This is a genomic window from Halomonas elongata, from assembly GCF_029081005.1.
Lineage (GTDB): Bacteria > Pseudomonadota > Gammaproteobacteria > Pseudomonadales > Halomonadaceae > Halomonas > Halomonas elongata_B.
The window spans coordinates 55,546-112,387 of sequence record NZ_JAJQTQ010000010.1 but is presented as its reverse complement, the minus strand read 5'-3'; the positions used below and the strand labels follow the sequence as shown (position 1 = coordinate 112,387).

At 65.3% G+C, this 56,842-nt stretch carries 51 protein-coding genes (1 of these 51 cut by a window edge); 29 read left to right on the top strand and 22 right to left on the bottom strand.

Going from position 1 to position 56,842, the window contains the following annotated elements:
* The first annotated feature begins 129 nt into the window (after positions 1–129).
* Positions 130–393 (top strand): Lpp/OprI family alanine-zipper lipoprotein, encoded by a 264-nt coding sequence (locus tag LU493_RS09610; protein WP_275287570.1) that lies wholly within the window; start codon positions 130–132, stop codon positions 391–393.
* A gap of 117 nt (positions 394–510) precedes the next feature.
* On the opposite strand, the gene LU493_RS09605 is transcribed toward LU493_RS09610, so the two are convergent.
* Both LU493_RS09605 and mfd read right to left on the bottom strand, forming a co-directional pair.
* A complete protein-coding gene (locus LU493_RS09605) occupies positions 511–1,578 on the bottom strand; it encodes a L,D-transpeptidase family protein (protein WP_275287569.1) in 1,068 nt (355 codons plus the stop codon).
* Positions 1,579–1,703: 125 nt separating this feature from the next.
* Positions 1,704–5,150 carry a transcription-repair coupling factor gene (gene mfd, locus LU493_RS09600; protein WP_275287568.1) on the bottom strand — a complete coding sequence of 1,149 codons (3,447 nt, stop codon included), beginning with the start codon at positions 5,148–5,150 and terminating at the stop codon, positions 1,704–1,706.
* A gap of 182 nt (positions 5,151–5,332) precedes the next feature.
* Between mfd and LU493_RS09595 the strand changes: the two genes are divergently transcribed.
* The 8 genes from LU493_RS09595 to nqrM all read left to right on the top strand — a co-directional run bounded on the left by LU493_RS09595 (position 5,333) and on the right by nqrM (position 13,496).
* Positions 5,333–6,796, top strand: coding sequence for a glyceraldehyde-3-phosphate dehydrogenase (locus LU493_RS09595; RefSeq protein WP_275287567.1), 1,464 nt, complete (start codon positions 5,333–5,335; stop codon positions 6,794–6,796).
* A 292-nt stretch (positions 6,797–7,088) separates the two neighbouring features.
* Positions 7,089–8,438, top strand: coding sequence for a Na(+)-translocating NADH-quinone reductase subunit A (locus tag LU493_RS09590; RefSeq protein WP_275287566.1), 1,350 nt, complete (start codon positions 7,089–7,091; stop codon positions 8,436–8,438).
* Positions 8,438–9,664 (top strand): NADH:ubiquinone reductase (Na(+)-transporting) subunit B, encoded by a 1,227-nt coding sequence (locus LU493_RS09585; RefSeq protein ID WP_275287565.1) that lies wholly within the window; start codon positions 8,438–8,440, stop codon positions 9,662–9,664. Before LU493_RS09590 ends, LU493_RS09585 begins: the two co-directional genes overlap by 1 nt.
* Positions 9,664–10,476 (top strand): Na(+)-translocating NADH-quinone reductase subunit C, encoded by an 813-nt coding sequence (locus LU493_RS09580; RefSeq protein WP_275287564.1) that lies wholly within the window; start codon positions 9,664–9,666, stop codon positions 10,474–10,476. Before LU493_RS09585 ends, LU493_RS09580 begins: the two co-directional genes overlap by 1 nt.
* 2 nt (positions 10,477–10,478) lie before the next feature.
* Positions 10,479–11,147, top strand: a complete 669-nt coding sequence (locus LU493_RS09575; RefSeq protein WP_275287563.1) for an NADH:ubiquinone reductase (Na(+)-transporting) subunit D — start codon at positions 10,479–10,481, stop codon at positions 11,145–11,147.
* Position 11,148: 1 nt separating this feature from the next.
* The gene (gene nqrE, locus LU493_RS09570; RefSeq protein ID WP_149320413.1) at positions 11,149–11,766 is read left to right on the top strand and encodes an NADH:ubiquinone reductase (Na(+)-transporting) subunit E; all 618 of its coding nucleotides are present in this window, start codon (positions 11,149–11,151) and stop codon (positions 11,764–11,766) included.
* A gap of 69 nt (positions 11,767–11,835) precedes the next feature.
* Positions 11,836–13,068 carry an NADH:ubiquinone reductase (Na(+)-transporting) subunit F gene (gene nqrF, locus LU493_RS09565; protein WP_275287562.1) on the top strand — a complete coding sequence of 411 codons (1,233 nt, stop codon included), beginning with the start codon at positions 11,836–11,838 and terminating at the stop codon, positions 13,066–13,068.
* Positions 13,069–13,241: 173 nt separating this feature from the next.
* On the top strand, positions 13,242–13,496 hold the full coding sequence (nqrM, locus tag LU493_RS09560; RefSeq protein WP_275287561.1) for a (Na+)-NQR maturation NqrM: 255 nt from the start codon (positions 13,242–13,244) through the stop codon (positions 13,494–13,496).
* Positions 13,497–13,657: 161 nt separating this feature from the next.
* On the opposite strand, the gene LU493_RS09555 is transcribed toward nqrM, so the two are convergent.
* From LU493_RS09555 to leuS, 6 genes are all read right to left on the bottom strand, one after another.
* On the bottom strand, positions 13,658–14,089 hold the full coding sequence (locus LU493_RS09555; RefSeq protein ID WP_275287560.1) for a DUF488 domain-containing protein: 432 nt from the start codon (positions 14,087–14,089) through the stop codon (positions 13,658–13,660).
* A gap of 131 nt (positions 14,090–14,220) precedes the next feature.
* A complete protein-coding gene (locus LU493_RS09550; RefSeq protein ID WP_275287559.1) occupies positions 14,221–15,165 on the bottom strand; it encodes a PA2778 family cysteine peptidase in 945 nt (314 codons plus the stop codon).
* A gap of 16 nt (positions 15,166–15,181) precedes the next feature.
* Positions 15,182–15,571, bottom strand: coding sequence for a PA2779 family protein (locus tag LU493_RS09545; protein ID WP_275287558.1), 390 nt, complete (start codon positions 15,569–15,571; stop codon positions 15,182–15,184).
* A 136-nt stretch (positions 15,572–15,707) separates the two neighbouring features.
* Positions 15,708–16,766 carry a DNA polymerase III subunit delta gene (gene holA / locus LU493_RS09540; protein ID WP_275287557.1) on the bottom strand — a complete coding sequence of 353 codons (1,059 nt, stop codon included), beginning with the start codon at positions 16,764–16,766 and terminating at the stop codon, positions 15,708–15,710.
* A 10-nt stretch (positions 16,767–16,776) separates the two neighbouring features.
* Complete coding sequence (gene lptE, locus LU493_RS09535) at positions 16,777–17,268, bottom strand: LPS assembly lipoprotein LptE (RefSeq protein WP_275287556.1); 492 nt, start codon at positions 17,266–17,268, stop codon at positions 16,777–16,779.
* A gap of 21 nt (positions 17,269–17,289) precedes the next feature.
* Positions 17,290–19,872 carry a leucine--tRNA ligase gene (gene leuS / locus LU493_RS09530; RefSeq protein ID WP_275287555.1) on the bottom strand — a complete coding sequence of 861 codons (2,583 nt, stop codon included), beginning with the start codon at positions 19,870–19,872 and terminating at the stop codon, positions 17,290–17,292.
* A gap of 217 nt (positions 19,873–20,089) precedes the next feature.
* Between leuS and LU493_RS09525 the strand changes: the two genes are divergently transcribed.
* Positions 20,090–20,611 (top strand): zinc ribbon-containing protein, encoded by a 522-nt coding sequence (locus tag LU493_RS09525; protein WP_275287554.1) that lies wholly within the window; start codon positions 20,090–20,092, stop codon positions 20,609–20,611.
* A gap of 5 nt (positions 20,612–20,616) precedes the next feature.
* Here the strand turns inward: LU493_RS09525 and LU493_RS09520 are convergent, their stop codons facing one another.
* From LU493_RS09520 to LU493_RS09475, 10 genes are all read right to left on the bottom strand, one after another.
* Positions 20,617–21,957, bottom strand: coding sequence for a hypothetical protein (locus LU493_RS09520; protein WP_275287553.1), 1,341 nt, complete (start codon positions 21,955–21,957; stop codon positions 20,617–20,619).
* Between the two features lie 63 nt (positions 21,958–22,020).
* Entirely contained in the window at positions 22,021–23,034 is a 1,014-nt protein-coding gene (locus tag LU493_RS09515) for a GlxA family transcriptional regulator (protein ID WP_275287552.1), read from the bottom strand.
* 9 nt (positions 23,035–23,043) lie between these two features.
* Entirely contained in the window at positions 23,044–23,778 is a 735-nt protein-coding gene (locus LU493_RS09510; protein WP_275287551.1) for a class II aldolase/adducin family protein, read from the bottom strand.
* Between the two features lie 13 nt (positions 23,779–23,791).
* Positions 23,792–25,276: an aldehyde dehydrogenase family protein gene (locus LU493_RS09505; protein ID WP_275287550.1), complete on the bottom strand. Its 1,485-nt coding sequence runs from the start codon at positions 25,274–25,276 to the stop codon at positions 23,792–23,794.
* Between the two features lie 24 nt (positions 25,277–25,300).
* Positions 25,301–26,251 carry a PDR/VanB family oxidoreductase gene (locus LU493_RS09500; RefSeq protein ID WP_275287549.1) on the bottom strand — a complete coding sequence of 317 codons (951 nt, stop codon included), beginning with the start codon at positions 26,249–26,251 and terminating at the stop codon, positions 25,301–25,303.
* 9 nt (positions 26,252–26,260) lie between these two features.
* Complete coding sequence (locus LU493_RS09495) at positions 26,261–27,925, bottom strand: choline dehydrogenase (protein WP_275287548.1); 1,665 nt, start codon at positions 27,923–27,925, stop codon at positions 26,261–26,263.
* A 277-nt stretch (positions 27,926–28,202) separates the two neighbouring features.
* Positions 28,203–29,144 (bottom strand): ABC transporter substrate-binding protein, encoded by a 942-nt coding sequence (locus LU493_RS09490; protein WP_275287547.1) that lies wholly within the window; start codon positions 29,142–29,144, stop codon positions 28,203–28,205.
* Positions 29,145–29,181: 37 nt separating this feature from the next.
* Positions 29,182–29,949: an SDR family NAD(P)-dependent oxidoreductase gene (locus tag LU493_RS09485; RefSeq protein WP_275287546.1), complete on the bottom strand. Its 768-nt coding sequence runs from the start codon at positions 29,947–29,949 to the stop codon at positions 29,182–29,184.
* The gene (locus LU493_RS09480; RefSeq protein ID WP_275287545.1) at positions 29,946–31,103 is read right to left on the bottom strand and encodes an aromatic ring-hydroxylating oxygenase subunit alpha; all 1,158 of its coding nucleotides are present in this window, start codon (positions 31,101–31,103) and stop codon (positions 29,946–29,948) included. The genes LU493_RS09485 and LU493_RS09480 overlap by 4 nt, the downstream gene beginning before the upstream one ends.
* Positions 31,104–31,295: 192 nt before the next feature.
* On the bottom strand, positions 31,296–32,192 hold the full coding sequence (locus LU493_RS09475; protein ID WP_275287544.1) for a LysR family transcriptional regulator: 897 nt from the start codon (positions 32,190–32,192) through the stop codon (positions 31,296–31,298).
* A 158-nt stretch (positions 32,193–32,350) separates the two neighbouring features.
* Between LU493_RS09475 and leuC the strand changes: the two genes are divergently transcribed.
* The 16 genes from leuC to LU493_RS09395 all read left to right on the top strand — a co-directional run bounded on the left by leuC (position 32,351) and on the right by LU493_RS09395 (position 48,727).
* Complete coding sequence (leuC, locus tag LU493_RS09470) at positions 32,351–33,790, top strand: 3-isopropylmalate dehydratase large subunit (protein WP_275287543.1); 1,440 nt, start codon at positions 32,351–32,353, stop codon at positions 33,788–33,790.
* Between the two features lie 3 nt (positions 33,791–33,793).
* Positions 33,794–34,438, top strand: coding sequence for a 3-isopropylmalate dehydratase small subunit (gene leuD, locus LU493_RS09465; RefSeq protein WP_275287542.1), 645 nt, complete (start codon positions 33,794–33,796; stop codon positions 34,436–34,438).
* Positions 34,439–34,573: 135 nt separating this feature from the next.
* On the top strand, positions 34,574–35,653 hold the full coding sequence (gene leuB / locus LU493_RS09460) for a 3-isopropylmalate dehydrogenase (protein WP_275287541.1): 1,080 nt from the start codon (positions 34,574–34,576) through the stop codon (positions 35,651–35,653).
* Between the two features lie 212 nt (positions 35,654–35,865).
* The gene (asd, locus tag LU493_RS09455) at positions 35,866–36,978 is read left to right on the top strand and encodes an aspartate-semialdehyde dehydrogenase (RefSeq protein WP_275287540.1); all 1,113 of its coding nucleotides are present in this window, start codon (positions 35,866–35,868) and stop codon (positions 36,976–36,978) included.
* A gap of 203 nt (positions 36,979–37,181) precedes the next feature.
* Complete coding sequence (gene truA / locus LU493_RS09450) at positions 37,182–38,114, top strand: tRNA pseudouridine(38-40) synthase TruA (RefSeq protein ID WP_275287539.1); 933 nt, start codon at positions 37,182–37,184, stop codon at positions 38,112–38,114.
* The gene (locus LU493_RS09445) at positions 38,107–38,748 is read left to right on the top strand and encodes a phosphoribosylanthranilate isomerase (protein ID WP_275287538.1); all 642 of its coding nucleotides are present in this window, start codon (positions 38,107–38,109) and stop codon (positions 38,746–38,748) included. Before truA ends, LU493_RS09445 begins: the two co-directional genes overlap by 8 nt.
* A gap of 50 nt (positions 38,749–38,798) precedes the next feature.
* The gene (gene trpB / locus LU493_RS09440; protein WP_275287537.1) at positions 38,799–40,013 is read left to right on the top strand and encodes a tryptophan synthase subunit beta; all 1,215 of its coding nucleotides are present in this window, start codon (positions 38,799–38,801) and stop codon (positions 40,011–40,013) included.
* Positions 40,014–40,022: 9 nt separating this feature from the next.
* Positions 40,023–40,826: a tryptophan synthase subunit alpha gene (gene trpA / locus LU493_RS09435; RefSeq protein WP_275287536.1), complete on the top strand. Its 804-nt coding sequence runs from the start codon at positions 40,023–40,025 to the stop codon at positions 40,824–40,826.
* Between the two features lie 78 nt (positions 40,827–40,904).
* Entirely contained in the window at positions 40,905–41,948 is a 1,044-nt protein-coding gene (gene accD, locus LU493_RS09430; RefSeq protein WP_275287535.1) for an acetyl-CoA carboxylase, carboxyltransferase subunit beta, read from the top strand.
* Positions 41,949–41,958: 10 nt separating this feature from the next.
* Positions 41,959–43,257, top strand: a complete 1,299-nt coding sequence (folC, locus tag LU493_RS09425) for a bifunctional tetrahydrofolate synthase/dihydrofolate synthase (RefSeq protein ID WP_275287534.1) — start codon at positions 41,959–41,961, stop codon at positions 43,255–43,257.
* Position 43,258: 1 nt separating this feature from the next.
* Positions 43,259–43,939 carry an SPOR domain-containing protein gene (locus LU493_RS09420; protein WP_275287533.1) on the top strand — a complete coding sequence of 227 codons (681 nt, stop codon included), beginning with the start codon at positions 43,259–43,261 and terminating at the stop codon, positions 43,937–43,939.
* A gap of 5 nt (positions 43,940–43,944) precedes the next feature.
* Positions 43,945–44,520, top strand: a complete 576-nt coding sequence (locus LU493_RS09415) for a CvpA family protein (RefSeq protein WP_275287532.1) — start codon at positions 43,945–43,947, stop codon at positions 44,518–44,520.
* A gap of 208 nt (positions 44,521–44,728) precedes the next feature.
* Positions 44,729–46,246, top strand: a complete 1,518-nt coding sequence (gene purF, locus LU493_RS09410) for an amidophosphoribosyltransferase (RefSeq protein WP_275287531.1) — start codon at positions 44,729–44,731, stop codon at positions 46,244–46,246.
* Between the two features lie 10 nt (positions 46,247–46,256).
* The gene (locus tag LU493_RS09405; protein WP_275287530.1) at positions 46,257–47,480 is read left to right on the top strand and encodes an O-succinylhomoserine sulfhydrylase; all 1,224 of its coding nucleotides are present in this window, start codon (positions 46,257–46,259) and stop codon (positions 47,478–47,480) included.
* Between the two features lie 83 nt (positions 47,481–47,563).
* Positions 47,564–48,118, top strand: coding sequence for a cytochrome b (locus LU493_RS09400; RefSeq protein WP_275287529.1), 555 nt, complete (start codon positions 47,564–47,566; stop codon positions 48,116–48,118).
* A gap of 24 nt (positions 48,119–48,142) precedes the next feature.
* Entirely contained in the window at positions 48,143–48,727 is a 585-nt protein-coding gene (locus LU493_RS09395) for a YceI family protein (protein ID WP_275287528.1), read from the top strand.
* 128 nt (positions 48,728–48,855) lie between these two features.
* Here the strand turns inward: LU493_RS09395 and LU493_RS09390 are convergent, their stop codons facing one another.
* Positions 48,856–49,647, bottom strand: coding sequence for a 2OG-Fe dioxygenase family protein (locus LU493_RS09390; protein WP_275287527.1), 792 nt, complete (start codon positions 49,645–49,647; stop codon positions 48,856–48,858).
* Positions 49,648–49,925: 278 nt separating this feature from the next.
* On the opposite strand from LU493_RS09390, the gene LU493_RS09385 reads away from it, so the two are divergent.
* The 3 genes from LU493_RS09385 (at position 49,926) to LU493_RS09375 (ending at position 54,626) form a co-directional block, all read left to right on the top strand.
* Positions 49,926–51,746, top strand: a complete 1,821-nt coding sequence (locus LU493_RS09385; protein ID WP_275287526.1) for a putative bifunctional diguanylate cyclase/phosphodiesterase — start codon at positions 49,926–49,928, stop codon at positions 51,744–51,746.
* Between the two features lie 136 nt (positions 51,747–51,882).
* Complete coding sequence (locus tag LU493_RS09380) at positions 51,883–53,169, top strand: MATE family efflux transporter (protein WP_275287599.1); 1,287 nt, start codon at positions 51,883–51,885, stop codon at positions 53,167–53,169.
* Positions 53,170–53,366: 197 nt separating this feature from the next.
* Positions 53,367–54,626 carry a D-amino acid dehydrogenase gene (locus tag LU493_RS09375; RefSeq protein ID WP_275287525.1) on the top strand — a complete coding sequence of 420 codons (1,260 nt, stop codon included), beginning with the start codon at positions 53,367–53,369 and terminating at the stop codon, positions 54,624–54,626.
* A gap of 156 nt (positions 54,627–54,782) precedes the next feature.
* Here LU493_RS09375 and LU493_RS09370 read toward each other — a convergent pair whose 3' ends face one another.
* The 3 genes from LU493_RS09370 to phhA form a co-directional block, all read right to left on the bottom strand.
* Positions 54,783–55,970, bottom strand: coding sequence for an aromatic amino acid transaminase (locus LU493_RS09370; protein ID WP_275287524.1), 1,188 nt, complete (start codon positions 55,968–55,970; stop codon positions 54,783–54,785).
* Positions 55,971–56,309, bottom strand: coding sequence for a 4a-hydroxytetrahydrobiopterin dehydratase (locus tag LU493_RS09365; protein ID WP_275287523.1), 339 nt, complete (start codon positions 56,307–56,309; stop codon positions 55,971–55,973).
* 75 nt (positions 56,310–56,384) lie between these two features.
* A protein-coding gene (gene phhA / locus LU493_RS09360; protein WP_275287522.1) for a phenylalanine 4-monooxygenase crosses the window boundary here: on the bottom strand, positions 56,385–56,842 show its 3' portion. 373 nt of this gene lie beyond the right edge of the window; 458 of the gene's 831 nt are visible here — the last part of the coding sequence; its start codon lies beyond the right edge, outside the window — the gene reads right to left on this strand; the stop codon is at positions 56,385–56,387.

Here is a 56,842-nt window from a genome sequence, read left to right as displayed (position 1 = left end):
CGTAATGTTGCAAAAGAAGTGCTGACAGCAGTACTGAAAGCAGCACTTCCCTGAAAGTCCCGCCTTGCGGGAAGCCTGCTTCGGCAGGCGTCGCCAATGCAGTTCCAAGGAAGATCCAAGGAGAACACCATGACCCTCAAGACAACTCTGAAGCTGACCGCCGCTGCTGCTTCTCTGGCCGTTCTGGCCGGCTGTGCCTCTTCCGGCGCCCTGGAAGAAGTACGCACGACCGCCGAGTCTGCCCAGGCTGATGCCGCCGAGGCTCGCAGCATCGCTACCCAGGCTCAGAACACCGCCAACCAGGCGCAGCGTGACGCTCAGCAGGCTCTGCAGATGTCTCAGGAGAACCGTGAAGAGATGAACCGCATGTTCGAGCGTTCCATGCGCAAGTGATCGTGCTGCATGCCGCCCTCGGGCGGCGTGTCGACATGATACGACAAGGGCCCCGCCATTCGGCGGGGCCCTTGTCGTAGGTGGAACCACCGACGCTGGCGCCGGTGGTGGCCGGCGTCAGCCATCGAAGGAGAGATGGTTCATGAAGCCGGGTTCGGCGAAGACCAGTTCCAGGCGGTCGTAGAGTGTCTCGGGTGCCGGGGTGGGTTCGGGCTGTTCGGGCTCTTCGGGGACTTTCAAGGCCACCGGCATGCCGCTGGGGACCTCGACGACCTCGCGCAGCCGGCCGTAATCCAGGGGATAATCATCGGCGTCGATGCTGGCCTCGACCTGGGCGAGCGCCTCGGTGACACGCTGTATGGTCGTGCCCTGTTCTTCGTCCAGGTAGGGATAGGCCTGGACGTAGAGGGTGTCATCGGCCCAGCCGAGCTTGAAGCTGTCGTTGACCAGGCGGACCTGGGTGCCCTGGGGCAGGCGGGGGAAGAGGGCATCGATGTCCTCGGGCAGCATGCGGATGCAGCCGTGGGTGACGCGCATGCCGACGCCTTCCGGCTTGTTGGTGCCGTGAATCAGGTACCCCGGGATGCCCAGGCGCATCTTGTACCGTCCCAGGGGATTGTCGGGGCCGGGGGGTACCACGCTGGGCAGCGAACGGCCATCGGCGGCATGTTCCTCGATGATCGACTGGGGTGGATACCAGGCGGGGTCCTTGATCTTGTCGGTGATGGTGGTGGTGCCCAGTGGCGTCTGCCAATCCATGCGGCCCACGGCGATGGGATAGGTCTCGACCGTGGCGGGCTCGCCCTCGGCACGCGGAGGATAGTAGTACAGGCGCATCTCGGCGACGTTGACCACGACACCCTCGCGCGGGGCGTCCGGCAGGATGAAGCGGCCGGGAATGGTCACCTCGGTGCCCTCGCCGGGATACCAGACGCTGATGTCGGGATTGGCGCGGACCATGGCTTCGTAACCGATGCCGTGCTCGTGGCCGATATCGATCAGAGTATCTTCCTCGGCGGCCTCGACGGTGGTGACCTCGCCGACCAGGTCACCGTCATCGGGAAGCCGGTAATGGCCCGGAGGGAGATCGCCGTCGGCGGCCTGGAGCGGAGCGGCAAGCGCGCCGGTCAGGCCCAGGGTCATGGCGAGGCGGGCGGTGTGCCCGAAAAGGGAAGTGCGTGTCATCGCTGTCATCGTCTCTGATTGCCGTTCGCTCGGGGCCATGGCCTCATCCTTGGGCCGAAGGCCTATGCATTGGAGTGGTCCGCGGGACGGAGGTTCTCCGCCCGGGGTCGGGTGACCGGCGAGCCTCATGCCGCCTCGGCCTTGCGATTGAGAGAGTCCAGGAGTCGCTCCACGAACTCGAAGCGCGATGTCTCATCCTCCAGGTCTGCCGAAAAGCGCAGAGTGTCGGCGCCCTCGAGTCGATAGGTCTGCGGGTCGTGCTGGATCAGCTCGACCAGGATCAACGGATCGACCCGGGTATGGCCGGAGAAGATCACGCGACCTCGCTCGGCACCGGCCTCGAGTCGGGCAATGCCCAGTCGTTCGGCCCGCTGGCGTAGACGGGTCTGGCGCATCAGGGTCTTGACCGGTGCCGGCAGCAGGCCGAAGCGGTCGATCATCTCGACCTGGAGTTCCTTGAGCTCGGCTTCGGTTTCGGCGTTGCTGATGCGCTTGTACATGATCAGGCGTTGCTGGATGTCGTGAAGATAGTCGTCGGGGATCAGCGCCGGCAGGTTGAGGCTGATCTCGACTCCTTCGTCGAGGGGAGCCTCGATGTTGGGTGTCTTGCCGTCGCGTATGGCCTTCACTGCGCGATCCAGCATCTGCATGTAGAGACTGTAGCCCAGGGCTTCCATCTGTCCGCTCTGTTCGTCGCCGAGCAGCTCGCCGGCGCCGCGGATCTCCATGTCGTGACTGGCCAGGGTGAAGCCGGCCCCCAGGTCCTCGGCCTGGGCGATCGCTTCCAGGCGTTTGGTGGCATCTCGGGTCAGCACCCGCGGCGGCGGTGCCAGCAGGTAGGCGTAGGCCTGATGGTGACTGCGCCCGACGCGGCCGCGCAGTTGATGGAGCTGGGCCAGGCCGAACTTGTCGGCGCGCTCGATGATGATGGTGTTGGCACTGGGGACGTCGATCCCGGTCTCGATGATGGTGGAGCAGACCAGCACATTGAAACGCTTGTGATAGAAATCGGACATCACCCGCTCCAGCGAGCGCTCCGGCAACTGGCCGTGGGCCACGCCGACCCGGGCGTCGGGGACCAGTTCACGCACGGTTTCGGCGGCGGTCTCGATGGTCTTGACCTCATTGTGCAGGAAGTAGACCTGTCCGCCACGCAGTATTTCGCGCAGGATCGCCTCCTTGATCACCGACTCGTCACGCTGCTGGACGAACGTCTTCACCGACAGGCGCCGCGCCGGGGGCGTGGCGATGATGGACAGATCGCGAATGCCGCTCATGGCCATGTTGAGGGTGCGGGGGATGGGCGTGGCGGTCAGCGTCAGGATATCCACCTCGGCCCTCAACTGCTTGAGGCGTTCCTTCTGGGCGACGCCGAAGCGGTGTTCCTCGTCGATGATCAACAGGCCCATGTTGGCGAAACGCATCGACTTGGACAGCAGCTTGTGGGTGCCGATGACGATGTCGGCACGGCCATTCTCGATGCGTTGCATGGCGGCGCTTTGTCCCTGTCCGCTGGTGAAGCGCGAGACCAGCTCGATGTCGACCGCGGTGTCGGCGAAGCGGTCGCGGAAGTTCTCGTAATGCTGGCGAGCCAGCAGGGTGGTGGGGACCAGCACCACGACCTGGCGCTCCGAGTGCACGGCCAGAAAGGCGGCTCGCATCGCCACCTCGGTCTTGCCGAAGCCCACGTCGCCGCATACCACGCGATCCATGGGGCGAGGCGCCGTCATGTCACCGACGACCGCCTCGATGGCGGCGCGCTGGTCCGGCGTTTCCTCGAAGGGGAAACTGCCGGCGAAACGGGCGTAGTCGGCGTCCGGCATCTGACAGGCGAAGCCCTCCCGGGCCTCGCGACGCGCATAGATGTCGAGCAGCTCGGCGGCGGTGTCGCGGATCTTCTCGGCCGCCTTCTTCTTGGCCTTGTCCCATTGTTCGGACCCCAGGCGGTGCAGCGGGGCCAGTTCGTCGTCGGTACCGGCATAACGGGAAATCAGGTGCAGGCTGTCCACCGGTACATAGAGCTTGGCACCGTCGGCATACTCGAGGGCGACGAATTCGGCGGCCTGGCCGCCCGTTTCCAGGGTCTCCAGGCCCTGGTATCGGCCCACGCCGTGGGCCTGGTGAACCACCGGTGCGCCCGGACGAAGCTCGGAAAGGTGGCGGATGGCCAGTTCGCCATCATCGGTGGCCTTTTCCCGGCGTCGACTCTGGCGGACGACCTCGCCGAACAGTTCGGTCTCGCTGATCACCGCCAGATCCGGTGTCTCGAGCCACAAGCCGGCGTCGATGGCGCCCTCGGTGATGGCCAGTCGTGACTCGCCCTCGAGGAAGGCGGGGAAGTCGTCGGCATGGGGCAGGTCGAGTCTGAGGGGCGCCAGGGTCTCTTCGAGGGCTTCGCGGCGCCCCCGGGATTCGGCGACGAATAGCACCCGGGTCGAATGCTCTCCGAGAAAACGGGAGAGGGCTGCGAGCGGCTCCTTTGCCCGGGCGTTGATCGTCACTTCCGGCACGTTCCGTGCCGCCGGCGCGATGGCGTGGGGATGATCCGTCGCATCGGTGAGCTGGATCCGGGGATACTGCTTGATGGCGGCGAAGACTTCGGGCACCGGTACGAAGGCGCGGTGAGGCGGCAGCAAGGGACGCGTGGGGTCGACGCCGAGGTTCTCGTAGCGACTCTCGATGGCTGCCCAGTGATGCTCGGCGGACTCGAACACCCCCGGCGTCAGGGCCACCCGGGTGGTGTCGGCGAGATGATCGAACAGCGTCGCCGTCTCCTCGAAGAACAGCGGTAGGTACTGCTCCAGGCCGGGGGAGGGAATGCCCTTCAAGGCATCCAGATACAGGGGGCACTGTCGCGGATCGACATCGAACAGCGTCTCGAAACCCTCGCGAAAGCAGGCGATGGCATCACGCGACAGGGAATACTCGTGTGCCGGCAGCAGCTCGAGGCGTTCCACCTTGTCCTGGCTGCGCTGGGTGTCCGGGTCGAAACGGCGCAGGGTATCGATCTCGTCGTCGAACAGGTCGATGCGCAGGGGCATCTCGCTGCCCATGGGGTAGAGGTCGATGAGTGCGCCGCGCAGGGCATACTCGCCGGGTTCGTAGACGGTCTCGACGGCCCGGTAGCCGGCGCGTGACAGACGCTCGCGGAAGCCTTCCCGGTCCAGTGTCATGCCGACTTCGAGGGTCATTACCCTGCCGGCGATGTAGTCGACCGGCGACAGGCGCTGCATCAGGGTGTTGATCGGTACCAGCACGATGCCGTGCTCGCCTTCCTGGAGGCGACGCAGGGTGCGCAGGCGGGCCGAGACGATGTCCTGGTGGGGCGAAAAGCTATCGTAGGGTAGCGTTTCCCAGTCGGGGAACGGCAGTACCGGCAGATGCGAGTAGAAGGCCAGGTCGCCTTCCAGGCGCTGGGCGGCGGCGGTATCGGCCGTGATGACCAGCAGCGGAGCATCCTCGGCCAGGTGGGCCAGGGCCAGTGCCGTGGCGCTGCCGGGCGGTGTCTGCCAGTAGAGAGTGTCACGCAGCCCCTCGGGACGCTGGGGAGCGAGTGGCGAGAAAGTCGGCATGGCGTCGTTCGCGTCGTGTCGAATGGGATGGCTTCGGGCATCATACCAGCCCCGGGTGTCATGTAGTGAGAAGCCGGTTGTTGTAATCCGCCTACACCGGTTGCGACCATCCCGTGATTGCTCTCCGGGGGCCGGCTTCGGATAATACCGGCGAATCTCAACCCCCTACAGAGAGGCCTCTCGTGAGTCAGGAATCCCTCGATACCGTCTTCCAGGAATGGCACGACAACCAGGCGATCGCCGAGCAGATGATCCCGTTGATCGGCAACCTCTATCGCCGCAACAACGTCGTGACCACCATGTTCGGGCGTTCACTGTTCAATCGTAGTGTCATCAGGATCCTCAAGGATCACCGCTTCGTCCGCAAGATCGAGGGGACCGAACTCTCCGTTCAGGATACCTTCCCGCTGGTTCAGGCCATGCAGGCGCTCAATCTGGGGCCGGCGCATGTCGACGTCGGCAAGCTGGGCGTGGCCTTCAAGAAGCGTGGCGGGGGAGATGCCGAGGCCTTTCTGCGCGAGGAACTGGCCGAGATCGTCGATGCTCATGACCCGGATGCCGGCACCGGTGAACCCAAGGATGTGGTGCTGTACGGCTTCGGCCGTATCGGTCGCATCCTGGCCCGTGTGCTGATCGAGAAGGCCGGCGGCGGCAACCTGCTGCGGCTCAAGGCGATCGTGGTGCGTGGTCGAGGCGACATCGCCAAGGATCTCGAGAAGCGGGCCAGCCTGTTGCGTCGCGACAGCGTGCACGGCCCCTTCGATGGCACCATCAGCGTCGATGTCGAGTCTCGCACCCTGACCGCCAACGGTAATGTCATCAAGGTGATCTACGCCGATTCGCCTGCCGAGATCGACTACACGACCTATGGCATCGATCATGCTGTGGTGGTCGACAATACCGGTATCTGGCGTGATGAAGAGGGGCTGGGCCAGCATCTGGCCTGCAAGGGCGTTTCCAAGGCGTTGCTCACGGCGCCGGGCAAGGGGGACGTCAAGAACATCGTCTACGGTATCAACCACCAGGACATCACCGGCGATGACCGCATCATCTCGGCGGCATCCTGTACCACCAATGCCATCGTGCCGGTGCTCAAGGTGCTCAATGACGAATTCGGCATCGCCCATGGCCACGTCGAGACGGTGCACTCCTACACCAACGACCAGAACCTGATCGATAATTACCACAAGGGCGACCGTCGTGGCCGTAGCGCACCGCTCAACATGGTGTTGACCGAAACCGGTGCCGCCAAGGCCGTGGCCAAGGCGTTGCCCGAACTGTCCGGCAAGCTCACCGGCAATGCCATCCGGGTGCCCACGCCCAATGTGTCCATGGCGATTCTCAACCTGACGCTGGATCGTGATACCGATGTCGAGGCGCTCAACGACTACCTGCGCCGCATGTCCATCGGCTCCGACTATCAGAAGCAGATCGACTTCGTCGATTCGCCCGAGGTGGTGTCCACCGACTTCGTCGGCAATCGCCATGCCGGTATCGTCGATGCCCAGGCGACCATCGCCAATGGCAAGCATGTGGTGCTCTACGTCTGGTACGACAACGAGTTCGGCTACAGCTGCCAGGTCATCCGTATCCTGCAGCAGGTTTCCAACGTGAGCTTCCTCAAGCTGCCCCGCTCACAGGGCTGAGCGCAACGTCGCCCCGTCATCCGGCGGGGCGGCGCATCCTGCCAGGGTCCGCGCTTCTCGCGACCAACGTTATTTCCACTCGTCGAAAGGCCTCATTCCGCAGGCCGTCAGTGCTCGCCTTGCGACCTTCGGTCGGTAGTCATCGCACCGGCTTCTCTTTATAATAACCGGGATTTTCGGGGTGGTTCGAGTTCATCTCGGGCCCGACTGGTAACATTCTGACAACCAAAAGAATCTGAACCCATTCATACCCCTTTCCTTCGTATATCCGATCCATCAACTGGGCGAGACTATGATCGAAGTCAAGAAAGGCCTGGATCTCCCCATCACGGGTGCCCCGGAGCAGCGCATCGAGGATGCGCGTCCGGTGCGTCACGTGGCCGTCCTAGGAACCGACTATATCGGCATGAAGCCGACCATGGAGGTCCGGGAGGGGGACAAGGTCAAACTGGGCCAGCTGCTCTTCACCGACAAGAAGATCGAAGGTGTTCGTTTCACCGCGCCGGCGGCGGGCGAGGTCGTGGCCATCAACCGTGGCGAGAAACGCAAGCTGTTGTCGGTGGTGATCAAGGTCGACGACACCGAGGAGGCCGTCTCCTTCACCGCCCATGGTCGTGACAGGCTGGCATCGCTCGAACGCCAGGCCGTGGTCGACCAACTGGTCGAGTCGGGGCTGTGGACGGCCCTGCGTACGCGGCCCTACTCGCGGACGCCGGCCCTGGATGCCGAGCCGGAGAACATCTTCGTCACCGCCATCGACACCCACCCGCTCAGTGCCGATCCCGCCGGTATCATCAACGAGCAGGCCGAGGCCTTCGAGGATGGCCTCAAGGTGCTGACGCGTCTGACCGAGGGCAAGGTGTTCCTGTGCGGTGCACCGGATGCGTCGTTGCCCGGTGGCGATGTCGACGGTGTCGTGACGGAAACCTTCTCCGGCCCCCATCCGGCAGGCCTGGTCGGTACCCATATCCATCATCTCTCGCCCGTGGCACTTCACAAGTCGGTCTGGCACATCGGCTATCAGGATGTCATCGCCTTCGGCAAGCTGTTCGCCGAAGGCCGGCTCGATGTCGATCGGGTCGTTGCCGTGGGAGGGCCGCGTGCCGAGCAGCCGCGTCTGCTGCGCACCCGTCAGGGAGCCAGTACCGAAGAGCTGCTGGACGGTGAGGTCGTGGCCCCCGATGATACCCGGGTGATCTCCGGGTCGGTTTTCTCCGGTGCCACCTGTGAAGGCAGCCTGCGGTTTCTCGGTCGTTTTCACAGCCAGCTCAGCCTGATCGAGGAAGGCAACAAGCGGAGCTTCATGGGCTGGATCTCGCCCGGTCTCGATCGCCACTCCGTGATGGGGGTTTATCTCTCCAAGCTCAAGGGGCTGCGTAACTACGCACCGACCACTTCCACCAACGGCTCCGAGCGTGCCATGGTGCCCGTCGGGGCTTACGAGGAAGTGATGCCGCTGGACATCCTGCCCACCCAGTTGCTGCGTTCGCTGATTGTCGGTGACATCGAGACGGCGATGCAGCTTGGCTGCCTGGAGCTGGATGAGGAGGACCTGGCGCTGTGCACCTACGTGTGTCCCGGCAAGTACGAATACGGTCCCATCCTGCGCGATAATCTCACCATGATCGAGAAAGAGGCCTGATGATGGGTATCCGACAGACACTCGACAATCTCGAGCCGCACTTCCACAAGGGCGGGAAGTACGAACAGTTCTATCCGCTCTACGAGGCGGTGGACACCATCTTCTACACCCCGCCGAGCGTGGCCAAGACCACGGCGCATGTGCGCGATGGCATCGATCTCAAGCGCATCATGATCACGGTCTGGCTGTGCACCTTCCCGGCCATGTTCTTCGGCATGTGGAATGCCGGCTGGCAGGCCAACATGGCCATCGCCGATGGCTTCGGTGCGGCAACCGGCTGGCGCGAGGCCATCGTCATGACCCTGGGCGGCGGGCATGATCCGGGCAGCCTGTGGGGCAACCTCGTGCTCGGCGCCACCTATTTCCTGCCCATCTATCTGGTGACCTTCGTGGTCGGGGGCTTCTGGGAAGTATTGTTCGCCATCAAGCGTGGCCACGAGGTCAATGAGGGCTTCTTCGTCACCTCGGTGCTGTATGCCCTGATCCTGCCGGCGACCATTCCGCTGTGGCAGGTGGCGCTCGGCATCACCTTCGGCGTGGTGATCGGCAAGGAGATCTTCGGCGGCACCGGCAAGAACTTCCTCAACCCGGCGCTGACGGGGCGTGCCTTCCTGTATTTCGCCTATCCGGCGCAGCTTTCCGGTGATTCCGTGTGGGTGGCGGCCGATGGCTTTACCGGTGCCACGGCACTGTCCACGGCCTATCAGAACGGCATGAGCGCCCTGAGCGACCAGTTCAGCTGGTGGGATGCCTTCCTCGGTTTCATGCCGGGGTCGATCGGCGAGACCTCCACGCTGGCGATCCTGATCGGCGCAGCGGTGCTGCTGTGGACCAAGATCGCTTCCTGGCGGATCATGCTCGGTGTCTTCCTCGGCATGGTGGTGACCAGTGCGCTGTTCAACATGATCGGCTCCAATACCAACCCGATGTTCGCCATGCCGTGGTACTGGCATCTGGTCATCGGCGGTTTCGCCTTCGGCATGGTGTTCATGGCCACCGACCCGGTGTCCGCCTCCATGACCAATCCGGGGCGTCTTATCTTCGGTGCCCTGATCGGCGTCATGACCGTCCTGATCCGCGTGGTGAACCCGGCCTTCCCGGAAGGCATCATGCTGGCGATCCTGTTCGCCAATCTGTTCGCCCCGCTGATCGACCACTTCTTTGTTCAGGCCAACATCAAGCGCCGTCAGCGGCGTACCGGTGATCCGGCCGAGGAGAATGCCTGATGGCACAGAGCAACAACTCCATCAAGAAGATCCTGACGGTGGCGTTCGCACTCTGCATCGTGTGCTCGATCATCGTCTCCACCGCTGCGGTGGCGCTGCGTTCGAAGCAGCAACTCAACCAGGAACTGGATCGCAAGACCAACATCCTCAACGTCGCCGACCTCTACGAGCCGGGCGACGATGTGGCGGAAGAGTTCCAGAAGGTCACGCCCAAGGTCGTGGATCTGCGCAGCGGCGAATACACCGATGAATTCGACCCGGACAGCTTCAGCGGTTTCGAAGCCGCCAGGGATCCCGCCCAGTCGCGGACGCTTTCCGGTGAGACAGACATCGCCGGGCTCGCCCGTCAGGAGAATTACAGCACCGTCTATCTGGTGGGGGATCCGCAGGATCCCGAGCAGTTGATCCTGCCGATTCGCGGCCAGGGCCTCTGGGGCCTGATGCGTGGCTATCTGGCGGTCGAGGGTGACGGCAACACCATCGTTGGCATCACCTACTATTCGCACTCCGAAACGCCGGGGCTGGGCGCCAAGGTCGACACTCCGAGCTGGAAGTCGCAGTGGGAAGGCAAGCAGATCTATGGTGACGGCAACGATGCCCAGCCGGAAATCGGCCTGGTCAAGGGTGGCGCGAGCGAAAAGACCGAAGTCGACGCGCTCTCCGGTGCCACACTGACCAGCAACGGGGTGACCAACATGCTGCAGTTCTGGCTCGGGCCCGAGGGCTTCGGCAACTATCTGGCCAAGTTCCGCAGTGGCACTGATCAGGAAGCGGTGAATACCGCCTCCACCGACGAGACTGAAGGAGCCTGAAGATGTCTGCACCGACTGCCAAGGGCGTCCTGACGACGCCGATCTTCAAGAACAACCCCATTGCACTGCAGATACTGGGTATCTGTAGTGCCCTGGCGGTGACCAGCAGCATGAGCGTCTCGCTGGTCATGTCGTTGGCGGTAATCTTCGTGACGGCCTTTTCCAACTTTTTCGTTTCGTTGATCCGCAATCATATCCCGTCCTCCATCCGCATCATCGTTCAGATGACGATTATCGCCTCGCTGGTGATCGTGGTGGACCAGATTCTCAAGGCCTATGCCTACGAGATGTCGAAGCAGCTGTCGGTCTTCGTCGGCCTGATCATCACCAACTGCATCGTGATGGGGCGCGCCGAAGGCTTCGCCATGACCAACACGCCGGGGCTGTCCTTCCTGGACGGTGTCGGCAATGGCATCGGCTATGGCTTCATCCTGATGACCGTCGGCTTCTTCCGTGAGCTGTTCGGCTCCGGCAGCGTATTCGGGTTCACCGTGCTGGAGACGGTGTCCAGCGGTGGCTGGTACGTGCCGAATGGCTTGATGCTGTTGCCGCCGTCCGCCTTCTTCATCATCGGCTTCATCATCTGGGTGCTGCGTGCCATCAACCCCGAGCAGGTCGAGGAGAACGAGTTCGAGATGAAGGCCAACACCCAGCCGAAGGAGGCCGTGTAACATGGAACATTATCTGAGCCTGTTCGTCGCCTCGGTCTTCGTCGAGAACATGGCCCTGGCGTTCTTTCTGGGCATGTGTACCTTCCTGGCCGTATCCAAGAAGGTCTCCTCGGCGTTCGGCCTGGGCATCGCCGTCATCGTGGTGCTGACCATCACCGTGCCGGTGAACAACCTGATACTGACCTATCTGCTCGGCGAGGGGGCATTGGTCTGGACCGGGATCCCCGGTGCCGAGAACATCGACCTGACGTTCCTCGGCTACCTGAGCTATATCGGCGTCATCGCCGCCATCGTGCAGATCCTGGAAATGTTCCTGGACAAGTACGTGCCGGCGCTCTACAACGCCCTGGGCGTCTTCCTGCCACTGATCACCGTGAACTGCGCGATCCTCGGGGCGACCCTGTTCATGTCCGAGCGCAACTACAATCTCGGCGAATCCGTGGTCTACGGCCTGGGTGCCGGCTTCGGCTGGGCACTGGCGATCACCGCCCTGGCCGGCATTCGCGAGAAGCTCAAGTACAGCGACGTGCCCGCCTCCCTGCAGGGCCTGGGCATCACCTTCATCACCGTCGGCCTGATGTCGTTGGGCTTCATGTCCTTCTCCGGCATCCAGCTCTGAGGTGAGTCGTGTTCTGCCGGTGGCCGTTGGCCACCGGTCACCAGGCAACGCAAGCAATAGGAAACCGACATGGTTGATACAACAGTCATCTTGCTCGGTGTGGTCATGTTCACCGTGGTCATCATCGGTCTGACGGCGGTGATCCTGGCCGCCCGGAGCAAGCTCGTGAGCACCGGTGACGTCGCCATCGAGATCAACGGCGACCCCGAGAACACCCTGACCACCCAGGCGGGCGGCAAGCTGCTCAATACCCTGGCCGCCAATGGCATTTTCCTGTCTTCTGCCTGTGGCGGCGGCGGGTCCTGCGCCCAGTGCCGGTGCCGCGTGGAAGAGGGGGGCGGCTCGATCCTGCCCACCGAGGAGTCTCACTTCACCCTGCGCGAGAAGAAGGAAGGCTGGCGCCTGTCCTGCCAGGTACCGGTGAAGCAGGACATGAAGATCGAGGTGCCCGAGGAGGTCTTCGGCGTCAAGAAGTGGGAATGCGAGGTCATCGAGAACCCCAACGTCGCGACCTTCATCAAGGAGCTCAACCTGCGTCTTCCCGAAGGCGAGGATGTCGCCTTCCGCGCCGGTGGTTACGTGCAGTTGGTGGCGCCGCCCTATGACATCAAGTTCTCCGACTTCGATATCGAGGAAGAGTACAAGGGCGACTGGGAGAAGTTCGGCCTCTTCGACATTTCCCACAAGAATACCGAAGAGATCATCCGTGCCTATTCCATGGCCAACTACCCGGAAGAGAAGGGTATCCTCAAGTTCAACGTGCGTATCGCCACGCCGCCGCCCAATACCGGTCATCCGCCGGGATTGATGTCGACCTATGTCTTCAGCCTGAAGCCGGGCGACAAGGTGACCGTGATGGGGCCCTTCGGCGAGTTCTTCGCCAAGGATACCGACGCGGAGATGGTGTTCGTCGGTGGCGGTGCCGGCATGGCGCCGATGCGCAGCCACATCTTCGACCAGCTCAAGCGCCTGGATTCCAAGCGCAAGATCACCTTCTGGTATGGCGCCCGCTCCTGGCGGGAGACCTTCTACAATGAAGAATATGACAAGCTGGCCGAAGAGCACGATAACTTCGAGTGGCACCTGGCGCTGTCCGACCCCTTGCCCGAGGATAACTGGGAGGGGGCGACCGGCTTCATTCACAATGTGCTCTACGAGGAGTATCTCAAGGACCATCCGGCGCCCGAGGACTGCGAGTACTACATGTGCGGGCCGCCCATGATGAACGCTTCGGTGATCAAGATGCTGGTGGATCTTGGCGTCGAACCGGAAAACATCATGCTGGACGATTTCGGTGGCTGACCACCGAATAGACCCGGGGCCGGCCTTCGTGCCGGCCCGTTCGGTCTTTTCGTCGGGTATGTCGATCGCATCGCTGTCGGCATACCCGACAAGGAGTCCGATGGGGATCTCATGACCGGATGTCATGGTCATACCAGGTACAGGTCCCATTCCCTTCATGCTGGAGAATTATCATGAGTACCTTTCTGGTCGTTCTGGCCCTGATGCTGGTCATCGTGGCGGCCATGGCCGTGGGCGTCATTATGGGGCGCCGTCCCATCCAGGGGTCCTGTGGCGGGCTCAACAACCTTGGCCTCAAGGAAGGCTGCGAAGTCTGCGGTGGCAAGGATGAGGTCTGCGAGGAGGAAAACCGCAAGCAGGACCGCGCACGCCGTCGCAGTGACGAGAACAGCGGTGCCGACCTGGGGTACGATGCCACGCGGCGCTGATCGCACGCACGCTATCGGCTATAGACTCGATGCCTGAAGCTGCCAGCCACCCTGAACCCCGATTGCGTCAGGTGTCGGACCATAGGGCCGTGCAGTGTTCCAGGTCGAGTTTTCGAGGGAAGGCGCCGACGACATTGGCGTGCCTGGATATTCCCGGGAACTCATGCGTCGTCGGAGGGCCGCTCATGGCCGAAGCATGGCGGCGAGGCAGGCTCGTAGTCTGCCGCATCCTCCTCGTACAAGGCCGCCAGCACGGCTTCCTTGAGCACCGGCAGGTGGGAGGCATCCAGGTCGCGCGCCGCGGAGAGCAAGGTCAGGCGCCCGGCTCTGGCATGGCGCATCAGTGGCAATAGATGATCGGGCGCGTCGCGCAGTTCGCCTCGATAGCGGGTGGCGAAGACGCTGGCGCTGATCTCGCCCTGGTGATACTGGCGACGCAGGGTGGGAGACGGTGAGGCATCCCGATACCAGTCGGTCAGTGCCAGCGATTCGCGCCGCTTGCCGCGGGGCCAGAGCCGATCCACCAGCAGGCGGGCGCCATCGTCGGGCTCGATGGGCTGGTAGACGCGCTTGAGCACGATCTCATAGCTCACGTTAGGTTCTCCTCTCCTGTTCGAGTGGCCGTCGCCGGTCGCGAGTCCGTTGCTAGCCCTTTCCACGTCAGCAGATATACACATCGGCGCCATGGTGGCGAGGACGACAGTCAGAACGATTGCCTCGGTCGTCAGGTCGATAGTGCTTCCCTGGCGCGCGACTGCCAGGGGCCAGGCAACGCCGCCGCCTGTTCGAAGGCATGCCGCGCTTGTTCGGCGTCGCCCCGGGCCTTGAGCAGCAATCCAAGATTGAGCCAGGCGGGCGCCAGTTCGGGATCTGATTTGGTCGCCGCGCGAAAGGCATCGATGGCGGCATCGGCGTCACCGGTGGCATGCCGGGCGTTGCCTTGTGCAAAGTGCGTCATGGCAGAGCCGGGGTGGCGTTCGGCCAAGGCATTCCAGGCCGGCAGGGCGGCCTCGGCGCCCTGTACGGACTCGAAGTCGGTGATGGCCCGGATGGCGCTGTCGACATCGTCATCGGCCGGCAGGTCGCCGGAGGGCAGGGCAACGAACGCCCAGCGATCACTGCGTGCCCAGGTCGCATCGAAACGATCGAAGGCTACCCGCCGTCCGGGGGTCATGCCGCTGTGAAGGACCATTTCCTCGGCTGGCCGGTCGTAGCCGATGGCCACCGCGTAGTGCCAGACCGGCCACAGGGGGAGCGACAGGTTCTGCATCACCACCACGGGGTGGCCGGCGTCGAGCTCGCCGAGCAGGGCTTCGAAGCCCCCTTCGACTGGAAAGGGAATGCGTCCATGGCGGCGCACCGTAGCCAGCATCTCGGGCTGCACGCTGCCTTCTCGGCCGGGCAGGAAGACCTGGGGGATCAGGGTGTCGACGTCCACCGAGATGTCGCTGGCGCCGAGTGCCATGGCCAGGGAAGCGGGGCCGCACTGGTAGTCGCGTTGTCCCCGGAAAGGGACGTCGTCGAGCAGGGTCCGCTGGGGAAGTGCGCGAGCGGTTTCGGGGGACAGGGTCGGCGTCGAGGCACAGCCCGCGAGGATCAGGATGAGGCTCAGCAACGCGAAAACGCCCGCGAGGCGGGCGTTTCCTGGCTGCCGAAGCAGGCGAATCATGCGCGGCGCCTCTCGATCAGCGAGTGAAGGGATAGACGTCGGTGAGACCGAGGATGTCGGTCACCAGCAGGATCACGAAGACGGCAAACAGGGCGCCGATGACGCTGGCTCCGGCGGGCATCTGGTCGAGCCGATCGGCCATCTCGCTCACCTCGGCGTCGGAGAGTGCCGCGACTCGGGCTTGTACTTCATCGGCATCGACGCCCTGCAGCTGCAGCTGACGCTGCACATCGTCACGGGCGAGAACGTCGCGAATGCGTTCGCGGTCCTGCTGAAGGGTGCTGGCATCGAGGACATCGGCGGTACCGACCAGATCGCTGTCGGGCACGGCAGCGACGGCCGGCAGGCTGCCGATGACCAGGGCGGCGATCAGCAGGGGGCTGAGGAGACGGCTGAGTCGTTTCATGGGGAAGTATCCTTTGATGGAAAGTGGGTACGACGGCTCGTGTCGGCTCCGCGTGTGCGTCCATGCGCCGCGATGATGACGATGAGGCTTCATTATAGCGGATAAGTGTCTGACATTTCACGAATCGCTCGGGCTTTCATCCGCCGATTCGATAGGAAGAGGGCAATTCCGCCAGAGGCCCGCGCCCCCCGGCCAGCGTCAGTGCCAGGTCGTGCAGGCCGTCCCACAGAGGGATGGCGCCGGCTCCCTTGATGGTCAGATCGAGACGCTGGGCAAACAACAGCAGCTTGTGCAGTCGTTTCATGGGCAGGCGACGGATGGCTTGCTGGTAGGCGGGACGGCGCTTGTCGAAAATCGGCGGCTTCTGGGCCTTGCAGGCATGTTCGAGGCTCTGGCCCTGGTCCAGGTGCTGGTGAATCGACAGCAGCAGCCGCAGCTCACGGGTCAGGGCCCATAGCACGATGGGCGGCTCGACCCCTTCGCCGCGCAAGCCGACCAGTATGCGTGACACTCGGGCGCGTTCGCCCTTGAGGCAGGCATCCAGCAGGGTGAAGACATCGAAGCGGGCACTGTCTTCCACGCCACCGGCGACCTGTTGGGGGGGAACTCGTGACCCGGGAGGCAGGATCAGGGCCAGTTTCTGCAACTCCTGGTCGGCGGCCAGCAAGTTGCCCTCGGTGCGTTCCCCGAGCAGGCGTGCGGCATCGAGATCCAGGGTCAGCCCATGTCGGGAAGCGCGGTCGCGTAGCCAGAAGTGCAGCCGGGAGGCATCCACGGGCCATACCGGAACGAAGAGCCCGGCCTTGTCCAGTGCCTTGAACCAGGCACTTTTCTGCTCGCGGTAGTCCAGCTTGGCGGAGGCGATCAACAGGATGTTGTCACTCTCGGCCATGCCCTCGGCATATTCCTTGAGGGCCTTGGCGCCCTCCTGGCCGGGCTTGCCGTTCAGTCGCAACTCGATGAGCTTGCGCGAGGCGAACAACGACAGGCTGGCGGAACTTTCGAGCAGGCGTCCCCAGGCGAAGTTGGCCTCGACATGGAGCACTTCGCGTTCCTCGATACCGGCGTTGCGTGCCGCACCGCGCACAACGTCGCAGGCTTCCATGTGCTGCAGGGGCTCATCGCCGGCGACGATCACTGCCGGAGGCAGGGACTTGGCCAGGGCATCCTCGAGCTTGTCGGCGAAGACCTTCACGGTTGTTCCCTCATTGCCCGTCCAGGGTCCGCAGCCGGTCGAGTAGCTGATCGACCACCTCGCGACGCAGCCGGCGGCGCACCTCGGTACGCCGCTCATCGCCGGAGAGCAGATTGTCGCTGCTCAGGGTGAAGCGTTCCTGAACCTCGATGCGCTGCTGATCGAGTCGATAGGCGCCGTCTTCGCGACGCTGCACGGAGAAGGGCACACCGAGGGTCATGTCATATTCCTGGCGACCGGAATCCAGTACGCTCAGGCGCTGCTCGTTGAAGGTTTCCGGACCCAGGTTCAACACCTGCGGGGCGGTCCCGTCGACACTCACGCCTGCCGCCTGGAGCCGCTCGACGGCGAGCCGGGAGACATCATCCCCCGCGCCATCCACGGCCAGCGAAGCGAAAGGCAGGTCGGCGGTGTCCAGCCCTCTCAGGCGAAAGCCGCACCCCCCCAGCGCCAGGGAGGCGCCGGCGGCCAGGGTCAGTCGGAGCAGGGTTCGACGCTGCATGGGAACTCCTTGGGCAGTGGATCAGCCGACGACGATGTTGACCAGTTTGCCGGGCACCACGATCACCTTGCGGATCGTCTTGTCCTCGATGTGTCGCTTGACGTTCTCGGTGGCCATGGCCTGGGCCTCGATGGCGGCCTTGTCGGCATCGGCGGGCACTTCGAGGCGAGCGCGCAGCTTGCCGTTGACCTGGGCCACCAGCTCGATGGTATCCCGGGCAAGCGCCGACTCGTCCAGTGCCGGCCAGCGGGCATCGATGGCCGGCTCGTCGTGGCCGAGCTCGGCCCAGAGGGCATGGCAGACATGCGGGGTGATGGGGGCCAGCAGCAGCACGCAGGCTTCCATCGCCTCCCGGGCCACGGCCAGCCCCTGCGGCGTGGTATCGTTGAACTTGCCGAGCGAGTTGGCAAGCTCCATGACGGCGGCGATGGCGGTATTGAAGGTGGTTCGCCGGCCGATGTCGTCGCTGGCCTTCTGGATGGTCTCGTGCGTCTTGCGGCGCAGCTCGCGCTGGCTGTCATCGAGCGCTTCGACATCCAGTGCGGCGGGGGTGCCGGCGCCCAGATGCTCGGTGACCAGACGCCACAGGCGCTTGAGGAACCGGTGGGCACCCTCGACGCCGGAGTCCGACCATTCCAGTGACTGCTCGGGCGGTGCGGCGAACATCATGAACAGCCGCACGGTGTCGGCGCCGAAGCGGTCGATCATCGCCTGGGGGTCGACGCCGTTGTTCTTCGACTTGGACATTTTCTCGATGCCGCCCATTTCCACCGGCTGGCCGTCCGCGACCAGAGTGGCGCTGATCGGACGCCCCTTGTCGTCGCGACTGACTTCAACATCGGCGGGATTGAACCACTCCTTGCCGCCGTTGGCGGTGGGGCGGTAGTAGGTCTCGGCGATCACCATGCCCTGGGTCAGCAGGCGCTGGAAGGGCTCGTCGGTTTCCACCAGGCCGAAGTCGCGCATCAGCTTGGTGAAGAAGCGCGCATAGAGCAGGTGGAGGATGGCGTGCTCGATGCCGCCGATGTAAAGGTCCACCGGCAGCCAGTAGTTGGCGCGTTCGTCGAGCATGGCCGTCGGGTTGTCGGCACAGCAGAAGCGCGCAAAATACCAGGACGATTCCATGAAGGTATCGAAGGTGTCGGTCTCGCGTGTCCAGCCGTTGCCCAGGTCGCTGAAGTCGGGCATCTTCTTCAGCGGTGAGCCGGAGGCATCGACGGTCACCTCGAGGGGCAGCTCCACCGGGAGTTCGTCGTCGGTGAGCGGCACGGTCTGGCCCTCGGGGCCATACTTGACAGGGATCGGCGCACCCCAGTAGCGCTGACGCGCCACGCCCCAGTCACGCAGCCGGTAGTTGGTCTTGACCTCCCCGCGACCCAGCTCGGCGAGCCGGGCGGCAATGGCATCGAAGGCTGTCTCGAAGTCGAGGCCATCGAATTCCCCGGAGTTGATCAGGGTGCCGTATTCGGTGTGAGCGCCGGCGGAAAGATCCGGTGTCTCGCCATCGGCATCGGCGATCACAGGCTCGATGGGCACGCCGTACCTGGTGGCGAACTCCCAGTCACGCTGGTCGTGGGCCGGGACCGCCATCACTGCCCCGGTGCCGAATTCCATCAGCACGAAGTTGGCGACATAGACCGGCACGTCGCGACCGGTGAGAGGGTGACGCGCCGAATGCCCGGTGGGCATGCCTTTCTTTTCCCTGGTGGCCAGCTCGGCTTCCGAAGTGCCGCCGCGTGCACATTCCTCCAGGAACTCGCCCAGCGCCGGGTTGCCCTCGGCCGCCGACCTGGCCAGGGGATGGTCGGCGGCCACGGCCAGGTAGGTCACACCCATCAGCGTGTCGGGGCGCGTGGTGTAGACCGAGAGCGGCTCCAGTGGCGAGCCGTCGGCGGCACGGGTATCGAAGGTCAGCTCCACGCCACGCGACTTGCCGATCCAGTTGCGCTGCATGGTCTTGACCTGCTCGGGCCAGTCGATCCTGTCGAGGTCGGCCAGCAGTTCCTCGGCGTAGTCGGTGATCTTGAGGAACCACAGGGGGATTTCCTTGCGTTCCACCAAAGCGCCGCTGCGCCAGCCACGCCCCTCGATGACCTGCTCGTTGGCCAGTACGGTCTGGTCGACCGGATCCCAGTTGACCGTGGACATCTTCTTGTAGACCAGCCCCTTCTCCACCAGCTTGGTGAAGAACCACTGCTCCCAGCGATAGTAGTCGCTGTCGCAGGTGGCGAACTCGCGACTCCAGTCGTAGGCAAAGCCCAGCGACTTGAGCTGGGCGCGCATGGTATCGATGTTCTGGTGGGTCCAGCGGGCCGGAGGCACCTGGTTCTGGATGGCCGCGTTTTCCGCCGGCATGCCGAAGGCGTCCCAGCCCATCGGCTGCATCACGTTCTTGCCCTGCATGCGCTGGTAGCGGGAGACCACATCGCCGATGGTGTAGTTGCGCACATGCCCCATGTGTAGCTTGCCGCTGGGATAGGGAAACATCGACAGGCAGTAGAACTTCTCGCGATCGGCATCCTCGATCGCCTTGAAGCACTGGTTATCGTCCCAGAACCGCTGGGCCTCGCGTTCGATATCAAAGGGCTTGTATTGTGCGTCCATCGCTGTATTCGGATACCTTGCTGGTGAGGGCAACGCGGGCGGCGCTGTACATGTCAGCGGGTCGGCGCAAGGTATCGCCTCGAGGAGGCGAAAGGAGCTTGATTCGCCGACGGCGTGCCGTCTAAATGGAAGAAGCGTAGGCTCGCAAGGATACCCCAGCACGACGGGTTTCGGCTACGGGCCGGCCCAATGTCGGGCGCCAGACGAGGAGAAGCAGATGAGCGAGCAACAGGACCCGAAATCCCGGGATCATCGCCTGAAGGCGGCCTATGAGCGCATGCTGGACCGCCTCAAGGAAGGTGCCGGTGAGTTGAACCGCGACGCGCTGCAGCATGAGCTCGACGAAGCCATCGAATTCGAGGCCGAGGTGGAGGAGTTCACTCGTGACGAGCTGTCGTTGTTGCGCGCCTGGGTCGAACGCGACCTCAAGGAAATGCGTCGCTACCTGGGCGCCGGAGGCGAAGGCGTGGCCAGCTGGCTGGGCATCGATCTGTCGGTGTTGTCGCGCAAGGTGACCGAGTCATTGTTTTCCATCGCCGACCGCAGTCTCATCGAGCGTGAACGACTGGCAGACGACCTGGAAGCCTCACGGGCCGATTACACCGCCGGTGAAATGGCCGTGCCCGGTCGCATGGCCTGCGTGCACTGCGATGCTGTCGTCGAACTTGCCGGCGTGGCGCGCATCGAGCCTTGCCACCAATGCGGGCATCGGTATTTCGTGCGGGCTCCAGTGGCCTGATCCGCTCAGTCGGCGAGCAGCCAGAGGGTGCCCACGACCAGGAGGGCCATGACCAGTGCATAGCCCAGGTTGTGGCGCATCATGTGGGTGCCGGCAACACCGTAGCGGCCCTGCAGCGAGAGGTTGATGCCCGACAGCGGACCGACGCTGGTTCCCACCGCCCAGGCACTCAGGGCGACGAAGGCGAACAGCGTCTGATCCTCGGCGGCCAGGTCGAGAACCGAGGCCAGGACCGAGACACCAATGATCGGGTGCAGGCCGGCCACGGCACTGGCGACGATGGCCAGGAAACTCAGCGTCGCCTGGGGAACGCCGAAGTGCGTGAACAGCGTCCAGTCGCCGCCGGTGGCGGCGTCGACCAGGGTCGACAACCCCAGCGTCAGCAGGCCAGCGCACAGGAACAGCGATATCTCGCCGCGCATGGCCGGCAGTCGGGTCACGGTATGCTGGCGCACCCGCCCCAGGGTCCAGCGTGGCCCGCGGGAAAGGTTGGTGACCAGAGCCACGGCCGGCATCAGGAAAGTAATGATGCTGACGATGGATAGTCCGGGGGTCAGTCCGTAGTGGAAGAGCATCACCAGCCCGGCCATGATCACCGGCATCAGCAGGCTGCGCGGCGACATCGAAAAGCCGGCGGTATCGGTAAGATCGAAACGGCGCGGCAGTTCCAGCAGGGTCAGCAATCCCGAGCACAGTGCCAGTGGCAGGCCATGGGCGACGATGGTGGCGTAATCCATCTCCGGTGCCAGGGTCATCACCACCCCCATGGACGCGAAAAACGGCGACCAGAGCGCCGCGCTGGATAGCCCGCGATTGAGCCCCAGCAGTTGCGGCGTGGTGAGCGGTGCGCGTCGCTCCAGCCGGTCGCCAACCATGAAGACCGTCGAGAGATTGAGAATCGTCCCGAGCAGGTGAACGCCGAGCCAGGTACCGGCAAGTCCGCGCCGACCGGTCACGGCGTGGCCCCCCGGTGGTCGTGATTGGCCGCGGAGGTTGCCGAGCAGACCGATGAAGCTCACGCCCACCAGCATGGCTACCACATAGGTGTTGCCGTCGAGTATTGCCCACCAATCGATCGTCGCGCCGAAACCGAAGCGAGCCAATAACAGCAGGCCGAGTCCGATGGCGGCCAGCCAGCCCGCTTGACGCCGATTGCGGGAGGGGATGTCACGCCACAGCAGGGCGGTGCCCAGCCAGAGGGCATAACCGACCAGGTGCGGGCTGAACGGTGAGGCACCGCTGAACTGGGTGATCTGGATGACCAGGCCGGCTAGTATCGTCAGGCCGGCCAGGGCACGTCGGCGTCGTGTGGCCTCGTCGGGTCCATGGTCTCGTGTCGGCTGCATGCGGGACGTTCTAGGGAAATTCATAGCATCCTAAGCAAGATACCCGCCGGCCTCAAGGCGCCTTCATTCCCGGCGCGGCAGATAGCGCAGGGGCAGCACCGGGGCATCGCGGGACTGCAGACGGTCCTGGCTCGGCGCACAGCCGAAGAAACGGCGATAGGCCCGAGAGAAGTGTTCCAGGGAACCGAAGCCGGCGCTGGCCGCCACTTCGGCCACGCCGAGACCGGTCTGCTGCAACAGGCGATGGGCGCGGTTGATGCGCAGCCAGAGGTAGTAGCGCTTCGGCGTGACCCCGAGCTCGGCCTTGAAGCGTCGCTCGAGCTGGCGGATCGAGAGCCCCACCTCGCCGGCCAGCTCGGCGCTGGTCAGCGGTGTCTCGATGGCCCGGCGCATCAGTCGGATCACGCGGCGCATCTGGGCGGATGTCTGAGGGCGGTGCTCCGGGGCGGCGGCCAGCTGGATGGCGTCACCCGGGCGCTGGCGGCGTTCCAGCAGGTGGTTGCGCAGTTCCTCCATCAATGGCGCTTCCACCCGGGTCGCCAGCCAGGCCAGCACCATGTCGAGCACCGCCGTGCCGCCAGCGCAGGTCAGGCGATCCCCATCCAGGGTGTAGAGCTCACCCCCGGCGTCCACCCGGGGGTAGAGCTCGCGGAAGCCCTCGAGGTTGTCCCAGTGCACCGCCGCCCGCCGCTCGTCGAGCAGGCCCGCCGCGGCCAGGACCTCGCTGCCCATCTCGATGCCGCCCAGGGTGACGCCGGCGGCGGCGCAGTGGCGCAGCCACATGGTCAGCGGGCGGTCGCCGGTGAGTGCCTTGGTCTCGAAGCTGGCCAGTACCAGCACGCCATCCAGCTCGGTGGGGGCCGGCCAGTCCACCTCAACGCCCAGCGGCACGCCATTGGAGGCCGACACCATCGGCTCTCCGCCCAGCAGCCGCCAGGTGAAGCGTGGCTCCTGAGCCAGCCAGTTGACGATAAACAGCGGATCCAGCAGCGCCCCCAGGCCGGCGAAGGAGAACTGCGGCTGCAGCAGGATGCCGAGCCGGTACGACGGGGTGGCGGTGGCAAGCGTGTCGGGCATGTCGTGGTCTCAGCTCCGGTAGTCGTCGCCCTCCTTGTCGAGCAGGCGCATCAGCGCCGCGAAGTGGGCCTGGGGAGCGCCCGCCAGGATATGGTCGTCCCACTGGGCCGCGGTCTTGCGGGCCACCTCGGGGGCCACCGGCGCCAGCGGTAGGCCGCTGGCCCGGGCCACCAGGTACGAGCGGCAGGCGCGCTCGAAATAATAGAGGTTATCGAACGCCTCGGCGACATCGGCGCCGGTGGCGAGCACGCCGTGGTTGCCCAGCAGCAGGATAGGTGTCTCGCCGGCCAGTCGGCCCAGGCGCTCGGCCTCGTCGCCCAGGCCCATGCCGTCGAAGCCGCGGTCGACCGCCACGCGCTCGAAGAAGCGCATGGCGTTCTGCTCCACCGGCGGCAGCTCGGGACGCTCCAGGCAGGCCAGGGCGGTGGCATACAGCGAATGGGTGTGCAGGATGCAGCCTACCTCGCGGCCCTGGCGATGCATGGCGCCATGGATGGCCCAGGCAGTCGGATCCAGGCCGATGGGACGCTCGTCGCCCCTGGCCTCGACCTCGAGCAGGTCGCTGGCGCGCAGCTCGGCGAAGTGCCGGCCCGCCGGGTTGATCAAGAAGCGCTCGCCGCCCTCGGCGGTGGCCAGGCTGCAATGATTGGCGGTCGCCTCGTGCAGGTCCAGTCGGGCCAGCCAGCGGAAAGCGCAGGCCAGCTGCTCCCGGGGCGTGCCCGGGACCTCGGGAATCTCGCTCATGGTGGGTCCTCGCTCAGTAGTGGATCCAGCGGGTCTTGAGTGCCATGTACTTGCGCATGCCGGCCAGTTCGTAGTCGCGGCCGATGCCGGACTCCTTCATGCCGCCGAAGGGCGTCTGGGGGCTTACCGCATCGACGCCGTTGACCGTGACCGTGCCCGCCTTCAGTGCATCGCAAAGTCGGTGGGCGCGGCCCAGGTCGGCGGTCCACAGCGAGGCAGCCAGGCCGTAGCGGCTATCGTTGGCCAGCGCCTCGCCCTGGGCCTCGTCGGCGAAGCGGCTCACCGCCAGCACCGGGCCGAAGATCTCCTCGCGGAACAGCCGGTGCTCGGGGGTGACCCCGGTGAACACCGTGGGGGCCACGAAGAGCTCGCCGCCGGCCGCCTCGAGGGGCTTGCCGCCGTGGCGCAGTGTGGCCTCCCGACGGCCGATGGTCAGGTACTCGCAGACCTTGTCGAACTGGGCGCGGCTGACCAGCGGACCGAGCCGGGTGGCCGGGTCGAGGGGATCGCCGGGTACCAGGTTGGCCAGACGTGCGTCCAGGGCCGCGAGGAAAGCGTCGTGGATGCCGTCCTGGAGCAGCAGCCGCGAGTGGGCCGAGCAGACCTGGCCGGCGTGGGTGAAGATGCCCGCCACCGCGGCGTCCACCGCCGCTTCCAGGTCGGGGCAGTCGTCGAAGATCAGCAGCGGGCTCTTGCCGCCGCATTCCAGCCACACCGGCTTCATGTTGGATTCGCCGGCATAGACCATGAAGCGCTTGCCGATCTCGGTGGAGCCGGTGAAGCCCAGGGCGTCCACGTCGTCGTGGCGACCCAGGGCCTCGCCGGCCAGGTGGCCGTGGCCCGGCACCACGTTGAGCACGCCGTCGGGCAGGCTCGCGGCCTGGCACAGCTCGGCCAGGCGCAGGGCGGACAGCGAGGATTCCTCGGCGGGCTTGAGCACCAGGCTGTTGCCCGCGGCCAGCGCCGGGGCCAGCTTGACCGCACTGTTGTGCAGCGGGTAGTTCCAGGGGACCACGGCGCCCACCACGCCCAGCGGTTCGTGGGTGATGGTGGCCTGGATGCCGGCCGGGGAGGGCGCGACCCGGTCGTAGGCCTTGTCCTGGACCTCGCCGTACCAGTCGAAGAGCACCGCGGCCTCCTCGGCGTCCTCCAGGGCCTCGGTGATGCACTTGCCGCTCTCCAGGCTGTCGAGCAGGGCCAGCTCCTCGGCGTGGGCGCGGATCTCTCCGGCGATGGCCAGCATCACCCGACGCCGTTCGCCGGGCTCGGCCCGAGCCCAGTCGCCGGCCACGAAGGCTGCCCGGGCGGCGGCCACGGCGCGATCCACGTCGGTCGCCTTGCCGGCGGCGATGTCGGCGACCGGGGCACCGGTCATGGGATTGATCGAGTCCAGGGTGGCACCGTCCACGGCGGGGCAGCGCCGGCCGGCGATCCAGGCGCGGCCGTCGGTATCAAGAGTGGCGGCGCGGTGCTTCCAGTCGTCATGAGTCAGGGGCATGGGGTCTCCTCGAGGGCGTGGGTATCAGAGATCGAGCACCAGGCGAGCTCCCGCGGGGCGGGAGACGCAGGCGTAGAGGGTGTCGTTGGCGGCCTTCTCGGCGTCGTCCTGGAGGACGTCCCGGTGGTCCACGGCGCCCTCGATCACGCCGCAGGCGCAGGTGCCGCAGGCGCCTTCCCCGCACAGGGTGGGCGGGGCGACGCCGGCGCGGGCGAGGCCGTCGAGCAGCGATTCGTCGGGGGCCAGGGTGAGGGTCCGGTCGCTGCGTGCCAGCACGATCTCGCACTGGCCGTCCCGGGGCGTGGCATCCGGCGCCGCGCCGCGGAAGCGCTCCAGGCGCAGGCAGCCCGCGGGCCAGGTGTCGGCCTCGGCCTCCAGGGCGGCGAGGAGGCCCTCCGGGCCGCAGGCGTGGATCCGGGTGTCGGCGTCCACCTCGCCGACCAGCTCGGCCACCTGGGCGCGGCCGGCCCGGCGGGAGACGTGCAGGCGCAGCGCGCCCTCGGGCAGCAGGGTGGCGAGCTCCCCGGCGAAGGCGGCGTCCTCCTCCCGGCTCACCAGGTAGTGCACCTCCGGCGTGATGCCCCGGGCGCACAGTCGACGGGCCATGGCCACCAGTGGGGTGATGCCGATGCCACCGCCGATCAACACCTGGCGGCGGCCGGTATCGTCCAGCGGGAAGCGGTCCCGGGGCGTCGAGACGGCGAGCGCGAGCCCTTCCCGGGCCTGGTCGACCAGGAAGGCCGAGCCGCCCCGGGAGTCGGACTCGCGCAGCACGCCCAGGCGATAGCGGCCGCCGGCCCCGTCATCCAGCAGCGAATAGTGGCGAGTGAGTCCGCCGGGCAGCTCGAGCTCCAGGTGGGCCCCGGCCGGGGCCGGGGGCAAGGGCCCGCCGTCGGCGGCCTCGAGAGTCAGCTCGACGACGGACGGTGCCAGGCGGCGGTGATGGGTCAGGATCAGTGACAGGCGATCGGACATGGGACCTCCTCAGCGTTGCTGGTGCTGCCAGTCGGGGTGGATCCACACCGGCGCCTCGCTGGGTGCTGGCGCGGGGCGGCCGAGGATCAGGTCGCTGGCCTTCTCGGCGATCATCACGGTCGGGGCGTTGGTGTTGCCGCTGACGATGGTCGGCATGATGGAGGCGTCCACCACGCGCAGGCCCTCGAGCCCGTGGACGCGCAGCTCGGGGTCGACCACCGCCTCCGGGTCGCTCGCCGGGCCCATCTTGCAGGTGCCGGCGGCGTGGTAGCCGGTCTCGGTGGTGACCCGGGCCCAGGCGTCCAGGGCCTCGTCGCTCTGGCAGTCCGGCCCCGGGGTGATCTCCTCGCCGCGCAGGCCGTCGAAGGCCGGCTGATCGATCAGTTCGCGGACCAAGCGCACCGCAGCGCGCATGTCGGCCCGGTCGCGCTCGGTGGCCAGGTAGTTGAAGACGATCGACGGGGCCTTCGCCGGATCGGTGTCCGCCAGGCGTACCCGGCCCAGGCTGGTGGGGCGCATCAGGTCGATGTGCACCTGGAAGGCGTGCTCCTTGAGGACGTTGACGCTGCCGGGCTCGATGGCCAGCGACATGAAGGTCAACTGCAGGTCGGGATGCTCGACCCCGGCCCGGGAGCGGATGAAGGCGCCGGCGTCGAACAGATTGGTGCCGGCCAGCCCGCCGCGATCGGTGAACCAGCGCATGCCCAGCCACCACTTGCGTGGCGCCCGGGTCCAGGGGGCGTGGGAGACGGGCCGGGGGCAGCGGTAGGCGACCACGGTATCCGGGTGGTCGTTGAGTCGCCGGCCGACGCCCTCCAGGCGGTGGGCCTCGGGGATACCCCAGTGCTCGAGCTCGTCTTGCGGGCCGATCCCGGAGAGCATCAGCAGTTGGGGGCTGTTGATGGCGCCGCCGGCCAGCAATACTTCTCGTCTAGCGGTCTCCTCGACGCGGCGGTCGCCTCGGCGGTAGGCCACACCCCGGGCGCGGCCGTCCTCGACCAGCACTTGTTCGGCCAGGGCGCCGGTGATCACCGTGAGGTTGGGGCGCATGCGGGCCCGGGCCAGGTAGCCCCGGGCGGTGCTCCAGCGCCGGCCCTTCCAGGTGGTGCGGTCGACGCGGCCGAAGCCTTCCTGGCGGTAGCCGTTGACGTCGGCGCTGGCGCCGTAGCCGGCCTGCTCGCCAGCTTCCAGGAAGGCCCGGGACAGCGGGTCGGTGGGCCGGCCCGGGCTGACGCGTAGCGGTCCGTCGGCGCCGTGGTAGTCATCTCCGCCCAGGGCATGGCCCTCGGCGCGCCGAAAGTAGGGCAGCACCTGAGCGTAGTCCCAGCCCTGGCAGCCGGCCTCGGCCCAGGCATCGTAGTCCCGGGCATGGCCGCGGATGTAGACCATGCCGTTGATCGAGGACGAACCGCCCAGGGTCTTGCCCCGAGGGGTGGCGACATAGCGGTCATCCAGGTGAGGCTCGGGGCCGGACCAGTAGTGCCAGTTGAAGTGTGGGCCGTCGATGGCCGCACCCATGGCCGCCGGCATGTGGATCGTCCAGGAATGATCCCTGGGGCCGGCCTCGAGCAGCAGCACCCGATAGCGGCCGTCGGCGGTCAGCCGGTCGGCGAGCACGCAGCCCGCCGAGCCCGCGCCGACGATAATGTAGTCGTAGTCAGGGGTAGGGTTCATCGTGACTCCATGAGGGACGCGGGCGCAGGCGAGGGGCCATGTCATCGGCGCCCCGCATCGCGGGGAGTTGGGAATAGGGGTGTGGGAAAGCGCTGATTTATGTCGCGAGCGATGAGAGGCTGGCCGCCGCCGGAACGGAGCAACCGGAGTTGACGGATTGCTCAATGAGGATTGTGAGTACCGCCGGCGGCCAGGAGCGCTAGGTTCGTTCCCGACGAACCAACGCACTTCCCACATCCTCGTGGGTCGTCGAGCGCAGCAATAAATCAGCCTTTCTTTAGCGTTCGGCCAGGTAGGCCTCCATATAGGCCTCCAGGGCGGGCGTGGCGCCGTCGGCGCTGGTCACGCCCTCGAGCCACCGACCGACCCGCTCGGGGTTGGCATCGAGCCAGTCGCCGGCCACTGCTTCCAGGGGGCGCTCCTCGCGGCTGAAGGCGTGGACCCAGGCGTTCTGCACCTCGATGGGCACGACCAGCTGCTCGAGGAGGGTGGCGACGTTGGGTTCTCGCTCGAGGAAGTCGGCATTGGTGATGGTGGAGACGGTGCTGGCATCGCCCCACAGGCCCTCCGGGTCCTCCAGGTAGTGCACGTCGTAGACGACGTTCATCCAGTGCGGCTCCCACCCGAGGAAGGCCGTCCAGCGCTCGCCGTCGTTGTTGGCCTCGAGCTGCGAGAGCATGCCGGTGACGCTGGAGGCCACCACCCGCCAGTCGCCCAGTCCATAGGCGTCGTCCTCGATGGCGTCCTGCATGATCTCGTTGCCGACGTTGCCGGGTTCGATGCCGTAGAAGCTGTGGTCGAAGCGCTCGGCGTGCTCGGCCAGGTCGGCCATGGAGTGTACGCCGGCGTCCCAGACATGGCCGGGCACGGCGAGCTTGAAGCGTGCGCCCTGGATATTCTGTGCCACCTCGACCAGCTCGCCGCTTTCCAGGCGCGGGTCGAGCATGGCGCCCTGGGAGGGGCGCCACAGGGCCATGTCGACGTCGATGTCGCCGCCGACCAGGCCCTCCAGGATGATGGCGGTGCTGGCCTCCTTGACGCTGGTCTCGTAGCCCAGGCGCTCCAGCAGCTGGCTGGCCACCTCGGTCTTGACGGTGGCGCCGGGCCAGGGCGGTGTGGCGAAGCGTATCTCGTCGGCCTGGGCGAGGCCGGGCATGACGATGGCGCCCAGGGTGGCGGCCAGCAGGCCGGTACGCAGGACATGGGGATGCTGGATCATGGGGAGTCTCCTCAATGTATTGTTATCGATATGCGATTCAGAAGCCGCAGACCCCGCCGCCATCCACCGAGAGGATGGCGCCGTGGGTGAAGCCGGCTCGGGGCGAGGCCAGGTAGAGGATGGCGTCGGCGACCTCCTCGGGGCTTGCCATGCGCCCCATCGGGGCGCGGGCCCGGGCGGCGGCCAGATAGGCCTCGCGATCGCCGCTGGCCTCGGCGGCGGCATCGATCATGTCGGTGGCGACGTTGCCCGGGCAGACGCAGTTGACGCGGATGCGCCCGGCGAGCTCCAGGGCCAGCGCCCGGGTCAGGTTGACCACCGCAGCCTTGGCGCCGGAGTAGACGCTGCTCGGCGGGAAGCCGATCAGCCCGGCGTCCGAGCCCAGGTTCACGGCGTTGCCGCCGCTGGCCTCCAGGTGGGACAGGGCGGCCTGGAGAGTGAAGAAGGTACCGCCCGTGTTGACGGCGAAGGTGGTGTCCCAGTGGGCCTGGGTGACGGCTTCGAAGGGCACCTCCTCGAAGACGCCGGCGGCGTTGACCAGGATGTCCAGTCCGCCGAGGCCGGCCACCGCGGCGTCCACCACGGCGGCGCAGGAGGCGCGGTCTTCCAGCGGTCCCGGGGCGGCGACCACCCGGGCCTCGTCGCCCAGCTCGCGGCACAGGGCGTCGACGGAGGCCGCACGGCGAGCGCCGACGGCCACCGTCGCGCCCTCGTCGAGGAAGCGGCGCACGGTGGCGGCGCCGATCCCGCGAGCGCCGCCGGTGACCAGCACCCGCTTGCCGGTGAAGGCACCCAGGAGGCTCATGACCCGGCTCCGTCCTCGCCGTGCAGGGCCCGATGCACCAGGCGGTGGAAGTTCAGCACCAGGTGCTCGCTCTCGTTGCTGCGCTCGGCGTCGATCATGTAGCGGCCCTGATCGTAGCCCAGGGAGCGCAGGCCCTTCTGGGTGGTGACGTTGAGCTCGATGTCCTCCGGGCCCAGGTCCTCGTTCATCCAGCGGATGCTGGCCCGGGTCGCCTCGGGCAGGGCGTCAGGGTCATGGGCGCTGTAGTAGCCGAAGCGCAGGATGCTGCGCTCGGCGTCCAGCGGGATGATCATGAAGGTGCCCATGCACTGGGAGAACGGGAACTGGTAGAAGGTGTTGTGGGGCCACAGGCCGATGTTGAAGAAGCCGTCGCCGTCCTCCACCGGGCGGCCGATGGACTCGCCGTAGGCCTCGGTGGCCTCGCGGTTGGGCGGGGCGCCGTAGGTCCACCAGTTGTCGTGGTGGCGCAGCTTGTAGCCGGAGAAGTCGATCAACGACGCCAGGTCCACGTGACAGGGGCCCGAGAGCTGGAAGTGATAGCCCTCGATGGAGTTGTCCATGATCACCTTCCAGTTGGCCGGGACGATGACATCGTCCTCCTGGATCAAGCGCATCTCGTCGAGGTGGGGAATGGCGTCGCGGATCGCTGCCTCGGCGCCGGGGAAGAGGTCGTGCATGTCCGCGGCGTCGGGATCGAAGTTGAAGTAGACGCCGCCGGCGAAGACCTGCAGGCGGACCGGCGGAATCCGGTAGTCGTTGACGTCGAAGGCCTCGATGCGGTCGCTGCGCGGGGCGGCCTTGAGGCGGCCATCGGCGCCGTAGCACCAGGAATGGTAGGCGCAGCGGATCACGCCCTTGCGCACGCCGCGGGGCTCGTTCAGCAGGCGGTTGCCGCGGTGCTGGCAGACGTTGTGAAAGGCATGCAGCTCGCCGTCGCGGTCGCGCATCAGGATCACGCTCTGATCGAAGATGTCGCGGACCACGAAGGCACCGGCCTGGTCGAGCTCATTGACGTGGCAGCCGAAGTGCCAGGCGCCCATGAAGATGCGTTCGCGCTCGGCCTCGAACAGTGCCGGGTCGTAGAAGTAGCGAGAGGGCAGGGTCAGGGCACGCTCGGGCCGCTGGGCGGCCCAGGCCTGGGGGGACTGGCTCATGGCATTACCTCAAGCGTCACGGTGTGGTCATGTGATGCCCAAGGCTAGGCGGGGTTGTGCGCCGTGGCATGAGATTTTGCGACGTCTTTTCGATCCCCGGTTGATCTAAAGCGGCATTGGTGTGCCGCTTTTGGTCATAAATAAGCGAGTTTACGCCGATTGTTGCCGAAACGAGATTGATGTTTTTCGACGTCAGGTCGGCCAGTGTTTCGCTGCGTCGTCACGTACCTGCTCGAGCTGCTCGAGCATTGCTCGAGCGGCGTTGGAAAGCGTGCGGCTGCGATGCACCAGATACCCTAGCGGACGATGGATGGGGGGATGGTCGACGTCGAGCTCGTGCAATTCGTCGGCCACCATGCTCTCGGGCAGCAGGCTCCATCCCAGGCCGATGTCGGCCATCATCTTGAGGGTTTCCAGGTAGTTGGTGGAGATCGCCACGGGGAGGTCCAGGCCGGCGGCGGCGAAGCGGGACTCGATCAGGGTGCGGGTGAAGGTCAGCGGGCCGGGCAGTACGGCATCGTGATCGCACAGTTCATGCAGGGCCAGATGCCGGCGCCGGGCCAGTGGATGGTTCTCGGCGCAGACGAAACAGAGTCGGTCGACCCAGACCGGTACCGCTTCCAGCTGGGCATCAGGGTGCGGTGCCAGGGTCGCTGCGGCGATCTCCAGCTCGCCGTCGAGGACACCCTGGTAGGCCTGTTCGGAGTCCAGGAAATGCAGGTCCAGACGCACCTCGGGATGGCGACGGGTATAACGCTCGAGCAGCGGTGGCAGCCGGTGCAGCCCGAGATGGTGGCTGGTGGCCAGGGTCAGGCGACCGGCGACGTCGCCACTGAGGTTGCCGAGCGCCCGTCGGCTATCGTCGACCATCACCAGGATCTGACGCGCTCGGGGCAGCAGCAGGCGGCCAGCCTCGGTCAAGGCGACGCGCCGTCCGATACGGTCGAACAGTCTGGCGTCGATCTGTCCCTCGAGCACGGCGATGCGCTTGCTGACCGCCGGTTGTGTCAGGTGGAGCTGTTCGGCGGCCCTGGAGAAGCTGCCGCTGTCGGCCACGGCAAGGAAGGCCTGCAGGCTCTGTGTATCCATGGGTCACCTCGCGATGCATTTTCATTCCTTCTTGGAATCCTTTGAATAAATAACATGAATTGCTTTTATGTGCGTGCCGCGTGACACTCGAATCAACGATAAAGGGCAATCGAATTGCCTACCGTGACGCCAAGACGGGCTCCGCCCGGGAGGATGACATGCCAGGCCAGACACTCTACGACAAGCTGTGGTCGCAGCATCTGGTGAAGGAGCGCGACGATGGCACCGCCCTGATCTACATCGACCGGCACCTGCTGCACGAGGTGACCTCGCCCCAGGCCTTCGAGGGGCTGCGGCTGGCGGGGCGCCGGCCCTGGCGGCTGGATGCCAACCTGGCGACCCCGGATCACAATGTGCCGACCACGCTGCTGGAGCGTGCCGAGGGCAATGCCGGGATCAAGGATCCGGTGTCGCTGATCCAGGTGCAGACCCTGGACGACAACTGCGAGTCCTTCGGGATCGAGGAATTCCGCATCAACGACCCGCGCCAGGGCATCGTCCACGTGGTGGGACCCGAGCAGGGGGCGACCCTGCCCGGCATGACCGTCGTCTGCGGTGATTCTCATACCGCTACCCATGGGGCCTTCGCGGCGCTGTCTCATGGTATCGGTACCTCCGAGGTGGAGCACGTGCTGGCCACTCAGTGCCTGCTGGCCCAGAAGATGAAGAACATGCAGGTCAGGGTGGAAGGCGAGCTCGGCGAGGGCGTCACCGCCAAGGACGTGGTGCTGGCCATCATCGGCCGCATCGGCACCGCCGGTGGCACGGGGTATGCCATCGAGTTCGCCGGCAGTGCCATTCGCGGGCTTTCCATGGAAGGCCGCATGACGGTCTGCAACATGGCCATCGAGGCCGGTGCTCGGGTCGGGCTGATTGCCGTGGACGACACCACCATCGATTACCTCCGCGATCGCCACTATGCCCCCCGGGGCGAGCAGTGGGAGGCCGCGGTGGCCGATTGGCGGAACCTGGTGTCCGACGACGGTGCCGAGTTCGACAAGGTGGTGACCCTGGATGCCGCCGAGATCGAGCCGCAGGTCAGTTGGGGCACCAGCCCGGAGATGGTCGCCGGTATCGGCGGTGAAGTGCCCGATCCGGCCGAGGCCGACGACGACACGGCGCGCACCGGCATCACGCGGGCGCTGGAATACATGGGGCTGGCGCCGAAGCAGAAGATCACCGACATTCGCCTCGACAAGGTCTTCATCGGTTCCTGCACCAACTCGCGCATCGAAGACCTGCGTGCAGCCGCCAAGGTGGCCAAGGGACACAAGGTCGCCGATTCGATTGCCCTGGCCATGGTGGTGCCCGGCTCCGGCCTGGTGAAGCGCCAGGCCGAGGAGGAAGGGCTCGACCGGGTCTTTATCGATGCTGGCTTCGAGTGGCGCGAGCCCGGTTGTTCCATGTGCCTGGCCATGAACGCCGACAAGCTGGGCGCCGGCGAGCATTGCGCCTCGACCTCGAACCGCAACTTCGAGGGTCGTCAGGGCTACGGCGGCCGGACCCATCTGGTGAGTCCGGCGATGGCCGCCGCCGCCGCCATCGCCGGTCATTTCGTCGATGTCCGCCATTTCGACGCCGCTGCGCAGGAGGCCTGAGCCATGCAGAAATTCGAACGACTCGAGGGCTTGGTCGCACCGCTGGACCGTGCCAATGTCGACACCGACCTGATCATTCCCAAGCAGTTCCTGAAGTCGATCAAGCGCAGCGGCTTTGGCGTCAACCTGTTCGATGAGCTGCGCTACCTCGACGAAGGTCAGCCGGGCCAGGATTGTTCGCAGCGTCCGATCAACTCGGACTTCGTGCTCAATCAACCGCGCTACCAGGGTGCCAGCATCCTGCTGGCACGCCAGAACTTCGGCTGCGGCAGCTCCCGTGAGCACGCGCCCTGGGCGCTGGACGACTTCGGTTTCCGGGTGGTGATCGCCCCGAGCTTCGCCGACATCTTCTACAACAACGCCTTCAAGAACGGCATCCTGCTGATCAGGCTTTCCGAAGCCGAAGTCGATCGGCTGTTCGAGGAAGTGGCGGCGAATGAAGGATATCGGCTCGACGTGGATCTCGAGGCGCAGCGTGTGATCACGCCCTCGGGAGAACTGCTTGAGTTCGAGGTCGACGCCTTCCGCAAGCACTGCCTGCTCGAAGGGCTCGACGATATCGGCATCACCCTGAAGGACGAGGATGCCATTCATGCCTTCGAACAGCGCCATCGGGCCGAGCGGCCCTGGATGTTTCGCGAAGCCTGACCCGGCTGCGCCGGGAGCTGGAAGCTTGAAGAGCGGCGCTGCGCGCCTGGAAGCTTGAAGAAAAACCTTTGACGCTATTTCTGGTGGCAATATGCAGCTTCCAGCTTCCAGCTGAACTTCAATAAGGATTGATGGATGACACGCAAGATTCTGGTTCTCCCGGGTGACGGCATCGGCCCGGAAATCACCGCCCAGGCCAGCCGGGTGCTGGCTGCCTGTCAGGCGCGTGGTCTCGATATCGAGGTCGACGAGGCACCGGTCGGCGGCGCCGCCTATGACCTCGAGGGTTCGCCGTTGCCGGAGAGCACCCTGCTCAGGGCCCGGGCTGCCGATGCCGTGCTGCTGGGTGCCGTGGGAGGCCCCAAGTGGGACAAGCTGGACGATATCAGCAAGCGTCCCGAGAAGGGGCTGCTCGGCCTGCGCAAGGAGCTCGGCCTGTTCGGCAATCTGCGCCCGGCGCTGCTGTATCCGCAGCTCGCCGAGGCCTCGAGCCTCAAACCCGAGCTGGTGTCCGGGCTGGACATCATGATCGTGCGCGAACTCACCGGCGGCATCTACTTCGGCCAGCCGCGCGGTATCGAGGAGCGCGACGGCCAGCGGGTCGGCTACAACACCTACGTCTATTCCGAGGCCGAGATCGAGCGCATCGGTCGCGTCGCCTTCGAGATGGCGCAGAAGCGCAACAAGAAACTCTGCTCCGTCGACAAGGCCAACGTGCTCGAGGTGACCATGCTGTGGCGCGAGGTCATGGAGCGGCTGGCGCCGGAGTATCCGGACGTCGAGCTGTCGCACATGTACGTCGACAATGCCGCCATGCAGCTGGTGCGCGCGCCCAAGCAGTTCGATGTGGTGGTCACCGGCAACATGTTCGGCGACATCCTTTCCGACGCCGCCGCCATGCTCACGGGATCCATCGGCATGCTGCCATCGGCGTCGCTCAACGAGAGCGGGCAGGGCATGTACGAGCCCTGCCACGGTAGTGCGCCGGATATCGCCGGTCAGGGCCTGGCCAACCCCCTGGCGACCATTCTCTCGGTGGCCATGATGCTGCGTTATTCGCTGGGTGAGGCGGCGCTGGCCGAGCGTATCGAGGCAGCCGTCGGCAAGGTGCTGGACGACGGCCTGAGAACTGCCGATATCGCCGCCGAAGGTGAGCCGAGGGTGTCCACCGCCGAGATGGGCGATGCCGTGCTGGCGGCCTTCGAGACTCAATAGAGCCAAGGGCCAGGGAACACCATAAGGCCCATGGGGCCAGGCTTTCAGGGGCTCCTTGCGACTCGGATAGGGCTATCGCCGTTGGATCTGTCGACGGATCGGCCCGAGCGGCAAGGCTTGACTGCGATAGCCTGGCGCCTCAGATCTTGCCCCTCGGCGCTCGGGGTTGCTTCCTGTATACTAATGAGTTCACTTTTTCTGGAGGACTTCACATGTTGAAAGTCGGTTTCGTCGGATGGCGTGGCATGGTGGGCTCCGTGCTCATGCAACGCATGGTGGAAGAGGGAGACTTCAACGGTATCGAGCCGATCTTCTTCACCACCTCTCAGGCCGGCCAGCCCGGCCCCGACGTCGGCGTGGACGTGCCTCCGCTGAAGGATGCCTTCGATCTGGAGGCACTGAAGGCCCTGGATGTGATCGTCACCTGCCAGGGGGGCGACTATACCCAGAAGGTCTACGAGGACCTGCGCGGTGGCGGCTGGAAGGGCTACTGGATCGACGCCGCCAGCACCCTGCGCATGGCGGATGACGCCACCATCGTGCTGGACCCGGTCAACCGCAAGGTCATCGACGATCAGCTGGCGCGTGGTGCCAGGACCTTCGTCGGCGGCAACTGCACCGTCAGCCTGATGATGATGGGCCTGGGCGGCCTGTTCGAGGCCGATATGGTCGAGTGGATGACGTCCATGACCTATCAAGCGGCTTCCGGTTCCGGTGCCAAGCACATGCGCGAGCTGCTCAACCAGATGGGCACGTTGCGTGACAGTGTGGCCGATGAGCTGGCCGATCCCGGCAGTGCCATCCTCGATATCGACCGCAAGGTCACCGCGGCCATGCGCGGCGGCGACTTCCCGGTCGACAACTTCGGTGCACCGCTGGCCGGCAGCCTGTTGCCCTGGATCGACTCCAAGCTCGACAACGGCCAGAGCCGCGAAGAGTGGAAGGGCTCGGTGGAGACCAACAAGATTCTCGGTCGGCAGGACAACCCGGTGCCCATCGATGGGCTCTGCGTGCGGATCGGCGCCATGCGTTCGCATAGCCAGGCCTTCACCATCAAGCTCAAGCAGGATGTGCCGCTCGACGAGATCGAGGAGCGCATTGCTACCCACAACGATTGGGTCAAGCTGATCCCCAACGACAAGGATGCCTCCAACGACGGCCTGACGCCGGCCGCTGCGACCGGCACCCTGACCGTGCCGGTGGGGCGTCTGCGCAAGCTGGCCATGGGCGGCGAGTATCTCTCCGCCTTCAGCGTCGGCGACCAGCTGCTGTGGGGCGCCGCCGAGCCGCTCAAGCGGATGCTGAAGATCCTGCGCGAGCAGTAAAGCGCCAGGCGGTGGCGCCCGCGCGGGCCCTGCCGTCGTGTGTGTCCAGGGGCGCCTCGGCAGGGGCGCCCCTGGTGCGTTGCGCCACCCGATCCTCGGCCGGGTGGCGTTCCTCCTGTTCGACAGGGATAATGCCGAGGCATCATCCATGCCGCCGCCGGTCTTGGCCGGCGCGCTTCGCCACCCACCGACCCGACAGCGCCATGAGTCTCTTTCAACGCCTCGACGAGCACCATCCCTTGACCGGCCGCCTGGCCATGGCCGTGGAGTATGACGGCAGCCAGTACTGTGGCTGGCAGTGGCTCAAGCATTCGGCCTCGGTGCAGGCGTCGCTCGAGAAGGCGCTCGCGCGGGTAGCCAGCGCGCCGGTCAGGGTACATGCCAGTGGCCGTACCGATTCCGGCGTCCACGCGACCCGACAGATCGTGCATTTCGACCCACCCGCATCGCGTTCCGAAAAGGCCTGGGTGTTCGGTGCCAATGCCAATCTGCCGCGCGATATCGCCGTGCGCTGGGTCACGCAGGTGGACGATGAATTCCATGCCCGACGCACGGCGCTGGCGCGACGTTATCGCTATATACTGCTCAACCAGCCCAGTCGTCCCGTGCTGGAACGGGCCAACGTCACCTGGTGTCGTGATCCGCTGAATGCCGAGACGATGCACGAAGCGGCCCAGGTACTGGTGGGCGAGCACGATTTCTCGAGCTTTCGCGCCGCCGGCTGCCAGTCGAAGTCCCCCTGGCGGCATCTGCATTTCATCGAGGTACATCGTCATGGCCCTCTGGTGGTCATCGATGTTCAGGGCAATGCTTTCCTGCACCACATGATCCGCAACATCGCCGGTGCCCTGGTGACGGTCGGGCGAGGTGAGCAGGGAACCGACTATCTGGCCCGCTTGCTGGCCCTCAAGGATCGTACTCTGGGTGACGTGACGGCACCGGCCTGTGGCCTGCATTTCGTCGATTCGCTTTATGACCCGGGCTGGGCACTGCCTCGGGAACCCCTGGGGCCGAATCTGTTGGCCTTCCTGGGCGAGTGGACCGGCGAACGCCCTCTGCCTGACAGCCCGCGTCCCGAGCTTCGCCGGGGACGGTTCAAGGCCGAAGCCCGGGTCGAGGAGGGCGATCATGCTTGATCATGCCACGCCCACCGGGCGCACCCGAGTCAAGTTCTGTGGCCTGAGCCGGGCCGAGGACGTGGACACCGCCGTGGCGCTGGGTGCCGACGCCCTGGGGTTCGTGCTCTGGCCCGGCAGCAAGCGAGCCATCGAGCTCGAGCGCCTGGCGGCGCTCGCCGAACGGGTGCCGGCGTTCGTCACCCGGGTGGGGCTGTTCGTCGACCCCGCGCCGGCCGAGGTGGAGAGGGCAGCCGAGCACCTCGATCTGCTGCAGTTCCATGGCGATGAATCGCCGGCGCATTGCGCGGCCTCGGGTCGGCCCTGGATCAAGGCGCTGCGCATGTGCGACGGCCTGGATCTGAAGGCGGCCGCTGGCGACTATGCCGGGGCCAGGGCTTTGCTGCTGGATGCCTATCGACCCGGCGTGCCCGGCGGAACCGGCGAGACATTCGACTGGTCGCGGATACCCGCAAGGCTGGCAAAACCTGTTATCCTCGCCGGAGGCCTCACGCCGGCCAATGTGGCCGAGGCCATCGCGATGGTGGCGCCCTTCGCGGTGGATGTTTCCGGTGGTATTGAAGCTTCCCCGGGAGTCAAGGACGCCGGCCTGATGGCTGATTTTCTCCAGGCGGTGCGGCGTGCCGATGCTTGATCCCGCAACTCCCAATCCACCCCTTCTGGCGACCCTGTGAGGTGTCCTTCGTGAGCAAGTTCAGTGACCTGACCCGACTGCCGGATGAACGTGGCCACTTTGGCCCCTATGGTGGCCGGTTCGTTTCGGAGACCCTGAGCTTCGCCCTGGAAGATCTGGAGAAGACCTATCGACGTCTTCGTGAAGATCCGGAGTTCCAGGCGGAATTCGACTACGACCTGGCCCACTACGTGGGACGTCCTTCCCCCCTCTATCATGCCGAACGATGGTCCAGGCAGCTCGGGGGTGCCCAGGTCTGGCTCAAGCGCGAAGACCTCAACCACACCGGCGCCCACAAGGTGAACAACACCATCGGCCAGGCCCTGCTCGCCAAGAAGAGTGGCAAACCCAGGGTCATCGCCGAGACCGGTGCGGGTCAGCACGGTGTGGCCACGGCCACCGTGGCCGCTCGCCTGGGATTGTCGTGCGAGATCTACATGGGCGCCGAGGATGTCGAACGTCAGAAGCTCAATGTCTATCGCATGCGGCTGCTGGGTGCCGAGGTCATACCGGTGGAGTCCGGCACCCGGACCCTCAAGGACGCCATGAACGAGGCGCTGCGCGACTGGGTGACCAACGTCGACGACACCTTCTACATCATCGGCACCGTGGCGGGACCGCACCCCTATCCGATGCTGGTGCGCGACTTCAATGCGGTGGTCGGCCGCGAGGCGCGGCGACAGTCGGTCGAGGAATTCGGCCGCCTGCCCGATGCCCTGATTGCCTGCGTGGGCGGCGGCTCCAATGCCATGGGGCTCTTCTATCCCTTTGCCGAGGACGACGAAGTGGCCATGTACGGGGTCGAGGCCGGCGGCGATGGCGTGGCCACCGGGCGCCATGCGGCGCCCCTGACCTCGGGTGCACCGCGTGGCGTGCTGCACGGCAATCGTACTTACCTGATGTCCGATGAAGGCGGACAGGTGTCCGATACCCATTCGATCTCGGCGGGGCTCGATTATCCCGGCGTCGGGCCGGAGCATGCCCTGTGGAAGGATGCGGGGCGAGTCGAGTATGTCGCGGCCGACGATGTGGAGGTGCTCGAGGCCTTCCGCGAGCTGACGCATGTGGAGGGCATCATGCCGGCCCTGGAGTCGGCCCATGCCCTGGCCTATGCCAAGCGGCTGGCGCCGACCATGCGACCCGATCAGCATATCGTGGTCAACCTCTCCGGACGTGGCGACAAGGACATCATGACCGTCGCCAAGCTCGACGGCATCGAATTCTGAGGAAGCCTGATGAACCGTATCGATCAACGTTTCGCCGATCTCAAGGCACAGGGCCGCCGCGCGCTGATTCCCTACATCACCGCCGGCGATCCCGCGCCGGCGCACACGGTGGGCTTCATGCACGCCCTGGTGCGTGCCGGTGCCGATATCATCGAGCTGGGCGTGCCGTTTTCCGACCCGATGGCCGATGGCCCGGTGATCCAGAAGGCCTGTGAGCGGGCCCTGCGCCACGACGTGCGTCTGGGACATCTGTTCGAGATGGTCAGCGAATTTCGCCGTGACGACCCCGAGACGCCGGTGGTGCTGATGGGCTACCTCAACCCCGTGGAGCGGTTCGGTTTCGAGGCCTTCGCCGATCGGGCCAGCGAGGCCGGTGTCGATGGCGTGCTGCTCGTCGACATGCCGCCGGAAGAGGCGGACCTGCTGGGCCCCGTGCTCGAGGCGCGGGGACTATCCTCGATCTTCCTGGTGGCCCCTACCACTTCACGGGCCCGGGCCGCTACAATATGCGCCCATGGCGAAGGGTATCTCTATTATGTCTCGCTCAAGGGCGTGACCGGTGGTGCCGCCGCCGATGCCGATGACATCGCGACCCACCTGGCGCCGTTGCGCGAGATGACCGACTTGCCCTTGTGCGTCGGTTTCGGTATTCGCGATGGCGCCTCGGCAGCCGCCGTCGGCCGTGTCGCCGATGGGGTGATCGTCGGCAGTGCCCTGGTCAGCCGTATCGCCGAGAACGCCGAACGGCCCGAGGCGATTCCCGCCGCCCTGGAGGCGGTGCTGGGTGAGATGCGCCAGGCACTGGATGCCTAGTGGCAGCCTGTTCTGCCAACCGATTCGATTCGGCCCCCGCCTCGCGGGGGCGACAGCACAAAGGGAAGCGATTCTGACATGAGCTGGCTAGACAAGATCGTGCCCTCGGTGGGCCGCATTCAGCGCAAGGAGCGGCGTACGAGCGTCCCCGACGGCCTGTGGCGAAAGTGCCCCAAGTGCGAGTCGGTGCTCTATCTGCCGGAGCTCGAGAAGCACCACAACGTATGCCCCAAGTGTGACCACCATCTGCGCCTGACGGCGCGCAAGCGACTGGACTGGTTCCTCGACAAGGAAGGGCGCGAAGAGATCGCCGCCGATCTCGAGCCCGTCGATCGCCTGAAGTTCCGCGACTCCAAGAAGTACAAGGACCGTCTCAGTGCGGCCCAGAAGTCGACCGGGGAAAAGGACGGTCTGGTCGCCATGCGCGGGTCCCTGGAGGGGTTGCCGGTCGTGGCCGTGGCCTTCGAGTTCACCTTCATGGGAGGCTCGATGGGGGCCGTGGTGGGCGAAAAGTTCGTGCGCGCCGCGACGCAGGCTCTGGACGAGGGCATTCCGCTGGTCTGTTTCGCTGCTTCGGGCGGGGCGCGCATGCAGGAGGCGCTGTTCTCGCTGATGCAGATGGCCAAGACCTCCGCAGCCCTGGAAAAACTCAAGCAGGCCGGCGTGCCCTACATTTCGGTACTCACCGACCCGGTCTTCGGTGGCGTCTCGGCGTCGCTGGCCATGCTCGGCGATCTCAATGTCGCCGAGCCCAATGCCTTGATCGGGTTCGCCGGCCCCCGGGTCATCGAGCAGACGGTTCGCGAACAGTTGCCCGAGGGCTTCCAGCGCAGCGAGTTCCTGCTCGAGCACGGCGCCGTGGACATGATCGTTCACCGTCAGGACATTCGTGAGCGGCTTGGCGGGGTGTTGCGCAAGTTGACCCATCAGCCGGCCAATGGGCCAGCATCGATCGAAACCGGTGAGCCGGATCTCGTCGATGCGGCAGAGCAGGCCGAGCAGCAGCCCGGGGAAACCGCAGCGGCGGCGGAAGCGTCGGAACCCGAGGCGCCGACCGATGGGCGCAGGGAGACGGACAGCGAGGAAGCCGACGAGTCGCCACGCCCTGACGATCATCGTTGAGTTCGACGACATGCACGATGCTTCCCCCACCCCGCTCGATGCCTGGCTGAGGCGACTGGAAACGGCGCATCCGGTGGACATCGACCTCGGCCTCGAGCGGGTGGACGAGGTCGCTCGTCGCATGGGGCTGTTCGATGGGCCGGTGGCGGGACGAGTGATCACCGTGGCCGGCACCAATGGCAAGGGGTCCACCGTGGCCATGCTCGATGCGCTGGCGCGGGCGCATGGCCTTTCGACCGCCACCTATACCTCTCCCCATCTACTGCGCTACAACGAGCGACTATGCCTGGATGGGCACGAAGCTGACGATGCCACCCTGATCGCCGGTTTCGAGGCGGTGGAAGCCGCCCGCCTCGATGGCGAGCCCATCAGCCTGACCTACTTCGAGGTCGGTACCCTGGGTGCCTTGCATGCCATCCGTGCGCATGCTCCCGCGCTGGCGATTCTCGAAGTGGGTCTCGGTGGGCGGCTTGATGCGGTAAACATCATCGACGCCGATGTGGCGGTGATAACGACCATTGCCCGGGACCACGCGGCCTTCCTCGGCGACGACCTCGAGAATATCGGCCGTGAGAAGGCCGGCATCATGCGCCCCGGTCGACCCGCCGTGCTGGGATCGCGCGAGCTGCCGGCCAGTGTGCGCGCCACCGCCGAGTCGCTGCCGGCCCCGGTGCATGCCCTGGGCGAGACCTATGAGGGCGAGCGCGGTGCAGGCGCATGGCGCTGGTGGGGGGAAGGGCGAGTGCTCGAACGCCTTCCGGAGCCCGGCCTGCCACTGGACAACGCCGCGACCGCCTTGACGGCCTTGCAACTGGCCGGCATCGAACTCGACGAGGCGGCCTGTCGGCGGGCTCTGGCGAGTGTCGTCCTGCCCGGCCGCATGCAGTGGCATGGTGCCTGGTGTCTGGATGTGGGCCACAACCCCCAGGCAGCGGCCCATGTGGCCGGGCGACTGGCCGAGCGTCCCGTCGAGGGGCGAACCTTCGCGTTGCTCGGCATGCTGGGCGACAAGGATGCCGATGGCGTGATCAAGGCGCTGGCACCGTCGATCAATGCCTGGTTGCCGGTCACCCTGGAGGGGGCACGGGCACGCAGCGCCGATGAACTGGCAGGGCATCTCGAGGCGCTCGGTCAGGAGGTCGTGCATCGCGAAGCCTCGCCGGCACGCGGTGCAGCCTGGCTGGAGTCGTATCTCGCGCCGGGGGACCGTGTGCTGGTCTGTGGCTCCTTCTTCACCGTTGGCGATGTGCTGGCGGCCTGGGCGGCGCGGGCACAGACTGAAACGGATGACGGCCCATCGAGGGAATGACATGAAATATGGTATGCGCGAGCGGATCAGCGGTGCCCTGATTCTGATAGCCCTGGCGGTGATCTTCGTCCCCTTGTTGTTCGACGATCCGGCGCCGCGGGAGGAGCGTCCCGAGCCGGTATTGACCATCGAACAGCCAATCGAGGTCGAGCATCGCGATCCCGAGGAACCGGTACCACCGGATGGCCTCGACGACGGCTCCTCCGAGGCGTCCACGAATACCGGGACCGAGGTGGCGAGTGAGCCGGTGGAAAGCGTGGTGAGTGAAAGTGGCGGCGCGAGCCAGGAAGCGGCGTCGGGCGAAGAGGCCCGGGTAGAAGAGAGCCAGGCCGAAGAGACCCAGGTGTCCGACGGCGACGGCGCGAGTGAACAGGCGCCGACGGACGAGCCGGCCGAGGATCCCATCGCCGAATTGGCCCGGGCCGCCGATGAACGCCAGGCCGAGGCCACGCCCGGTGGCGACTGGGCGGTCCAGGTCGGTAGCTTCGGCCAGGTCGACAACGCCGAGCGCTTGCAGACTCGCCTGAAAGAGCAGGGGTATCCTGCCTATCGGCGCGCGCGTGACAATGAGTTGACCACAGTGTATGTCGGCCCCTATGCCAGTTCGGAAGCGGCCGAGGACGTGATGGGCAAGCTCAAGGCCGGGCTCAATCTGCAGGGCCTGCTGGTGAGGACCGAGTGAACGCAATGGCGCTAACCTGGCTCGATTGGCTGTGCATCGCCGTGCTGGCCGTGACTACCTTGACGGGCTTGTTTCGCGGGCTGATCCGCGAAGCCCTTGGGCTTGCCTCCTGGATCGTTGCATTGCTGGCGGCACGCTGGCTCTCCGCGCCGGTGGCCGATGTGTTCTCGGGGGTGATCGAGAGTCCCGATGGACGCCTGGTACTGGCGTTCGTGCTGGTGGTATTCGTCGTCATCCTGGCCTGTGGCTTGATCATCCGTCTGATGCATGCGGCCGTGGAGTGGGTCGGCATGGGGCTGTTCAATCGGATGGCCGGTGCCGCCTTCGGGCTGGCCAAGGGAGCGGCGGTGCTGGTGCTGGCGACCATCCTGATCGGCCTGACGCCATTGGCGCAGCTTCAGGCCTGGGAGCAGGCCGCATTGCGCCCCGACCTGGAGCGGCTACGGGGGTGGGCGGTGAGTCATGTGCTGGCCTGGGAGGACCGTCTCCCGGCCTCGACATCGCCCCTGGAGACGTTGTCCGCGCCGGGCGACGCGGAGCCGGCGCCGGAAAAGGCGGATGATACCGGCGTGATGGAATAGTCTGGATTGCAGGGGTGGTGAAAGACCACCCTTTTTACTTAGGAAACGCTGAATAAATCGCCGAGCAGGTGGAGCGCAAGGCGCACGGAGCACAGAAAGCGAGACATAACGGGTAGTTAGGCGAGTTTTCGAGCACCGCGCAACGAAGCGATTTGCATGCGCAGGCATTTAAACCGTGTTTCCCTTACGGCAAGCGAGGTAAGCAGTAATGTGCGGGATCGTGGGCCTGATGGCCAAGCAGGCGGTAAACCAGGGGATCTATGATGCCCTGACGGTGCTGCAGCACCGCGGCCAGGATGCCGCCGGCATGATGACCTGGAACGAGGGACGCTTCCTGCTGCGCAAGAGCAACGGTCTGGTACGGGATGTCTTCCATACCCGTCACATGGCGCGTCTCAAGGGTAACCTGGGGATCGGTCATGTGCGTTATCCCACTGCCGGCTCTTCCAGCGAGGCGGAGTCGCAGCCGTTCTATGTCAACTCGCCCTATGGCATCACGCTGGCTCACAATGGCAACCTGACCAATTCCGACCAGCTCAAGCAGGAGCTGTTCTCCTCCGACCTGCGCCACATCAACACCAGCTCCGATTCCGAGGTGTTGCTCAATGTCTTCGCCCATGAGCTGGGCAAGCAGGGGCCTCACCTGGCGCCGGGCGACATCTTCGATGCCGTGCGCCGCGTGCATCGCCGTTGCCGGGGGGGGTATGCGGCCGTGGCGATCATCAACGGTGTGGGCATGGTGGCCTTCCGCGACCCCAATGGTATTCGCCCGGTGGTCTTCGGCTCTCGTGACGAAGGCGAGGGTCAGGAGGTGATGATCGCCTCCGAGTCGGTGGCGCTCGACGTCGGCGGCTTCGATCTGCATCGCGACCTGGCGCCCGGCGAAGCGATCTTCGTCGATATGGATGGCAGCATTCACACCGAGAGCTGCGCGGATCAACCTCGCCTCGCGCCATGCATCTTCGAACACGTCTACCTGGCGCGCCCTGACACCCTGCTCGATGGTGCCTATGTCTACGGCACGCGCATGCAGATGGGCCGCAAACTGGGGGATCGCATTCAGTGCGAGTGGCCGGACCACGATATTGATGTGGTGATCCCGATCCCCGATACCTCGCGGACCTCGGCCCTGGAGCTGGCCCAGCATCTGGGGGTGACCTATCGCGAAGGCTTCATGAAGAATCGCTATATCGGTCGGACCTTCATCATGCCGGGCCAGACTCAGCGCAAGAAGTCGGTTCGCCAGAAGCTCAATGCCATCGATATCGAATTCCAGGGCAAGAACGTACTGCTGGTCGATGATTCCATCGTGCGGGGGACGACCTGTCGCCAGATCATTCAGATGGCTCGCGAAGCGGGTGCCCGCAAGGTCTATTTTGCCTCGGCGGCGCCACCGGTTCGCTATCCCAATGTCTACGGCATCGACATGCCGGCGGCCAGCGAATTGATCGCCCATGGTCGCAGCGAAGCCGAGGTCGGCGAATTGATCGGCGCGGACCGGATGATCTATCAGGATCTGGATGACCTCAAGGAAGCATGCCGCGAGGTGAATCCGGCGCTGGACGAATTCGATTGTTCGGTCTTCGACGGCCGTTACATCACCGGCGATATTGATGATGCCTATCTGGCCGAGCTCGAGGCGATGCGCAACGATGAAGCCAAGGCCTCGAGTGCCGGTGACCATGCGCTGGTCGGCATGCATAATCAGGAAGATGACATCGACTGAGGGACGCGCCATGCATGATGATGACCAGATCGGTGATGACTGGGGCCTGTCCACCCTGGCGGTACGCGCCGGTCATCGGCGCACCGCCGAGCAGGAACACAGCGAGCCGATCTTTCCGACGTCCAGTTTCGTCTACGGCAGTGCCGCCGAGGCGGCGCGCAAGTTCGGCGGCGAAGAACCGGGCAATATCTACTCGCGCTTCACCAACCCGACGGTACATACCTTCGAGCGGCGCCTGGCGGCGCTCGAAGGCGGAGAGCGCTGCGTGGCCACGGCCTCCGGGATGTCGGCGATTCTTGCCACGGCGCTGGCGCTGCTGTCCACCGGCGACGAGATCGTCGCCTCGCGTTCCTTGTTCGGCTCCACGGTCAGTCTGTTCGACAAGTACCTGGGCAAGCTGGGTATCACCACGCGCTATGTCGAGCTGTCGAATCTCGAGGCGTGGGAGGCGGCGATAACGCCGGCCACCAAGCTGCTGTTTGCCGAGACACCATCCAATCCCCTGTCCGAGGTGGTCGATATCGCCGCCTTGTCCGATATCGCGCGGCGACATGGGGCCTGGCTCGCCATCGACAACTGTTTCCTTACACCGGCGCTGCAACGCCCGCTGGCGCTGGGTGCCGACCTGGTGATCCACTCGGCCACCAAGTACCTGGATGGGCAGGGGCGGGCGGTCGGAGGCGCCGTGGTCGGCCCCGACAAGGCGCTCGAGGAGGTCTACGGGGTGGTGCGCACCTGTGGTCCGTGCCTGAGTCCTTTCAATGCCTGGATCTTCACCAAGGGGCTCGAGACGCTCGGCCTGCGCATGCGGGCACACTGTGCCAGCGCCCAGGCACTGGCCGAATGGCTGGATGCCCATCCGGCGGTGGAACGGGTCCACTACAGCGGCCTGAAGGCTCATGCGCAGCATGAGCTGGCCGCGCGCCAGCAAGCGGCGTTCGGTGCCGTGCTCGGCTTCGAGGTCAAGGGTGGGCGCGCGGGCGCCTGGTCCGTGATCGACGCTACCCGGCTGCTGTCGATCACCGGCAACCTGGGCGATGCCAAGACCACCATCACGCATCCCGGTACCACGACACATGGGCGCCTTTCAGAGGCACAGAAGGCCTCGGCCGGGATCAGCGAGGGATTGATTCGCGTGGCGGTCGGTCTCGAGGATCTCGAGGACATTCGGGCGGATCTGGCTCGTGGACTGGATGCCCTGGGCCGGGGCATGTCGAATGGTTTTTCCGAATGAAGCGTTCGGCTATTTTCAGCGGACCGGACGGGTGACGCATCGTATAGTGACGCTCATGTCATGACGTTTCGGGATGATTGCGCATGTGGGGTAACTCGCGTTTCGGTTGGGGGCTCGTCAGCATCCTGCTGCACTGGCTGAGTGCGTTGGCCATCGTCGGCCTCTTCGTGCTGGGCTGGTGGATGACGGGACTGGATTACTACGACAGCTGGTACAACCTGGCACCTTGGTGGCATCGCAGCGTGGGCATGCTGTTGCTGTTCGCGACCCTGGGTCGACTGGTCTGGCGTCTCTTGCAGCCCACGCCGGCTGCCCGGGGGCACCGGCTGGAGCGCCTGGCAGCCCATGCCGGGCATATCCTGCTGTACTGCCTCATGCTGCTGGTGCTCGTGAGCGGCTATCTGATTTCCACTGCCGAGGGCGAGGGCATCGATGTCTTCGGCTGGTTCAAAGTGCCGGCGTTGATCAGTGGGTTGCCCGATCAGGCGACGCTGGCGGGGACGATCCACTGGTATGCCGCCTGGGCACTGATCGTGCTGGCGGCGGGCCATGCCCTGGCGGCCTTCAAGCATCATCTGATCGATCGTCACGATGTTCTCGTGCGCATGCTGTTGCCGCGCTACACTCGCCGTCACTGAAGACTGAAGAAGGAGAACGACACGATGTTCAAGAAGACCGCGCTGACTGCCGCCCTGGCGGCCGCCTCACTGGTGCCGCTGGCCCAGGCGCAGGCCGCCGACTACACCATCGACACCGAGGGCCAGCATGCCTTCGTCCAGTTCAAGATCAACCATCTGGGCTTTTCCTACATCCTCGGTTCCTTCGAGGAGTTCTCCGGGGGCTTCAGCTATGATCCGGAAAATCCCGGTGAGTCCGCGGCAGACGTCGAGGTGGATGTGAGCAGCCTGACCACCAATCACGCCGAACGCGACAAGCACATCAAGAGCGATGACTTTCTCGACGTCGGTGAGTATCCCACGGCCACCTTCACGTCCACCGGCTTCGAGTCCACCGGCGAGAACGAGGGCGTGCTGACCGGTGATCTGACGCTGCACGGTGAGACCAACGAGATCGAGATGCCGGTCACCCTGCTCGGCGAGGGCGACGATCCATGGGGGAACTATCGTGCCGGCTTCGAAGGCAGCACTACCTTGACGCTCGCCGATTACGGCATCGACATGTCGAGCTTCCCCGAGTCGATGCATGAGCTCGAGCTGTATGTGACGTTCGAGGGGATTCGTCAATGAGCTGACGTTCGCCGATGGCGAGTCACATGACCGCAAGACGGTGAAGGAAACGACACCCCCGGCGAATGCCGGGGGTGTCGTTCGTCAGGGGATGGCGACGAACGCCGCCATCCGGTTGGGGAGGCTGATCACGCCTCGTTGAGCACGGCGTCGGGGAAGTGGCGCCGCAGGATACGGTTCTGGAACGGATCCACGAACCGACTGTTGATAATGATGATGAACCGCTCGAAGGGCGCCTCGGTATCCTGTTGAGTGATGGCATCCACGCTGTGGTAGAGCCGGTCGTCTCGCAGATGCAGGATGTCGCCCGGGTCGAGCGTCGCATCGGCCACCGGTCGGGTACCGGCCTTGTCGACATAGAGATGGTTGTCGGCACCGGTCACGTTGTGACGACTGACCACCATGATGCTCAAGGCCTTGCACCCATCGGCATGGATGCCCTGGCCCTGGAGCGGATCGATCTGCCCCTCGCCCCTGACGCCGGTGATCTGCATCAGGATCGGCTCATTGGCCTGGAGGCCCCAGAGCCTGGCCCAGGCCCGCACGAAGGCCTTGACGTCGGGACGCTGTAGAAAGGTCTCGGTCAAGGGCGCATAGTAGCGCAGCCGGTCGGCCATGCTCTCGGCATCGTTGAAGGCTCCCCCCTGAGCCATGGGGCAGGACCCCATGTCCTGGACCTCGCCGGCCCGGTCGAGGGACAGCCACGACATGCGCTTCCAGCGCTGATTGACGTAGGGATCCCTCGGTAGATCCGCGGTGAAGGTCTGCCAGGCAGGCAGGTCGAGGCGATCTCGAAGGTCGGTCATCGCCCAGTCCTGGTGTGCCAGTTGCGAGGTTACCTCGGACGACCAGTAATCGCCGAGGGGGTCCGGTGGCATGGTAGTACTATCGAAACCGTACTTGAGGGTATCGAGTTTCATGGAATGACTCCTTTCCTGAGGGCCGTATCGCCCGAAGCGTTGCCGGAGGATTCCAGGCAACAGTAAGGAAAGGAGAAGAAATGTAACCAAATGTCAAAGGGTCGAAAGGGTTCGGCGCTGCCGCAAGCGACAAGTCGTTCATTTCGGGGGCATCATCGCGACGATGACGGTTGAACTTGCGTGACATCGATGACAGTTTGCATCATGCTCGGTCATGGATGTCGCATGAGGTTTCTCAGACTCCATGCCGACTTCTTCCCACAGCAACGAGGATGGACATGGTCGGTCGCGCTTCGCGTCTGCGACGGTGGTTGAGTCGCATAGGGGTGAGAGGTCGAGGGCATGTACCGCAACCCCATACGGCCCTGACGTCGCCGGACGACGTGGAGCGCGTCAGGCGCCAGTATCAGGAAAGTGAACAGCGCTTTCGTGCGCTGCTCGAGAGCCTCCCCAGGGTCGCGGTACAGGGCTATGATCGAGACCGCCGCGTCATCTACTGGAACGAGGCCAGTACAACGCTTTACGGTTACACCGCCGATGAGGCGAGCGGCAGGCTGCTCGAGGACCTGATCATTCCCGACGAGATGCGCGACGGGATGATCGAGGCGCATCGCGCCTGGATCGCGGAGGGCAGGGAGATACCGGCCGAGGAAATTGAACTCAAGCACCACAGTGGTGAACGGGTGCCGGTGTTCTCCCACCATGTAATGCTCGGTGAGCACACCGAGTCCCCCTTGATGTTCTGCGTCGATGTCGACCTGTCCGACCAGAAGCGCGCGCGTCGTGACCTGGCTTTCGTCACGCATTTCGACGCCCTGACCCACCTGCCCAACCGCCATGCCTTCGAAACCGAACTGGAAGAGGCCTTGGAAGGCTGTCTGCGTCGGCGCGCCGGCCTGGCGTTGATCTATCTCGATGTCGATCGGTTTTCCGAGATCAACGACGCTCTGGGCTATGAGCAAGGGGATAGCGTACTGGTCGAGCTGGCCCGACGGCTGGGGCTGGAGCAGCGACTGACCGATCTGATGTCCCGGGTCGCGAGCGATGAATTCGTGCTGGCCTTTCCGGGGGTCAACCAGCGTGAAGATGTCTGTCGACTCGTCGGCAAGGTTCAGCAGACCCTGCGTCGGCCATTCGCGGTGGATAACGGAGAGCGCCGGGTCACGGCGGCGCTCGGGGTCAGTTTGTTCCCCGAAAACGGCCTGAGCGCCCGGGAATTGATCCGCAACGCCGATGTGGCCAAGAACCGGGCCAAGCTGGATGGTCCGGGCGGGTTGCAGTTCTTCCAGCAGCACCATCATGACGAACTGGTGCGTCAGCAGCGCATGGTCGAACAGCTCGAGCAGGCCATCGAACATCGCGAACTGAGCCTGCATTACCAGCCTCAGGTCTCCGTGGTCAGCGGTCGTATCGAGAACCTCGAGGCCCTGCTGCGCTGGCAACCACGAGGTGCCTCTTCCTTCGTTTCTCCAGGGGAATTCATCCCGCTGGCAGAGCGATCGGGCCTGATCCACCGACTGGGTGACTGGGTCATGGAGGAAGCCTGTCGGCAACAGGCGGCATGGCGCAGGGCGGGCTTCCTGGACTCGCGTGTCGACATCAATCTCTCGGGCCGTCAGATGTTGCGACCTGACACCTTGTCGCGTTTCGAGGCGTGCCTGGAGCGACATGGCCTGACGTCTCGGGATGTCGGTATCGAGCTGACCGAAAACGTCCTTATCGAGGCTGACCCCCTGGTGCTGGAGAATTTGAGACGCCTTTACCATCGGGGCGTGCGTATTGCCATCGATGACTTTGGTACCGGCTATTCCTCGCTGAGCTATCTCAAGCACTTTCCGGTCACGGCTCTCAAGGTCGACCGAACCTTCATGCGAGATGCACCCAGGCAGCCCGAGGATCGCGCCATCATGGAAGCGGCCATCTTCATCGGGCATCGCCTGGGACTCGAAGTCGTGGCCGAAGGTGTCGAGAATGCCGAACAACTCGCCCTGATACGCGAGATGCACTGCGATCTGGCCCAGGGGTATTTCTTCTATCGCCCCATGCCGGCACCGGACATCCAGGTACTGCTGGATGGCACGGCGGGCTGGTCCAGGTAGGGCGATACACCACGATGGTCATCGAGATGGCGTAGAATGACCCCCTTTTCGTGGACGACCCGGAGTCATCGTGAGTCACACCGATACGACCCCTGCGCCATCGCTGGGCGTGGCGCTATGGCGCCAGACCTGGCCGATGGCCATTGGCGTGCTGTCCCTGCTCGGTTTCCAGCTGGTCGACAGCGCCTTCATCGCGCGGCTGGGTACGGCCCCTCTCGCCGCGCAGTCCTTTACCTTTCCGCTGAGCTTTCTGATCATCGGCGTCCAGGTGGGGATGGGCATCGCCATCGCCGCCTTGATATCGCGTGCCCTGGGCGCGGGCGAGCCGACCAGGGCGAGACGCCTGGGGAGCCTGGTGCTATTGAGTGGCACCGGCGTGATCGCGCTGTTGGCACTGGTGTTGTGGTGGGCTCAGGCGCCCATCTTCCTGCGGCTCGGAGCGGAGCCCGGATCCCTGGCGTTGATTCGGGCCTACTGGAGCCCCCAACTGCTCGCTGCCTGGTTGGGGGCCTGCCTGTATTTCGGCTATAGCCTGTTCCGCGCCCATGGCAACACGCGCTTGCCGGGGGTGCTGATGGTGACGACCAGCCTGGCCAATCTGGCGCTCGATCCCTTGCTGATCTTCGGCGTTGGCACCTGGCCCGGTCTGGGATTGCCCGGAGCGGCCATCGCCACGGTGCTGGCCTTCGCCCTGGGGCTGGTGATACTGGGGGGGCGACTGGCAGGGCGAGGCTGGCTGACGGGCCAGGGCCTCATGGGCGAGCTGCGCCTTTCGTTCCGGCCCTTCGCCGGTATCGCCGGCCCCGCGATGATCAGCCAGTTGATGCCGCCCCTGGCGGCGATGCTTGCCATCTCGGCGGTGGCAGGCCTGGGCGAGGCCCAGGTCGCGGCCTGGGGGCTGGCCAACCGGCTCGAGACCGTCTCCTTGATGGTCGTGCTGGCCATGACGATGTCGCTGCCGCCCTGGTTGGGACGTTGTTACGGCGCCGGGGATTGGGCGCAGGTACATCGTCTGCTACGCCTGGCCTTGCGGGTCGTGGTGGTCTGGCAATTGGCGCTGGGACTGATCCTGGCCGTGGCCTCGCCCTGGGTGGCTCAGGCGTTGTCGGGTAACCCCGACGTGCGCGGGGATCTGGCCATATTGGTGCGATTCATGCTGCCGAGCTATGCGGCCCTGGGGGTCTGCATGCTGGTGGTGTCCGCCGGCAATGCCCTTGGCTGGCCACTGCGCGCCATGCTGATGTCCGCGGCGCGACTGTTCGTGTTCTATCTGCCTTGCCTATGGGGCGGCGCCTGGCTGGCCGGTCTGACGGGGCTGGCGGTCGGTGCGGCCCTGGGGAATCTGCTGGCCGGCCTGGCGGCCTGGGGATTGCTGCGCCGGGTGCTCTCCAGTCCGCGGCGCATGGCGGCAGAATCTGTGTAGTTTTTTGTGCTACAGAATATGTTCTTTTCGTTTTTTCAGACTACTAGGTAAATAATTTTTGATTTTTAATAGTGAATAAATAGGTAAAAACAGAATAAATGCCTTGATCATCGTCTTTATACTGCTCTCCCGAGGCGCCGGAGCGACATCCGGGCGCCTCGCGTCCATGGCAACAAGCACAAACGAAGGGGGAGAGCATGAAGGTTCTGATTCTCGGCAGCGGCGTGGTCGGCGTCACCAGCGCCTACTATCTGGCCCGGCAGGGCCACGAGGTCACCGTGGTGGATCGTCAGTCGGCGCCGGCCATGGAAACCAGCTACGGCAATGCCGGCCAGGTGTCCTTCGGCTTCTCTTCGCCCTGGGCCGCGCCGGGCATTCCCCGGAAAGCGGTCAAGTGGATGTTCCAGGAGCACGCGCCGCTGAAGATCCAGCCGCGCATGGATCCGACCATGGCGCGCTTCATGATGAAGATGTTCGGCAACTGCAACGCCGAGCGCTATGCGGTCAACAAGGAGCGCATGGTGCGTGTCGCCGAACACAGCCGGGCCTGCATCGACGCCTTGCGCGCCGAGACCGGCATCCGCTACGAGGATCGCCAGCGTGGCTTGCTGCAACTGTTCCGTCATGACAGCCAGGTGGATGCCGTGGCCAAGGACATGAAGGTCCTCGAGCAATGCGGCGTGCGCCACGATCTGCTCGATGCCGAGGCGATCAAGGCCGTGGAACCGGCGCTGGCCCGAGTGCCCGGCAAGTTCGTCGGCGGTCTGCATCTGCCCGATGACCAGACCGGCGACTGTCATCTGTTCACCAACCGACTGGCCGACTATTGCCGCGAGCGCCTGGGCGTCACCTTCCGCTTTGGTGTCGATATCCAGCGCATTCGCCGCGGCAATGCCGGCGTCGAGGGGGTGCTCACCAGTGCCGGCGAGCTCACCGCCGATGCGTACGTGGTCTGCCTGGGCAGCTACTCGCCGCGGCTGGTCAAGGACCTGGATATCCGCCTGCCGATTTACCCGGTCAAGGGCTACAGCCTGACCGTGCCGGTGGTCGACGACGGCGGGGCGCCCCAGTCCACGGTGATGGACGAGACCTACAAGGTGGCCATCTCGCGCTTCGACGACCGGATCCGCGTAGGCGGTACCGCCGAGCTGGCTGGCCACGACCTGAGCCTGCCGGAGAGGCGTCGGGCGACCATCGACATGGTGGTGCGCGATGTCTTTCCCGAAGGGGGCGATGTCGACCGTGCCGAGTTCTGGAGCGGGCTGCGGCCCATGACCCCGGATTCCACGCCGATCGTCGGTGCCACTCGCTACGACAACCTGTGGCTCAACACCGGTCACGGCACCCTGGGTTGGACCATGAGCTGCGGCAGTGCCCAACTGCTGTCCGATCTGATGGCGGCGCGCGATCCACGCATCGACCCGCAGGGGCTCGACGTATCGCGCTACGCGGCCTGATCGTCGACATCGGGTCCGGCAACGAACAAACGGCCCGCGGGAATCCCCGTGGGCCGTTTTCGCGTGGTGATGCACCGCTCATCGTGGCGTGGCCACCTCGACACAGGATGCCCGGGTCTCGACCCGGGCATTCTGGTTCCGAACGGTGTCGGTCGATCAGTTGACCGCGGCGATCGCCTTGGCCAGGTAGGGCAGGTTCTCCTGAGAGAAACCGGCCACGTTGGCACGGCCCGAGCGCACCATGTAGATGCTGAATTCGTCACGCAGGCGGTCCACCTGGTCCGGCGTCAGGCCGGTATAGGAGAACATGCCGCGCTGCTCGGCCACGTGGGCATACTTCTGATCCAGGCCATAGGGCTTCAGGGCCTCGACGAACTCACGACGCAGGGTATTGATGCGGTCGCGCATCTCGGTGAGCTCCTCGCGCCACACGCCGGTCAGTTCGTCCGAGTGCAGGATCTCGGAGACGATGGCGCCGCCATGGGCCGGCGGGTTGGAGTAGTTCTCGCGGGCGACGATGGCCACCTGGGAGCGCACGTTCTCCTTCTGCTCGGCGTCCTTGGCGATCATGATCAAGCAGCCGGTGCGCTCGCAGTAGATGCCGAAGTTCTTGGAGCAGGAGCTGGTGATGATGACCTCGTCGAGGTTCTCGGCCAGCAGGCGCGGCCCGAAAGCGTCCTCGTCCAGCCCCTCGCCGAAGCCTTGATAGGCGAAATCGACCAGCGGCAGCAGGCGGCGCTCCTTGAGCACCTCCAGCACCTGTCGCCACTGTTCGCGCGACAGGTCGAAGCCGGTCGGGTTGTGGCAGCAGGCGTGCAGCAGCACCACGTCCCCTTCGGGGATCTGCTTCAGGGCCGCGAGCATACCGTCGAAGTCGAGACGGTTCTCGGCGTCGACGTAGGGGTATTTCTTCAGCGTGATGCCGGCCGCCGGGAAGATGCCCAGGTGGTTCGGCCAGGTCGGGTCGCTGACCCAGACGTCCTTGCCCGGCAACTGGGTGGCGATGAAGTCGGCCGCCAGACGCAGGGCGCCGGTACCGCCGGGCGATTGGGTGGCGCTGGCGCGACCGGCCTCGAGCACCGGCGAGTCTTCACCAAGCACCATCGGCAGGATGACCTCACCGTAGGCCGGGTCGCCATGAGAACCGATGTAGGTCTTGGTGGACTCGTTCTTGAGCAGCAGGGCTTCGGCGTCCTTGACCGCGCGCATTACCGGGGTATTGCCCTGGGCGTCGCGATAGACGCCGACGCCGAGATCGACCTTCTGGGGATTGGTGTCCTTCTTGAAGGCCTCGATGAGCCCGAGGATGGCATCCCCGGGGACCCGCTCAATTTGCTCGAACATTTACTTCGCTACCTCGTCGGTTCTGGCGGCTAGGATGAAATCGTTCTTGTGCAGGCCCTTCATCTCATGGGACCACCAGGTCACGGTGACCTTGCCCCATTCGGTCAGCAGCGCCGGGTGATGCCCCGCCTGCTCGGCAATGTCGCCGACCTCGTTGGTGAACGCCAGGGCCTGCCGGAAGTTGCGGAACGTGAAGATCCGCTCCAGTTGCATGATGCCATCGCGCTCGACGATCTGCCACTCGGGGATGGTGCGGCGATACTGCTCGATCTCGCTCTCGGTGACGTGGGGGGCGTCCCAGCTGCAGGCCTCGCACTGCTGTTCGGAAAGCTCGCTCATGATGGCTCCTTGTTGTCGGGGTGTCCTGGATTGTTTGGGGATGCCGGGCCGCGGACTCAAGGGCCCGCGGCTCGTTCAAGTGCTGGCGACGTCGGCCGGCCTGGGCTTGGGGGGAAATCGCGGTTCGAACAGGCCGAGCTCCATGGCATCGTGGACCATGCCCATGATGTCGCGTTCCGACAGGTCATGCAGCGTTTCCAGGCCGTCCAGCACGTAGTAGAGCGGCTGCAGGATGTCGATGCGATAGGGAGTGCGCAGGGCATCCATGGGATCGAAGGGCGCATGGACCGGGGTGTCGGACAGGGCGTGCAGTGTCTCCTTGGGCGAGGAGATAATGCCGCCGCCATAGATGCGCCGCCCCTCGGCGGTATCGACCAGGCCGAATTCGACGGTCAACCAGTAAAGCCGTGCCAGGTAGATGCGCTCCTTGGGGGTCGCCTCCAGCCCCAGACGGCCGTAGGTGGCGGTGAATTCGGCGAAGGCCGGGTTGGTGAGCATCGGACAGTGGCCGAAGATTTCGTGAAAGATGTCCG

Excerpts from the sequence above, each read along its gene's own strand:
- LU493_RS09580 (WP_275287564.1), top strand. The coding sequence starts at position 9,664 with ATGGCACAGAGCAACAACTCCATCAAGAAGATCCTGACGGTGGCGTTC.
- LU493_RS09545 (WP_275287558.1), bottom strand. The coding sequence starts at position 15,571 with ATGAAACGACTCAGCCGTCTCCTCAGCCCCCTGCTGATCGCCGCCCTG.
- LU493_RS09445 (WP_275287538.1), top strand. The coding sequence starts at position 38,107 with ATGCTTGATCATGCCACGCCCACCGGGCGCACCCGAGTCAAGTTCTGT.
- LU493_RS09605 (WP_275287569.1), bottom strand. The coding sequence starts at position 1,578 with ATGACACGCACTTCCCTTTTCGGGCACACCGCCCGCCTCGCCATGACC.
- LU493_RS09505 (WP_275287550.1), bottom strand. The coding sequence starts at position 25,276 with ATGCCCCTGACTCATGACGACTGGAAGCACCGCGCCGCCACTCTTGAT.
- LU493_RS09370 (WP_275287524.1), bottom strand. The coding sequence starts at position 55,970 with ATGTTCGAGCAAATTGAGCGGGTCCCCGGGGATGCCATCCTCGGGCTC.
- LU493_RS09375 (WP_275287525.1), top strand. The coding sequence starts at position 53,367 with ATGAAGGTTCTGATTCTCGGCAGCGGCGTGGTCGGCGTCACCAGCGCC.
- leuS (WP_275287555.1), bottom strand. The coding sequence starts at position 19,872 with ATGGACGCACAATACAAGCCCTTTGATATCGAACGCGAGGCCCAGCGG.
- LU493_RS09585 (WP_275287565.1), top strand. The coding sequence starts at position 8,438 with ATGATGGGTATCCGACAGACACTCGACAATCTCGAGCCGCACTTCCAC.
- LU493_RS09390 (WP_275287527.1), bottom strand. The coding sequence starts at position 49,647 with ATGAAACTCGATACCCTCAAGTACGGTTTCGATAGTACTACCATGCCA.
- LU493_RS09515 (WP_275287552.1), bottom strand. The coding sequence starts at position 23,034 with ATGCCCGACACGCTTGCCACCGCCACCCCGTCGTACCGGCTCGGCATC.
- LU493_RS09480 (WP_275287545.1), bottom strand. The coding sequence starts at position 31,103 with ATGAGCCAGTCCCCCCAGGCCTGGGCCGCCCAGCGGCCCGAGCGTGCC.
- nqrM (WP_275287561.1), top strand. The coding sequence starts at position 13,242 with ATGAGTACCTTTCTGGTCGTTCTGGCCCTGATGCTGGTCATCGTGGCG.
- LU493_RS09475 (WP_275287544.1), bottom strand. The coding sequence starts at position 32,192 with ATGGATACACAGAGCCTGCAGGCCTTCCTTGCCGTGGCCGACAGCGGC.
- LU493_RS09380 (WP_275287599.1), top strand. The coding sequence starts at position 51,883 with ATGGCCATTGGCGTGCTGTCCCTGCTCGGTTTCCAGCTGGTCGACAGC.
- mfd (WP_275287568.1), bottom strand. The coding sequence starts at position 5,150 with ATGCCGACTTTCTCGCCACTCGCTCCCCAGCGTCCCGAGGGGCTGCGT.
- LU493_RS09385 (WP_275287526.1), top strand. The coding sequence starts at position 49,926 with ATGGTCGGTCGCGCTTCGCGTCTGCGACGGTGGTTGAGTCGCATAGGG.
- LU493_RS09500 (WP_275287549.1), bottom strand. The coding sequence starts at position 26,251 with ATGTCCGATCGCCTGTCACTGATCCTGACCCATCACCGCCGCCTGGCA.
- LU493_RS09420 (WP_275287533.1), top strand. The coding sequence starts at position 43,259 with ATGAAATATGGTATGCGCGAGCGGATCAGCGGTGCCCTGATTCTGATA.
- lptE (WP_275287556.1), bottom strand. The coding sequence starts at position 17,268 with ATGCAGCGTCGAACCCTGCTCCGACTGACCCTGGCCGCCGGCGCCTCC.
- folC (WP_275287534.1), top strand. The coding sequence starts at position 41,959 with ATGCACGATGCTTCCCCCACCCCGCTCGATGCCTGGCTGAGGCGACTG.
- LU493_RS09495 (WP_275287548.1), bottom strand. The coding sequence starts at position 27,925 with ATGAACCCTACCCCTGACTACGACTACATTATCGTCGGCGCGGGCTCG.
- asd (WP_275287540.1), top strand. The coding sequence starts at position 35,866 with ATGTTGAAAGTCGGTTTCGTCGGATGGCGTGGCATGGTGGGCTCCGTG.
- leuB (WP_275287541.1), top strand. The coding sequence starts at position 34,574 with ATGACACGCAAGATTCTGGTTCTCCCGGGTGACGGCATCGGCCCGGAA.
- leuC (WP_275287543.1), top strand. The coding sequence starts at position 32,351 with ATGCCAGGCCAGACACTCTACGACAAGCTGTGGTCGCAGCATCTGGTG.
- purF (WP_275287531.1), top strand. The coding sequence starts at position 44,729 with ATGTGCGGGATCGTGGGCCTGATGGCCAAGCAGGCGGTAAACCAGGGG.
- leuD (WP_275287542.1), top strand. The coding sequence starts at position 33,794 with ATGCAGAAATTCGAACGACTCGAGGGCTTGGTCGCACCGCTGGACCGT.
- LU493_RS09485 (WP_275287546.1), bottom strand. The coding sequence starts at position 29,949 with ATGAGCCTCCTGGGTGCCTTCACCGGCAAGCGGGTGCTGGTCACCGGC.
- LU493_RS09400 (WP_275287529.1), top strand. The coding sequence starts at position 47,564 with ATGTGGGGTAACTCGCGTTTCGGTTGGGGGCTCGTCAGCATCCTGCTG.
- LU493_RS09520 (WP_275287553.1), bottom strand. The coding sequence starts at position 21,957 with ATGCAGCCGACACGAGACCATGGACCCGACGAGGCCACACGACGCCGA.
- nqrF (WP_275287562.1), top strand. The coding sequence starts at position 11,836 with ATGGTTGATACAACAGTCATCTTGCTCGGTGTGGTCATGTTCACCGTG.
- LU493_RS09415 (WP_275287532.1), top strand. The coding sequence starts at position 43,945 with ATGGCGCTAACCTGGCTCGATTGGCTGTGCATCGCCGTGCTGGCCGTG.
- LU493_RS09575 (WP_275287563.1), top strand. The coding sequence starts at position 10,479 with ATGTCTGCACCGACTGCCAAGGGCGTCCTGACGACGCCGATCTTCAAG.
- LU493_RS09365 (WP_275287523.1), bottom strand. The coding sequence starts at position 56,309 with ATGAGCGAGCTTTCCGAACAGCAGTGCGAGGCCTGCAGCTGGGACGCC.
- truA (WP_275287539.1), top strand. The coding sequence starts at position 37,182 with ATGAGTCTCTTTCAACGCCTCGACGAGCACCATCCCTTGACCGGCCGC.
- LU493_RS09395 (WP_275287528.1), top strand. The coding sequence starts at position 48,143 with ATGTTCAAGAAGACCGCGCTGACTGCCGCCCTGGCGGCCGCCTCACTG.
- accD (WP_275287535.1), top strand. The coding sequence starts at position 40,905 with ATGAGCTGGCTAGACAAGATCGTGCCCTCGGTGGGCCGCATTCAGCGC.
- trpA (WP_275287536.1), top strand. The coding sequence starts at position 40,023 with ATGAACCGTATCGATCAACGTTTCGCCGATCTCAAGGCACAGGGCCGC.
- LU493_RS09405 (WP_275287530.1), top strand. The coding sequence starts at position 46,257 with ATGCATGATGATGACCAGATCGGTGATGACTGGGGCCTGTCCACCCTG.
- LU493_RS09510 (WP_275287551.1), bottom strand. The coding sequence starts at position 23,778 with ATGAGCGAGATTCCCGAGGTCCCGGGCACGCCCCGGGAGCAGCTGGCC.
- LU493_RS09490 (WP_275287547.1), bottom strand. The coding sequence starts at position 29,144 with ATGATCCAGCATCCCCATGTCCTGCGTACCGGCCTGCTGGCCGCCACC.
- LU493_RS09610 (WP_275287570.1), top strand. The coding sequence starts at position 130 with ATGACCCTCAAGACAACTCTGAAGCTGACCGCCGCTGCTGCTTCTCTG.
- LU493_RS09550 (WP_275287559.1), bottom strand. The coding sequence starts at position 15,165 with ATGATTCGCCTGCTTCGGCAGCCAGGAAACGCCCGCCTCGCGGGCGTT.
- LU493_RS09525 (WP_275287554.1), top strand. The coding sequence starts at position 20,090 with ATGAGCGAGCAACAGGACCCGAAATCCCGGGATCATCGCCTGAAGGCG.
- nqrE (WP_149320413.1), top strand. The coding sequence starts at position 11,149 with ATGGAACATTATCTGAGCCTGTTCGTCGCCTCGGTCTTCGTCGAGAAC.
- LU493_RS09590 (WP_275287566.1), top strand. The coding sequence starts at position 7,089 with ATGATCGAAGTCAAGAAAGGCCTGGATCTCCCCATCACGGGTGCCCCG.